Genomic DNA, 55,800 nt, shown 5'->3' on the forward strand with positions numbered 1-55,800 from the left:
GCGGGGGGGGGGTGCCCCCGGCCGGCACGCCGGGCGGGGGGGCACCCCGCCCGACTCAGTAGAGGCTCTTGTACAGGTTCCAGCCGTCCCCGAACTTCACCCGGGCGGCGAAGGTGCCGGTGCCCGGGTTGCCCGTCGAGGCGTAGCGGTAGACGTAGCCGTTCCGGTCGCGGCCGACCAGGTCGGCCTTGCTGTCGCCGTCCATGTCGCCCGGCGCGAACAGCTTGTCGTACGTGTTCCAGCCGGAGCCGATCTGCTCCCGGGCGGCGAACGGCGTGGCGGCCGTCCCCGTGCCCTTGTAGAGGAACAGCCGGCCGTCGGTGTCGCGGGCGATCAGGTCGGGGCGCTTGTCGCCGGAGTAGTCGCCGGCGCCGACGAGAACGTCGTAGATGTTCCAGCCGGTGCCGATCTTGACGCGCGTGCCGAACCGCGTGAACAGCTGCCCGTCGCCGGGGTGCAGCCACAGGGTGCCGCCGGAGTCACGGGTGATCAGGTCGCCCTTGCCGTCGCCGCTGAGGTCGCCGGGACCCACCGTGAGGGGGTAGTTCCAGGTGGTGCTGACCTTCTGCCCGCGTATCCACAGGTCGCTGCCGATGTTCTGCACCCAGGCGGCGTGGTTGTGGCTGTTGAGACCGGTGGCGTAGGCGTTGCGCGAGCCGGTCGCCTCCTTGCCTGCGTAGATCGGTGGCGTCCGGTAGTAGCCGTTGGCCAGCACGTTGTACTTGGCGAGGTTGTTGTTGGACTCGGTGCCGAGGGTCTGGGACTTGCCGTAGAGCGACGTGGTGCCGGCGCCGACGATGAACTTGTTGTCCTCCCAGCCGTCGCTGTAGTACGAACGTGCGGCGAACTTGCCGCCGCCGATCGACTTGTAGAAGTACTGCAGTCCGTCGCGGTTGCGGGCGAGCAGGTCGCTCTTGCCGTCGCCGTCGAGGTCGTCCGGGCCGGTGATGACGTTGTAGATGTTCCAGCCGGACGCGACCTTGACGCGGGGCTTGAGCGGGGCGGTGGCGCTGCCGGCCCCCTTGTAGAAGTACAGGTCGCCGCTCAGGGTGCGGCCGTAGACGTCGCCGAGGCCGTCGCCGTCGACGTCGCTGGCGCCGACCAGCTGGTCGTAGATCCCCCAGCCGGAGCCGACCTTGACCCGGGAGTTGAAGGGCTTGCTGACGCTTCCGGTGCCCGTGTACAGCCACAGGCCGCCGTCGTGGTCGCGGGCCAGCAGGTCCATGCGGCGGTCACCGGACACGTCGCCGGTGGCCACCACGCGGTTGTAGATCTGCCAGCCGCTGCCCGACCACTTCGGGGCCGAGGTGCTCTTCACTCCGGCCTCGTACAGGGTGAGCTTCCCGTCGAAGGAGAGGGAGAGCAGCTCGGGGGTGGTCGTGCCGCCGACGTCGCCGACCGGCAGCAGGTCCTTGAAGGAGGAGTCGGGGTCCGTCTTGTAGATCTCGTACTCGGTCCAGGTCGCGATCGACGACAGGTAGGCGGCCGTGAGGTTGTCGTACTCCATGACCATCATGTCGCTCTTGCCGTCGCCGTCGAGGTCGTGCCGCGGCTTGGCCGCGACGGCCGCCCGGACGTCGCGCTCGGCGGCGCGGGGCGGGACGACGGTCCGGCGCTTGGCCTCGCGTCGCGCTCCGGTGGCGGAGGCCGAGTCCGGGGCCGGGACGGTCGCGGGGCGCGCCGGGCCGGAGCCGGGCGAGCGGTGCGGGGTTGCGGCGGTGCTCGGGGCGGCGGAGAGGGCGCCGGCGGCGAGGGCGAGCACGCCCCCGGCGGCCAGGGCGCGCAGACGTCCGCGGTGCTGTGCGGTCAAGATCCCCCCTGAGGATCGAGGCGTGGGGAACCGCCCGGACACGTAGTGCGGTGTGACCGGGAACACGCATCGGTGCGTGAACGTTTCCCCACTTCCTTCCGTGCAGCCTATGCCGCACCACTGACAACAGCCGGGCTCGTAACAGTGTCGAATCCCTTTCGTCGAAGGCCTGTTGAAGTGTGACGGCACCGGCACCCCGGCTCCGGCATGCCGCCGGCACCGGCGCGTCACCGATGCCGTCGGCGCCGTCGATCCCGGTGAACAGACTGGACACGACACGAGACGAGACGTATCGTCTTGCATCACGAAGCAATGGGCCGGAGCCCGGGTTCCACGTCCGGGCTCCCCCGACGGTGAGGAGCCGTATCGTCATGCGAAAGATCGTCAACTCCACGTACATCTCCCTCGACGGCGACACCGAACGGCTCGACCAGTGGTCGTTCGAGCACTGGAGCGAGGACCTGGAGCAGTACGCGAACCGACTGCTGTCCGACGCCGACGCGCTGCTGATGGGCCGTGAGACATACGTGAACTTCGCCGAGGCGTGGTCGAAGCGCGCCGGGGCGGACGCGTTCGCGGACCGCATGAACGCGATCCCCAAGTACGTGGTCTCCGACACCCTGGACAGCGGCGACTGGGGCGAAACCACGGTCATCGCACGCGACCGGGCCGCCGAGGAGATCGCCCGGCTCAAGGAGCGGCCGGGCGGCAACGTCCTCATGTACGGCTTCGGGCCCGTGGCCCAGACCCTGCTGACGCACGGTCTGCTCGACGAGGTCCACTTCTGGGTCCACCCGGTCATCGCCGGCGGCGGCACCCTGGCCGCCAACGGCTTCCGCCACCGCCTGCGGCACACCGGCACCACCGCCATGGACACCGGCGTGGTGGTCCTGACCTACGCCCCGACGGAACCCACCGCGACGGAGTGACCCGCCGGCACCCCCGCCGGCCGCCGCCGGCACGGACGGCGGCGGCCGGCGGGCCCGGAAGGCCCGGCGGTCACAGGCCGGCTGCGTGGTCGGGGACGTGGGTCTGGAGGCCGCGGGGTGGGCGGACGTAGCCGGTGGAGGGCGGGCGCTCCGGCAGTTCGAGTACCGGTGGGGGCACCTCGTGGTACGGGACCGAGTCGAGCAGGTGGGCGATCATGTTCAGCCGGGCCCGCCGCTTGTCGTTGCTCTCCACGACAAACCAGGGGGCCTCGACGATGTCGGTGTGGACCAGCATCTCGTCCTTCGCCCGCGAGTACGCCTCCCACCGGGTGATCGACTCCAGGTCCATGGGCGAGAGCTTCCAGCAGCGCAGCGGATCGTCCAGGCGGCGCCGGAACCGGGCCTGCTGCTCGCTGCCGCTCACCGAGAACCAGTACTTGTGCAGCAGGATCCCGTCCTCCACGAGCATCCGCTCGAAGACCGGACACTGCCGCAGGAAGAGCTGGTGCTCCTCCTTCGTGCAGAAGCCCATCACGTGCTCGACACCGGCCCGGTTGTACCAGGACCGGTCGAACAGCACGATCTCCCCGGCGGCCGGCAGGTGCTCCACGTACCGCTGGAAGTACCACTGGGTGCGTTCGCGCTCGGTCGGCTTGGGCAGCGCCGCCACGCGCGCCGCCCGCGGGTTGAGGTGCTCGGTGACCCGCTTGATGGTGCTGCCCTTGCCCGCCGCGTCCCGGCCCTCGAAGACCACGACCAGCCGGGCGCCCTCGGCACGCACCCATTCCTGGAGCTTGACCAGCTCGGTCTGCAGGCGGAGCAGTTCCTTCTCGTACACCGCGCGCGGCAGTTTCACCGTCTTCTTGCCCGTCATGCCGCCTCCGCCTTCCCGGTCTCCCGAAGGCCCGGACGGTCACCGCCCGGGCCCGACGGCAGGGCTCCCCGCCCGCCGCGACCCGCCGGGGAAACGGTACGCCGCGGCGCGTGCGGGATCGAGTAGGCAGGACGACGGAGGAGCGTACCCACGGGACTGTCCGGTCAGAGGCCTGCGACCTTGGCCTTGGCCGAGAGTTCGTACACCAGGGTGACCGTGCGGCGGCCGCCGGGCGGGAGGGGGACGTCCCAGCAGGCGATGCCGTCGGCGTCGACCGACCGGGGGGCCGGCGAGCAGGCGTCCGCGTGCAGGCGCACCTCGACGGCCGAGACCTCGGCGACCGGGATCCGCTCGCGCAGGACGATCCGTCGTTCACCGAGTTCGGCGGGGGCGGCGAACCGGGAGACGTGCAGCCTGACCGTACGGGTGATCACGGTCCGCTGGGTGAGGCCGGCCGTGTCGCGGGTCTCCTCGGTGCGGCGGACCACCCGGCAGTCGTCGCTGCTGCCGAAGGCCAGTTCGGCGCCGGCCCCGGGGGCCGTGAAGTCCAGGGTGCCGCGGCCGGTGAAGCCGCTGCCGCGGATCAGGTCCACGGGCCCGGCCAGCAGGGCGTGGCCGGACCGGTTGTCGAACCGCACCACCTGGGTGACCAGCGGCGACAGCTCGGGAGCGCAGGCGTATTCGCTGCTCGCGGCCGTGGTGAAGGCGGAGACGGGCACCCGGTGGGCACGGCCGTCGCCGGGCACGGAGACCGGTACCGGGGTGTTCAGGACCCGCGCCTCACCGCCGTCGTCGACGCCCGGCAGGCCCACGACGGCAGCGGGGCCGAGGCTCGCGGTGTCCTCCTCGCGCAGCTCGACGTCGATCGTCCGGCGCTCCGCGGCGGAGCGGTCCGTCAGCGTCAGCCGGTCTTCGGCCAGCCGCGGCGGTTCGGTGGCCAGGGCGGACCGGGCCGTCGAGAGGGTCAGGCGTACGTCGGTCCAGTCCTCGCCGGTGCGCTGCCAGACCATGGCGTCGGTCTCCAGCGTGAGGGCGTCCCCGTCGAGCACGGCCCGGTAGGCGGGCCGCCACAGCGCGCACGGGGTGAGGTGGCTCAGCCGCAGCCCGGCCGGTCCGGCCGCCGGACTGTCGACGGTCAGCTCGACGTGGGCGACCAGCTCGGCGGGCCGCTCCTCGGAGAGGTCCATCGCCCGCCGGGTCGCGGCGAGTTCGGCGTCGAGGGCGGCGAGGGCGGTGCCGGTGGTGTGGAGGTGGCCGGCGCACGTCTCGCGTTCGGCGTCCACGCGGTCCAGTTCGGCCGTCCACCGCGGTGCTTCGCTCTCGCCGCGGCCGGTGCCCTCGCCGATCTCGCGGAGCAGGTCGGCGGCGAGGCGGCGGAGGAGGTCGAGGCGCGCGGTCAGCCGGTCGCGCTGCCGTCCGAGGGCGTCCCGTTCCGTTTCGAGGGTGTGGACGCGGTGGCGCAGGGCAGAGTCGTCGGCGGCGGGCTTCGGCCCGCGGGGCGTCCAGCTGCGGACGATCCGCACGTCGAGGACGGTGGCCGGGTGGCCGTCGGTCAGCTCGGCATGCAAGGTGCGGTCGACGGCCAGGGCGCTGACCGGCCCCAGGCGCAGCCGCTGGACGCCGGCCGTCAGGTCGAGTACGGCGGTGCGCTCGATCTGGGCGCGGTCCTCCAGGCAGGTGACGGCGGTGACGGGGAGGGCGATCGGGTTCGGGGTGGGGGTCACGGTTGCGGTCAGCTCCTGCGGTTGCCGCCGGCGAGGGACTTGCCGGCCGGGATGCGGATCTCGTAGCCGCCGTCGAGGGTGGCGGTGCCGCCGGCGGGCAGGTCGACCCGCCAGAGGCGGGTGCCGGGGGCGTGCTCTTCGGGTCCGGCGTCCGTGGCCGGTGCCGTGTCCCGGTCGGGGGCCGTCCAGTCGGCCCGCTCCTCGATGCGGACGTCCGGTTCGGAGCTGACGGGCACCCGCTCGCGGACCTCGACGGTGACGGGCCCCGCCAGCCGGTTGGCGAGTTCCACGTGGACGCGGTGGTCGAGCACGGTGGTGTTGTTGCGCAGCCCGGCGGTGGATTCCCGCAGGTGCGTGCGGCGGGTGACGCGGATGCCTTCGGCCGGCCCGAGGCCCACCCGGCGGACGGCGCCGGGGGCGAGCGTGGGCAGGGCGGCGGTCAGCAGGAAGTCGTCGTCGACGGTGACCTCCACCGGGCCGGCCAGCAGCGGCCGGTCGGTGGCGTTGGAGAGCACCAGCGTGGTGTAGACGGTCTGCTCCACGGACGGCACGCAGAGGTACTCGGTGTGCAGGCCGACGGGGATCTCGCCGACGGTGACGGTGTGCCAGGTGCCGTCGGACGGGACGTCCGCGCGGGCCGCGGCGTCGAAGCGGTGGTCGAAGGATCCGGCCGACCGGCGGGGCCGTACGGCGTGTCCGGGCAGCGGCAGGGCCGCGACTGCCTGGGCGCGCCGCCGGTGCTCGGCCGCGGCCGCGTCGAGGGGGGCGCCGGGGAACAGCCGGCCCCGGCGGCCCCCGTGGTCGCCGGGGCCGGACAGGACGAGGGCGGCGTAGTCGAGTTCGGCTCCGCTGGGCTGCGGCGGGCCGGTGAGCGGGGGCGGCGGCGGAGGTGCGGCGGCGCCGGCGGGCGGTGGGACGGGCCCGGCGCCGAAGCCCTCGGGGGTGTGGTGGTACGCGCCGCCGGGCGGCTGGGGGGCTGCCGGCCGCGGGCTGAAGGCCTGCGGTGCGGGGGCGGGGGCCGATGCCCGGGCGCGGGGTGCGCGACCGGGTGCGGGGGCCGGTGCCGCCACCGGAAGTGGTACACCTCCGACGAGCGTGTCGTGGACGGACACGACGGGCGGGGGAACCGCGGGCGCGGGTGCGACCGGGGCGGGTACTGGCGCCGGGGTGGGTACGGGCGCCGGGGTGGCGCCCGGCCCCGGACCTGCCGCGTCGTACGCGGTGAACAGGTCGGCGAGCCCCGCCGGCGGCTCGCGCCACCCGGACGGTGCGGGGGCGGCCTGCCGGCGGCCGATGCGGAGCGAGCGGAGCCGCGGCAGGTCGGTACGGCGCCGCAGGTCGGCCGTGGCCAGGGCGATGCGTACGCCGGTCCAGTCCTCGCCGGTGCGCTGGGCGACCGAGGCCCGGAGGGTCAGCCGGCCGTCGGTGTCGCCCCGGCGGTGGGCGAGGCGGTAGGAGGGCACCCACACGACGCCCGGCACGCCGTACTCCAGCTCGACCGCCACCTCGCCGTCCGGCTCCCGGCCACCGGGCCCGGCGAAGACGAGGACGACGGAGTACGTGGTGTCCACGTGCGCCGGCGGGGTGTCGGTGGAGGCGCGGGCGAACCGGTCGACGGCGACGGCGAGTTCGTGCTCGACGCGCTGCAGGTCCTCCTCCAGCTCGACGAGGCGGGCGTGCAGCCCCGTCAGCCGGTCGTCGACGAAGTCGGCCAGCTTCAGCCACGCGTCGACCGGAGTGCGGCGGTGCGGGTCCTCGGGGGCGGGCTCCGGCGGCACCGGGCGCAGCCCGCCAACCTCTTCGATCAGGCCGAGCTGCCGGTCCCGGCGGCCCCGGGCGGCGGCGCACTCGTCGCGCAGCCGCTCGGTCTCGCGCCGCAACGCGTCCGGTGCGCCGGCCCCGGTGCCGGCGGGCTCGGCCTCGACCTCCACGCGGGCCTCGGTGATGCGGATCCCGGGCGTGCCGAGGACGCCCGCGCGCAGCGAGTCCGGGTCCATCGAGCGCGGCAGGCCCGTCACGCGTACCCGGCCGTCCGACGGCACGGCGCCCCGGGCCAGGCGCCGGCAGAGCGCGCCTTCCGCGTACACCACGACCCCGTCGAGTGCCGATCCCCACCGCTGCTCCGGCTCCGCCGCCATCTGCCCCGCCCCCGCCCGCCTCGCCTGGTACGGACGAGAGCCTAGCCAGTCGGGGCCGTCCCCGTGCGTCGGGTCCCGATGTCAGCGGCGCGACACACCGGTGGGCGGTTGGGCGGCGGCGTCCCAGGTGGCCGCCAGCCCGTCCAGCCAGGCCGGCGGCAGCTCGGCCGCGTCCCACTCTCCGCGCAGTTCCTGCGGCACGGTGGCGAGGCGTTCGAGGACGGCGATGCTGGTGGCGGAGTGCAGGAGCGAGTAGCGGCCGTGCACCCTGGCGGCGCTGCCCGGGCCGTACGCCTGGAACAGCCGCTCCAACCGGGGCCGGTGGGTCTCGGTGAAGCGGGTCAACTGCCCGGCGTACCCGGCCCGCCCGCGGAGCGTCATGGTGGCGAGGACGGCGCGGAGCACCTCCTCGGTCACTTCCGGGTCCAGGTCGGAGGCCTCGGTGAACGACAGGTACAGCGGCATGACGGCCACCCGGGCCCGCTCGACCTCCATCCGCCCGGCCCGCGGCCGCCCGTCGGCCCCGTCCTGCTGCCGGCCGCCGGCTCCGACGGCCCGGACCAGGGTCCGCTCGGCGAGGGCGCCCAGCCCCTCCAGGAGGTGTCCGGCGCCGTCCAGCCAGCCCGATTCGTACACCTCGCCCTTGTCCCCGGGCACGCTGCGGCCCTCGCCGGTCAGCTCCCCGTGTGCGAGCGCCAGTGCGCCCGCCTCCACCAGCCCGATCAGCTCCCGCGCGTCGTCGGTCGTGACCCCCGCACGCGCGAGCAGTTGCAGCAGCGTCGTCCTCGTGCTGTCGACGCTGACCTCGTCCGGCCACTGCCGGCCCTCGTCGGCCGTACCCACCTTGCTCCCTCTTCGCCGTCGCTCCCGTAGGCCGGTGTACCTCACCACCCCCGCCCGGTTCAACGCGCGACGGCACGCCGGTGATCCCGGCGGCGCGGACCGGACCCCGGATGCGCCTGCTCCCGGGGACCGGGCGGGTGCCTCCGGAGACCGGACGGGTGCTCCCGGGGACCGGACGGGTGCTCCCGGGGACCGGACGGGTGCTCCCGGGGACCGGACGGGCCGCACAATGGCCGGGTGGGAGCCCCGATCAGTATCCTCAGACTCTTCGCCTACCAGCCGTGCGGTCACGAGCTGCTGGTACGCGTCACCCGTCCCGCGGCCCCGAACGCCTTTCAGGGGGCGCTGGACGCCGCCGACACCGCAGCCGATCTGGCCGCGGAGCGGCTCCGCACCGGGTGGGAGCAGGAACACCTGCGACCCGCCTGCCCGGCCCGGCACACCGCGGTCCTGGTCGCCGAAATGCAGGAGCCGCCGGTCGGCGAGGACCTCTTCGGCCCGGGCCGCCGCCGGCTCCCCGTGTGGGCGGCGAAGACGAGGTACGGCGCACCGTGGATGGTCCTCGGCACGGCTCCCACCGAAGCGGCCTTCTGGGACGAGGTCCACGAGGACCCGGACGCCCTTGCCCTCGGTCCCGTGGCACCCGCCGAACTCCACGACGTCTACTTCCTCACGGACGAGGACAAGGACGAGGACGAAGACGAGGACGAAGACGAGGACGAAGGCGCCGCCTCACCGACGCAGCGCTGAGGCCGGGTCCCACCCGGCCGCGACCCCGGCTACGGCACGGCGGGACGAGGCCGCTCTTCGAGCAGGTCGTCGCGCAGGGTGCAGCAGATGCACCCGTTGGTCATCTCGACGAGGCGTTCCTCGGTGCGCGGCAGGGCGGTCTTACCCGCGCCGAGGAAGCCGGACAGGACCGATACGGGCCAGCGCGCGAGGGTGGGCACGGGGGCTCAGCCCTCGGGGCGGAGCAGGCCGCGTTCGTAGGCCTTCACGAGGCGCTGGGGGACCTGGTACACGGTCCCGTCGATGGTGACGGGCACCAGCTGCGGAGTGGTCGCCTTCCACTGGGCGCGGCGGTGCCGGGTGTTGCTGCGGGACATCTTCCGCTTGGGAACGGCCATGAGGACCTCCTGGAGTCGGATGCGGTTGCGTCAGCGACCGTATATGAAAATGGGACCCATTATCAATTTGCCGTTTCGGGTCGCGCGGAGGCCCGGGGCGAAGCCCCCGAAACCGCCCGCCCCTCCGCCCGAGCCCGGCTGCGCCGTCGGCGAACCGGGGTGGAACCCGGGGCCGCTCCGTGCTTCGGTAGCGCGATGGACATCTTGGTGCTGGGCGGGACGGCCTGGGTGGGACGGGAGCTGGCGCGCCAGGCGGTCGGGCGGGGTCACCGCGTGACCTGTCTGGCACGGGGTGAGAGCGGCACGGTCGCGGACGGAGCGCGGCTGGTGGCCGCAGACCGGCGGGACGCCGATGCGTACGCGGCCCTGCCGGACCGCGACTGGGACGCGGTGGTGGAGGTGTCCTGGCAGCCCGGCTTCGTCCGCGGGGCCCTCGCCGCGCTCGCCGGGAGGGCTCGGCACTGGACGTACGTCTCTTCGATCAGCGCCTACGCACCACCCCTCGCGGCGGACGCCGACGAGTCCGCCCCGCTGCTGCCCCCGGCGGACGGGGACACGGCCGAGCGCGCCGGATACGGCGGGGCGAAAGTCGCGTGCGAACGGGCATCGGCGGCCTCGGCCGGCGACCGCCTGCTGATCGCGCGGGCCGGGCTGATCGGCGGTCCGGGCGACGCGAGCGGCCGGTCGGGCTACTGGGTGGCGCGGGCCGCCCGCGACCCCGAGTCTCCGATGCTGGTCCCCGGCACGCCTGCGCTGCCGACGCAGGTGGTCGATGTCCGGGACCTGGCGCGCTGGCTGCTCGACGCGGCGGAGCACAGCACCACCGGTACGTACGACGCGGTCGGGCCGGTGCTGCCGTTCGCCGAGTGGATCGAGCTGTCCCGGAACGCCGGCGGGCACACCGGGCCCGTGGTCACCGTGGATCCCGCCTGGCTGCTGCTGCAGGGCGTCGCCGACTGGTCGGGGGCCGCGTCGCTACCCCTGTGGGTGGCCCAGCCGGACTGGGCCGCCCGGAGCGGAGGGGCGGCCAGGGCGGCAGGGCTCCGGCACCGGCCGCGCGCGGAACTGGTGGCGGACACCCTCGCGTGGGAGCGCGCCGAGGGCCTGTTCCGGCCCCGCCGCGCGGGCCTCGACGCGGCCCGCGAGCGTGAACTCGTCGCGGCGGCGCGCCGGAACCGGCACGCAACCGAGGGACTCCCCCGCCATGCCCCCTACGCGCTGGACGACCTCGACTGCCACGACGATGCCGAGCCGCACGGAAGCCCGTGACCCGGACGGCCCCGGCGGGCGCGATGTCGTCCCCAGCTCCGCCGACCGGCCCGTCCCCGGCCCGATCTCCCACACCTCCGCGCCCACGCCGGACGGCTGGCTCGTTCGTCGTGGACCTCTGGGAATCGGAGGAGGCCTTCCGGCAGTTCGGCGAGTTCATCATCCCGGTCCTGCGCGAGCTCGGGGCTCCGGAGGCGGAGGCGGAACCCAGGATCTACCCCGTGCACACCGTCGTGACCCGCCCGGCGTAGGGTGGGCGGTGGTTCGGGGCCGTAGCGCAGAGGTCGACGCGCGCGGTCTCCAAAATCGCGAGGACGCCGGTTCAACTCCGGCCGGCCCCGACCACCTTCCGCCGGCGGGCCGCCGTGCCAGCCTAGGCCCGCTCGTGAGGCGGCGCATCGGCGCCGTTGACCGCCCAGTCCAGGATGCGGCGTACGGGCGCCGTGCTGCTGGGCTCGGGCACGGCGAGGCAGCCGATGCCGTGCTGCCAGGTCGTCCCGACCAGGGAGACGCTGCTGTCCAGCGCGAGCATGGCGAACTCCGGCCGGCCGGCGCGCGAGCCGGGCAGGGGCGGGCACGGGCGGGCATGCCGAGCAGGAACTCCCGGTCGGTGCCGAACAGGCCGCTGGAGGTGACCAGTTCGTGCCAGTCGAGGTTCGCGCGCCACGAGCTCCGGACCGTCGGCGTCGTCGAGGTCGATGTAGGTGTCCCGCCGGCCGGTGTCCCTGCCGCAGCTGGTGGCCACGCCCACGGCGAACACCGGCAGCACACCCTCAGGCACCCCGCCCTCCAGCACCTCCAGACCCGCCCGCCGCAGCGGCTCGACCACCTTCCGGCGCGTCTCCCGCCTGCCCATGCACGCCCACTCCCGCCGCTGACGATCTCCATGCGAGGCTACGGGCAGGCCCTCGGGCCCGGCCGTCGGAGGCGCACGCGGACGGTCAGGTGCATGTGGAGGGTCGGGCGCACGCGGGCGGTCAGGCGCCCTCGTCGAACAGACCCGCCTCGATCTGAAGGGCGAGGGTGCGCAGCACTTCGGTCGCCGACGCGTCCGGCCGGCCGCTCTCCATGGCGAGGGCCAGGCTCGTGAAGGCCAGGGTGAAGCCGGCGACCATGGACTGCAGGGCCGGTCCGAGGGCGAGCGCGATCGTCCGCGCCACTTCTTCGGGGGCGGCGTCGGCGGGCACCCTGATCGACGGCAGCATCTCGTTGAGCAGTTGGGTGACCACGTCCGGTCCGGTGCCGGGCAGGTCCTCGTCCTCCCCGGCTTCTGCCGCCCGGCGGATCTCCTGCGCCTCGGTGAGGATGCCGATGACGCGCTTGAGGATCTCAGCTCGTTCCATCTCCGGAGGCTAAGGCATCTCCGGGCGGCGCGTCCCTGCCCGGACCTGTGACAAACGGCGTGGTGCGTTGCGATCCTTGCAGGATGGGGGATTCGGGGGATCGTGGGGTGGCCGGAAGAAGTCGGCAGCGCGGGGGTGGCGGTCACCGGGGGGTGGCCGCAGCCGTTCTCGTGGCGGCCTGGGGGCCGGCGGTCGCCGGGGTCGCCCTCGCCGTCGTGGCGGGTGGGCCCTGGAACAGCGACCAGGGGTTCTTCCTCGTCGACACCGCCAACGCACTCGTGTACGGACTCGTCGCGGCCGTCGTCCTGAGCCGGCGCCTGCACCCGGTGGGCTGGCTCGTCGCACTGACCGCGGTGGGCACCGGGATCGCCGCCGTCGTCGCGCAGTTGAACGTCCTGGTGGCACCGTCGCCGGACGGCCCGGCACCCGCGTGGGCGATCCTGCACGGCACGGCCTGGGTGCCCGGCACTCTCGCGCTGATGCTCGTCGTGCCGTACCTGCTGACCGACGAGAGCCCGCCGCGGTCCGCCCGCGTCGCCATCGGCGCCGGTGTGACCGCCATCGCCGCAACACTCGCCGTCCGGCTCGCCGACCCCTGGCCGTGGCCGGCCTCGGACGGGTCCTCCTCCCCGCTCGCGGTCCGCGACGAAACCTGGGCGCGCCTTGCCGAACCGGTCGCCCGGTGGATCCAACTGGTGGTCGTGGTATTGGGTTTCACCGCGGCGGGGCGGGCGGCCTGGCGGCGCCACCGCGATCCGGCCGCCCGCGGACTCGGCTGGCTGGCCATCGGCGTGGCGCTGATCTCCTCGACGTTCGTGCCGCTGCTGTTCTGGGCCGAGGACGGACCCAACCACGTCACCGCCCTGTTCGTGCCGTTCCTGCACCTGGCGTCGCAGGCGTTCTTCCCGGCCGCGATCCTGGCGACGGTGCTGCGCCGGCGGATGTTCGGCATCGACCTGGCCGTCAGCCGGACCCTCGTGTGGGGCCTGCTCACGGGGATGCTGGTGGCAGGCTACTTCGGCACGGTCGCGCTCCTCGGCCTCGTCCTGCCCGGTGACGGGGCGCTGGCGCGGGTGCTGGCGACCGCGGCCACCGCCGCCGGGATCCAGCCCGCCCGCGGCTGGCTGCAACGGCGTGTGGACCGGCTCGTGTACGGGGAGGCGTCCGTGCCCGCACTCAGCCGGGTCGGGCGGCACCTTGGCAGTGCGGGCACACCCGAGGAGTCCCTGGCCGGGATGGCGGACTCCATAGCCGTCTCCTTCAACCTGCGGTCCGTACGGATTCTGGAAGCCTCCGGTCCCGAGAGTGCGGGCGGCGCGGCGACGGAGACGGTGCCGGACGCCGTGGCGGTGCCGCTGATCGTACGGGGTGAGCCGGTCGGCGTACTGCTGGCGGCTCCGCGGCCCGGCGAGCGCCTGGACCGTCGGACCCGCTCGGCCCTGGCGGAAGTGGCACCGCTGGTGGCCACCACCGTGCAACTGGCCGCCACCACGCGGGCGCTGCGCGAGTCGCGCGGGCGGCTGGCAGCGGTCCGAGACGACGAACGCCGGGCTTTGCGGCGCGAGTTGCACGACGAGATCGGCCCGTCCCTGGCCGGGATAGGCCTCGGGCTGGCCGCTGCCCGCAACCTGCTGCCGGAGGGGGCGGTGGCGGCCGATGGCCTGCTGGGCCGGCTGCGGGTCGAGGTCGACGCCCGGGTGGAGGAGGTACGGGTCCTCGCCCGCGGGCTTGTCCCGCCGGTGCTGGCCGAGCTGGGCCTCGTCCCGGCGCTGCGGGAACTGGTGATGCGGTACGAGGCCGACGGCCTGACGGTGGCCGTACGAACGGAAGGCTCCGGTGTCGACGGCACGCCGCCGGAGGTCTGCGGGGCGGTGTACGCGATCGTCGCAGAGGCCATCCGGAACGTGTCCCGGCACGCAAAGGCTCGTGCGTGCACGGTGGAACTCCACACCTTCGAAAGGCTGTTGACCGTGTCGGTGCAGGACGACGGCCTGGGCATGGCGGCCGATGCGCGCCGCGGGGTGGGCACGGTCTCGATCCGCGAGCGGGCCGAGGGCGTCGGCGGCACCGCCACCTGGTCGCCGGGCGAGGCGGGCCGGGGCACCCGCCTGGAGCTGAGGCTCCCGTGCTGAGCGTGCTGGTGGTGGACGACCATCCCGTCTTCCGCATGGGGATGTCGGCGCTGCTGGGGTCGCTGGCCGGCGTGGACGTCGTGGCCGAGGCGCCGTCGGGAGAGGCGGCGGTGACGGCCGCCGCCGAGCTCGCCCCGGACGTGGTGGTGATGGATCTGCACCTGGGCGAAGGTGCCCTGTCGGGGGTGGACGCCACGCGGGAGATCCTGCGGCTGCACCCTGGGGTGGCGGTTCTGGTGGTGACGATGCTGGACGACGACGATTCGCTGTTCGCGTCGATGCGGGCGGGTGCACGGGGGTACCTCCTGAAGGGCGCTGCGCCGGCGGAAATCGAGCGGGCGGTACGTGCGGTCGCCAACGGTGAGGTGATCCTGGGTCCTGCGGTGGCGAGCCGGGCGATGCACTATCTGATGGGCCACGCGACGGCCGGTGGCCCGGTGCCGCTGCCGGAACTGACCTCGCGGGAGCGGGAGGTCCTGGACCTGGTGGCGCGGGGCCTGGACAACCTCGCGGTCTCAAGACGGCTGGCGCTGAGCCCGAAGACGGTCCGCAACCACCTGTCCAACATCCTCACGAAACTTCGGACCGCAACCCGGGCTGAGGCCATCGTGCGGGCCCGGCAGTCGGGCCTGGGCGGTGGCCCGTAACCACCGCCCGGCGGCGGTCCCCGCCCGGCGGACCCCGGACCGGCAGCCGTGCCGTACAGGGGCGCGGTACCGTCGTGCGCAGAGCCGGGGCGAGGGCCTGGGGCCGGGTCCAAGGCTGGGACCGGAGCGGGGTCGGGGCCGAAGCGGGTCCGGTGCGGGGCCGGGACCTGGCTGGGCTCAGGGCCGGGGCCGGGGCCGGGGCCGGACCGTTACCCGGCGGGCTCGGCGTCAGCCGCGGCCCGGCTCGGGTATCGCCCCGTGCTGCCGCGACGGGGTGAGATCCGCGCCGGCTGTGCGGGGCAGTAGGCGGTCGAGCCACCAGGGCAGCCACCAGTTCGCGCGGCCCATCAGCGCCATGGCAGCGGGCACGAGCACCATCCGAACGACCGTCGCGTCCAGCACGATCGCCGTGGCCAGGCCCAGACCCATCATCTTGGCGAGCGGCGACGGGTTGGCGACGAAGCTGAGGAACACCACCGTCATGATCAGCGCGGCGGAGGTGATCACCCGGCCCGTGGCCGCCATGCCGCGGGCCACCGACTCGGCGTTGTCGCCCGTGACCCGGTACTCCTCACGGACACGGGAGAGCAGGAACACCTCGTAGTCCATGGAGAGCGCGAACAGGACCGCGAAGAAGATCGTCGGCAGGGGCGAGGCGATCGGGAACGTACCGTCCAGGTTGAACAGCGAGGCGCACCAGCCCCACTGGAAGACGGCGACCACCACACCGTATGCCCCTCCGATGGACAGCAGGTTGACCGCAGCGGCCTTCAGCGGAAGGACGACCGAGCGGAACACGACGAACAGCAGCAGAACCGATGCCACCAGAATCGCGATGACGAACACCGGCAAGGTGTCGTCGAGTTGGGCGGTGAGGTCGTCGGTCATGGCGGTCAGCCCGGACACGGCGACGTTGTCGGGTACGACGTCACGCAGACGCTCCAGCGTGCGGGATGTCTCGGCGTCGGCGGGGGCGGTGGCGGGGATCACGGGCAGTACGACGGTGTCCCCCGCCGCCGAGGTCTGCGGTGCGCCGACCTCAGCGATGCCGGGATCGGCGGCGAGGCGCCGGGAGAGTGCGGGTACGCCGTCGGCGTCGACGCCGGGGCGGGTCAGGTCGGCGACGACCAGCAGGGGACCGTTGAACCCCGGCCCGAAGCCCTCGGAGAGCAGGTCGTACGCACGGCGGTGGGTGGTGCCCGTGGAATCGTTGCCCGCGTCGGGGAAGCCGGTTTCCATGCGCAGTGCTGGGGCAGCCAGCGTGAGCAGGATCAGGGACGCGGCGATCAGGTGGCGCCGTGGCCGGCCGGACACCCGGTGCGCGAAGCGCCACCATGCCGTGTGCTCGGCCTTCTTCGCCGGGCGGGCACTCCCCCGGCGCCACTGACGGTGGACGCGCTCGCCCAGGAGCGACAGCAGGGCGGGCAGCAGGGTCAGGGCGGCCGCTACTGCGAAGAACGCGACCAGTGCGGTGCTGAGGCCGATCGAGGTGAGGAAGCCCAGGCCGGTCAGCGCCAGGGCGGCCATCGCCAGGATGACGGCGCCACCGGCGAACAGGACGGCCGCGCCTGCGGATCCCATGGCATTCGACAGTGCGCTGGCGTTGTCCTGGCCTGCGGACCGGTTTTCTCGATGGCGGGCCACGATGAACAGCGCATAGTCGATGCCGACCCCCAGACCGACCATCGCGGCGATCGTCGGGGCGGCGGTGGAAATGTCCATCGCATTGGCCAGCAGGGTGACGCTGCCCAGTCCGGCGGCGACAGCCACCAGGGCGAGCGAGATGGGCACGAGCGCGGCCACGATCGTGCCGAATGCCACCACCAGGATGACGAGCGCGGTCAGCAGTCCCGCCACCTCCGCACCGGAGGTCTCCGTCTCGGCGTTGACGAAGACGACGTCACCACCCAGCTCGGCCGCCACGCCGCCCCCGCGCGCGGGCTCGATCGCCTCCTCCAGGGCCACGTTCGTCTCGTGTCCCAGGGTCATGGCGGGCACGTCGAACGCTATCCGCGCGAACCCAATGCGTCCGTCGGGCGAGAGGGTGCCCGCCGTGAAGGGGCCGGACGCCATGGCGACGTGCTCCACATCGGCGATCCGGGCCACCGCGGCCTCCACGGCGGCCCGGTGGCGCTCGAGCCGCTGCCCTTCCGGTGCGGCGAAGACCGCCATGGCCGTGCCCGCGGACGCTTCCGGGAAGCGCTCTTCGAGGAGTTCCATCGCCTGCTCGCTCTCACTGCCGGGAGCGACCAGGTCGTCTGCGTACGCGCCGCCTGCCAGGCCGGCCAGGGGCAGCACCAGCAGGAGGGCGAACGCCCAGGCGGCGATGACGGCCCATGGCCGGCGGGCGCTCACGCTGCCCAGACTACGGGTGAATCGGTTCATGGCCATGCGCTCCCCTGAGATGGCTGCTGTCCGCCGCCGGCCGACGTGCCGGGAGCGGGAGTTGTACGTGCTTCCATCGTGGATTCCGGCCCCCGGTGCCGTCTCCGGCCGTCGGACGGGTTCGGGAGTCCCGCGCGGGGCGGGTCGGACGCGGCGGCGCCTCCGCCCGACGGCGGAGTCGGTAATCCGTCCACAGGCGGGTGACTGCATCTGCGCGGCAGTCCTACGATGGCCACCCCGGTGCACTCCGGCCACCAACCCCCAACCAACCCGACGGCGTTGACAACCCCTGGGCGGAGCGATCATGAACCTCACGGCACAGCCCTCACACGGGCCGGCGAACGGCCCGGCGCCGGCGCCCGGAGTGCCGAAAAAGTTCCGCGGCCCGTTTGCCCGCTGGCCGCGGAGCGCGGACGCCGTACTCGCCACGCTCATATTCCTCGCCACGGTGTTCGTGGAAGAAGCCCCCGGTGACACGCTCCGCCTGCGCGCGGCCACCGACGTGCCCGTCGCGGCCCTGCTGCTTTACGCAGGGGCGGGCGGGTCGCTCTACTGGCGGCGCACCAGACCCATCGCGGCCCTCGCCCTGGCGATCGCCGCTTGGAGCCCGCTACTGGGGACCCGCTGGTCCAGCACCGGCGGGATCGTGCTCATCGCGCTCTACAGCATCGGCCGGTACGTCAGGGACACCCGGGAGAACCGCCTCGGCACTCTCGCGGCCGTGGGCGCGGCGATCGCCGCGGCGATGGTCGACAGCCGGCTGCTCTCCGTCACCTGGGGCGAGACCTCCTTCTGCGCACTGGTCATGTTCACCGCCTGGTACGTCGGCCGCCGGGTGACACTGCGGGCGGAGCGCGCCGAGCGGCTCCGCCGGGAGCAGGCCGCCGAGACGCGGCGCATCGTCGCGGAGGAGCGCACCCACATAGCCAGGGAGCTGCACGATGTGGTCGCGCACCGGGTGAGCATGATGACGGTGCAGGCGGGTGCCGCCCGGATGGTGGCCGCGCACGATCCGCAGGAGGCGCTCGCGGCGATGACGGCGGTGGAGGAGGCCGGGCGTCAGGCCCTGGACGAACTGCGCCACCTGCTGGGCGTGCTGCGGCCGGAGGCGGACCGCGAGGGGCTGGGGCCTCAGCCGGGGCTGGCCGACCTGGACCGGCTCGTGGCTCAGGTGCGGGAGGCGGGGCTGGACGTGTCGGTGACCGGCGGTGTCCAGGCCGCTCTCCCGGCTCGTGTCGAGCTGTCCGCGTACCGCATCGTCCAGGAGGCGCTGACCAACGTGCTCAAGCACAGCGGGCCACGGACCCGCACCGAGGTGCGACTGAGCCGTGCGGGCGGCGGACTGCGCATCGAGGTGCTGGACGACGGCCAGGGGGCCCCGGTGCCGTCCGAGTCCTTCGGCTCCCCCGCAGGTGTACCCGGCCATGGGATCGTCGGGATGCGGGAGCGGGCGCTGCTGCTCGGCGGCAGCCTCGATGCGGGCCGGCGTCCCGGTGGCGGGTTCAGACTGGCCGCCCATCTGCCGACGGGAGGGGATTCGTGAGCATCCGTGTGGTCGTCGTGGACGACCAGGCACTGGTCCGCAGGGGCTTCGTGATGATCCTGCGGGTCAGTGACGACATCGAGGTCGTGGCCGAGGCCGGGACCGGCGCCGAGGCGGTGGAAGCGGCGCGCGTGCATCGGCCGGATGTGATCCTCATGGACATCCGCATGCCCGGCATGGACGGCATCGAGGCCACCTCCCAGATCCTTCAAGAGGCGGACTGGGAGATACGGGTGCTGATTCTGACCACGTTCGATCCGGACGAGTACGTGTACGAGGCGCTGAGTGCCGGGGCCAGCGGGTTCGTGTTGAAGGACATTCCGCCCGAGCAGCTCGCGACCGCCGTGCGGACGGTCGCCGAGGGTGGGGCGCTGCTGGCGCCGTCGGTCACGCGGCGTGTCATCGACCGGTTCGCGCACCAGCGGGTCGTCAATCCCGCTGTGGTGAGCCGTGTGGCGCGGCTGACGGACCGCGAACGCGAGATCGTGTCCGCCGTCGCGCGTGGTGAGAGCAACACGGAGCTGGCTGCGCGGCTGTTCATCGGGCCCGCCACCGTCAAATCTCACGTGTCGAGCATTCTCGCCAAACTCGGCCTGCGCGACCGCATTCAGATCGTGATCTTCGCGTACGAAAGCGGTCTCGTCGAGGCGGGCGCGTACGACATCGGTCACTGAGCCGGCGGCTCGGCCTCCGGGGCGTCGAGGACGACGAGCAGGCCCGCAGGGTCGGCCGGCGCGGAACCGGCGGGGCGCACCGCGCCAAGGGGCGTGGCCTCAGCGTGTGTCAGGTCGGGGCGTCGTGCGTCGGGGCGCGTCTCGTCGGGGTGGGCGAGCCTGATGCGGGGGAAGCGGCGTAGCAGGGTGGTCAGGGCTATGCGGACCTCGGCCTTGGCGAGGGCGGCGCCCAGGCAGTGGCGGTGTCCGGCACCGAAGGCGAAGTGCTGGTTGGCGGGCCGGTCCGGGTCGAAGCGGTCGGGGTCGGGGAAGCGGGCAGGGTCGTGGTTCACGGCCAGCAGGGCGCTGTAGACGCCGCTGCCGACGGGCAGCGGCGCGCCGTCGGTCTCGGTCGGCTCGCCCGCGTACCGGGAGGCGAGGGAGGCCGGGGTGATGTGGCGGAGTAGTTCCTCCACGGTCGGGTCGAGCAGATCCGGTCGGGTCCGCAGCGCCTCCCAGTGGGCGCGTTCGCTCAGCAGCAGGGCGAGTCCGTCGGTCAGCAGCCCGGTCACCGGCCGGTAGCCCGCGACGAGAAGCAGGCGGATTGCCGACAGGACGGAGGATTCGCGGGCGTCGGGGTCCTCGGTGCCGATCATGGCGCTGATGAGGTCGTCGCCGGGGTGGGTGCGGCGCTGCTCGATCAGGTCGGCGAGGTAGCGGGCCAGTGAGGTGCCGGGGTCGTCGGCTGTGGACTGCCCCGCCGTCCCGCCGGACGCCCAGTGGAAGGCGTAGTCGTGGATGCGGCGCCGGCCGTCGGCCGGGACGCCCAGCAGTTCGCACAGGGCGGCCACCGGGTAGGGCCGGGTGAACGCCGCCTCCAGGTCCACGGGGGTGCCGGTGGGAAGGGGGTCCAGCAGGGCGTCGGCCACGTCCTGGATGCTGTCGGTCAGAGCCGCGACCCGGCGGTGGGTGAGGGGGCGGGCGATGGTGCGGCGCAGGCGGGCGTGTTCGTCGGCCGGGAGGAAGAACAGCTGCTCCTCGTCCATGAGTTCGTCGTCGGTCAGCTCGCCGAGGGAGGCGGTGCGCAGGGCGGGCGTGTTCGGGTGCTCGCCGCGCAGCCTGGGGTCGACCATGGCCTTGGCGGCGGCGTCGTAGCCGGTCACCAGCCAGCCGGTCTCCTCGCCGCCGAGCGCGACATGGTGCATGCCGCCGTCCTCCTGGAGCGCCCTGAGCACGGTCAGGTCGCGCAACGCGGCACCGTCGACGAGCGGTAGGTGGGCGACGGGACAGCGGGAGCCGGCACGCTCGGAGCGGTCGCGGTCGCGGTCGCCATCGCGCTCCGCGGGGCCCTGCGACGTGGGGATGTACGCGCCACCGCCGTCCGCGACCGGATCGTACGTGGCCAGGTCGACCGCGCCGCAGTCATGGGCGCCGGGGACGTGCGTGGCAAGGCCGTCCGCGCCACCGCCGTGCGCGCCGGAGTCATCCGCGCCACCGCCGTGCACGGCGGGGTCGTACGTGGCAGGGGCATCCGCGCCAGGGTCGTGCGCACCGCAGGCAGGCGGGGCTGAGTCGAGTGTGCCGGGGGCGTGCGCGGTGGTGTCGTGCCGGTCATCGGCGGTCGGGGTGGGCATCTTCGGTGTCCTTCCGGGTTTCGTCGAGGAACTGCGTGGTGGCCAGTTCGCGGTAGAGGGCGTCGTCGCCGAGGAGTTCGGAGTGCGTGCCTATGGCCCGTACGGTGCCTGCGTCCATGACGACGATCCGGTCCGCGGCGGTGACGGTCGACAGCCGGTGGGCCACGACCAGCACGGTGGTGGTGCGGGCCACGGCGGTGAGGGTGTCGCGCAGGGCCGCCTCGTTGACGGCGTCGAGTTGTGAGGTCGCCTCGTCGAGGAGCAGCAGGCGGGGGCGGCGCAGCAGGGCGCGTGCGATGGCCACGCGCTGGCGCTCGCCGCCAGAGAGCCGGGTGCCGCGGTGGCCGACCTGGGTGTCGAGGCCTTGCGGGAGTCGGCCGAGCAGGGTTTCCAGCCGGGTGGTGTGCAGGACTCCCGGCAGGTCGGCGGTGGCGGTGGCGGGTGCGCCGAGGAGCAGGTTCTCGTGCAGGGTGCCGGCCAGGACGGGGGCGTCCTGCTCTACGTAGCCGATTGCGGTGCGCAGGTCGGGGAGGTGCCAGTCGGAGAGGTCGGTGCCGTCGAGGAGGATGCGGCCGGAGGTGGGTTCGTAGAACCGTTCCAGCAGGGCGAAGACGGTCGTCTTGCCGGCGCCGGAGGGGCCGACGAAGGCGGTCATGCCGCGCGGCGGGACCCGGAATCCGATGCCGTGGTGGACGGGCGGCAGGTCGGGCGCGTAGCGGAAGCGCACGTCCTCGAAGACGACCGAGGCGGGCCGGGCGGGCCGGCCGGCGGACGGGCCGGAGACGGGCGTACCTGCCGGCCGAACCGGGTCGCCCGCACGGACCGCGTCACCGGACCAGACCATGCCACCCGACCGGACCAGGTCGTCTGACCGGCCCCGGTCACCAGACCAGGCCTTATCACCAGACCCCACCAGGTCACCGGACCGGCCCCCGACACCAGACGGGTCCAGGTCACCAGACCCCGCCAGGTCACCGGACCGGCCCCCACCGTCGCCCAGCCACCCCATGTCACCGGACCAGGCCTCCTCACCAGACCCGCCCGGGTCACCAGCCCGGACCAGGCCACCCGCCCGGGGCTCGTCACCGGCCCGGCCCAAGCGCCCCGACCGCCCCGACTCCCGCCCGCCCTGCCGAGGTTCGGACGGCAGTTGGGTCGCCTCCTCGATGCGCAGGATGGCCGCCGCGCCCACGTGGTACTGGCTGACCGCGGCGACGAGTTGCTGTACGGGTGCGACGAGGGAGAACACGTACATCAGGAAGGCGATCAGTGTGCCGACGCCGATGGCGCCGGCGGCCACGCGCGCGCCGCCGACGCCCAGGACGGTGAAGAAGGCGAGCTGGAGGGCGAGTTCGCCGGTGGTGCCGACCAGGCCGAGCCACTTCGCGGCGCGCACGCCGGCCTGAAGGGAGTCTTCGGCCGCGGCCAGGGCGGCGGCCTCCTCGCGGTCTTCGGCCGCGGCGGCCTTGACGGTGCGCAGGGCGCCGAGGGAGCGTTCCAGCCGGGCGCCGAGGCGGCCGACGGATTCCTGCACCGCCTCGCTGGCCTGGTTGACGCGGCCCATGGCGAGGCGGACCACCAGGGCCGCGGCGGAGAGCACGGCGAGGGTGACGGCCAGCAGCACCGGGTCGAGTACGGCCATCATCGCCACGGTCGCCAGCGCGATCAGCGCGCCGGTGACCGAGCCGACCAGGGAGTCGGCCGCGACCTGGCGGAGCAGGGTGGTGTCGGCGGTGACCCGGGCGAGCAGGTCGCCCGGTTCCAGCCGGTCGAAGGTGCTCATGCGCAGCCGCAGCAGCCGGCCGATCAGGCGTTTGCGGGCGGTGAACACCACCGACTCGGCGGCGCTGCGCAGGACGTACTGGCCGAACGGGCCGGTCACGGCGGTGACGCCGACCATGAGACCGGTCCACAGCAGCGCGGTCGTCAGCGGCCGGCCGGCGGCGAGGTCGTCCAGCAGGCGGGCGGCGGCAAGCGGGAGTACGAGCCCGGCGGCGCCCGTGATCAGGCCGAGCAGGCCGCCGAGCAGCAGCCGGTGCCGGCAGGGCCGCAGGTGGGCGAGGAGGGCCCGCCAGGCGGTGTCGGTGGGGGCGCGCTGGGCATCCACGGCATCGTCCTCGTCGAGGTGGGAGGTGCGGGGGGCACCGGGAAGGGCAGGGGTGCCGGGAAAGGCAGGGGCACCGGGAAGGGCAGGGGTGCCGGCGCCGGGGACCGCTGCGGGTCCCCGGCGCCGTCGTCGTCAGTTGCAGGTCGTCTTGTACGACGTGATGAAGCTGCTGCACGGGGCAGCGGAGACGGACTCCTCGTCGAGGAGCGCCTGCAGTTCGAGGACGAAGGCCATGCCGGTCACCTCCTTTCGGTGTCGTCGCCCGCGGTGGTCCGCAGGTCGAGGAAGGGAATCGCCGCCGCGTCCGGGTCGAACGCGGCGCCCAGAGCCGCCAGCACCCCTGCGGAGCCGGTGGCCAGGTCCATGGAGATCCGCAGCAACTGGTGGCCGGGGAAGGCGAGTTCGCCGCCCTTCTCCAGGGCGTGCCAGCCCAGCCTGCGGATGTGTGCCTCGAGTACGGGCCGGTCCTCGGCCCTGCCGAGCAGGGCGAGCGCGGCGATGATGCCCGCCCGGCCCATGAAGAGGAACGGGTGGAGGACGAACGGGGCCCGGCAGGCCCGGCGTACCCCGTCGACCACGGCGGTGAGCGCCGGATCGGGCCGGTGCGCGAGGTAGCGCGCGAGCACCAGGGCGAGCCCGCTGCTGCCGGGACCGAGGTACGCGAGCCAGCGGCGGTCGTGCAGCAGCTGGAAGGTGCCGTCGCCGAGCCGCCGGCCGCCGGCCGCCTCCTCGCGCAGGGCCCGTCCGGCCAGGTCGAGCCAGCGGTCCTCGCGGGTGGTCTCGTACAGGGCGAGGAAGGCGTACGCGACTCCGGTCGGGCCGTGCTGGAGCCCGGTGGCCGCTCCGCCGCGCCAGGTGCCGGCGGTGGCCAGCCGGTGGCCGAGGGCGGCGGCTTCGGCGGCGAGCCCGGCGTCGGCGCCGGTGCGGGCGAAGTGCAGCAGGCTCACCACGGCACCGGCGAGGCCGGACTGCAGTCCGGCGGCGGCCGTTCCGCCGTGCAGGGCGCGGGCCCGGTGAAGGGCCTCCAGGGCATCGTCGCGGCGCCCGAGCGCGTCCAGGGTCATGGCGACGCCGTGCTGCCCGTCCCACAGGCCGGGTCGCGGGCGCGGATCGCGGCGGGCGGCGGCGACGAGCCAGTCGGTGTACTCGGCCGGGAGCTTCTCCCCCGCCTGGTGCAGCGCCCACAGCACGCCCGCCGCGCCGTGGGTGACGGTGGCGGGGCCGGTCGCGAACTGGCGGGGGTCGCCGGGGAAGAGGCGGTCGGTGCGGTCGGGGGTGGCGGTGGCCTTGATGCCTGCCACGAGCGAGTCGCGGATCTGCGGCCACTTGGCCTCGGGGCGGTCGAAGAGCCGGTCCTTGCCGGGCCGTTCGGGCGGTCCGCCGTGCACGGCGCGGAAATGGCGGGCCATCCGCGGACCGAAGCCCGGCGGCAGCGGGAACAGCCCGGCGGCCGCATCGGCCAGGGCGGCGAACTTCTCCGGGTCCCGGTCCTGCAGGGGGCTCAGCGGCAGGAACATCCACTGGCGCAGCGCCTCCAGCGCGTACCGGTCGGCCGCCGCGCCGGACAGCCGGTCCGGGGCGGCGAAGCCGGGCGCGCCCAGCGGCAGCGGGCGGGTGTCGGCGAGGTCGGTGGCGATCTCGAAGTCGATCAGGACGACGCTGCCGTCGGGGCGCACGATGACGTTCTTGGGGTGGACGTCGGCCATCCGCACCCCGCGGGAGTGGACGGCGGCCAGTGCCTGGTCCACGCGGGCGAGCAGGCCGGTGGCCCACCGGGTGTACGCCGCCAGGGCTGCGGGCTGCGGGTCGGGGCCGGTCAGCGGGTAGCGGGCCGCCACCTCGTCCATCAGGGTGGTGCCCTCGATGAACTCCTCGACGAGATAGTGGTGCTCCCACACCACCAGGTGCCCGAACACCCTTGGTACGCAGGGGAGTCCGGCGAGTCGTTCCAGGACGTCCCGTTGGCGGGCGAGGCGGGCGACCGCGTCGGCACCGTCCTGGTCCAGGCCTGCGTGCGGGCGGGCTTCGAGCAGGACGACGTACCGGTCGGTGTCCTTGCCGCGGGCGAGGTAGACCCCGCCGCCGTTGGAGAAGTGCAGGGCCTTCTCGATCCGGTACGGGAAGGCGGCCGCGCCGCCGGTGGCGCGGCGGGCCATGGAGGTGCGCAGTACGTCGGGCAGCTGCACCCAGGCGGGTACGGTGAAGAAGGGGTTGCGCCGGTCGGGAACCAGGGTGCCGTCGGGGGTCCGCATGGCCGGCACGGTCTCCCCGTCGGGGGTGGTGCACGTCATCTCGCGGAAGGCGCCGTAGCGGACGTACAGGCAGGTGTCCTCGTAGCGGAGGTCGCTGAGGACGTACGGCCCCTCGAACCCGTTCAGGAGCACGGCGAGTTCGGGAAGGAGGACGGCCAGGGCGGCCTCGTCGGCCGGGTAGAGGGTGATCAGCTTGCCGCTGCTGCCGCGTTCTGCGTACTTGCTGTTCAGGAGGCGCATAGCCCGCGGGCTGCGCAGGAACTTGACGGGTGTGCCGTGCGCCAGGCAGTGGTCCGCGATCAGGTCGCTGACGCGGGCTGCGGTGTCCGGGGTGGCCGAGACGTGGATCTTCCAGCCCTGTTCGGGCAGTTGCGGGGAGCCCGCGGGCGGGGTCCAGACGGTCCACAGTCCCTGCCCGGTGCGCTCCCAGCCGGCCGGCAGCGGGCGCCGGGACACGGGGAACAGCTCGTCCTGGTCCCGCATGAGCCAGGGCGGTTCGAAGAAGTCCGGGTCGGCCTGACAGTAGGCCATCAGCTCCGGGAGCGCGGCTTCCATGGTCGGTTCTCCTGAACGGGTCTGGACGGGCGGGCCGTACACGGGCTCGCGGCGGGGCTGTGCGGGCGCGGTCCGTACGGGTGTTCCGCGCGCGGCGGCGGGTACGCGGTTCAGCGGGCCGGTGGGGTGACGGCGGTGGCGCGGGTGGGGTCGCGGTCGCGGTCGCGGCCGGGGTGGACGGGCAGTTCGAGCAGGTAGCGCACGGTGCTCTGGCGGTGGTGCAGGTCGGCGGGATCGCGGGCGAGGCGCAGGTCCGGCAGCCGCCGGAGGAGCGCGCCGAGTGCCTCCTGGGCCGTCAGACGGGCCAGGCCGGATCCCGGGCAGCGTTGCGGGCCGTGGCCGAAGGCGGCGTGCGGCCGGCCGGTACGGGAGACGTCGAGCACGTCCGGGTCGGTGAAGTGCGCGGGGTCCCGGTTGGCCGCCAGCAGCGAGGCGGCCACGAGCGAACCGGCAGGCGGCTCCTCGCTGCCGGGGGCGGCTGCGGGGAAGGGGCAGCGGGCTCCGACCGTGCGGGGCAGGCCGACCGGGGCCGGGGTCACGTACCGGAGCAGTTCCTCGACGGCCGGGCCGAGCCGACCGGGGTCGGCCAGCAGGCGCCGCCACTGGGCGGGTTCGGCGAGCAGGGCGGCGATCCCGTTGGCGAGCAGGGTCGCGGGCGGGCGGTGACCACCGACGAGGAGCAGCCGGGCCATGGCGACGAGGTCGGCGGGGTCCGGAGCCTGGGCGGCGGCACCGGTGTCCGGGGCTCCGGCATCCGGGGCTTCGGCATCCGAGGCTCGGGCGGCGGCACCGGCGTCGAGGGCCCAGGCGAGGAGGTCCCGGGCGGGGGCTCCGGTACGCGCGGCCGAGCGCCGCGCGTCGATGAGGCCGTGCAGGAACTCGTCCACGTCCGGGTGCGCGGACGGCGGCGGCGAGGCCAGCCGGACCAGCAGCCACTCCTGGAGGTAGCCGCGGTCCGCCACCGGCACTCCGAGGAGTTCGCACAGGGCGAGGACCGGCAGCGGGCGGGTGAAGTGGCGGACCAGGTCGACCGGACCGTCCGCGGGCAGGGCGTCGAGCAGGCCGTCGGCGGCGCGCCGGATGCGGGGGCGCAGTGTCTCCAGCCGGTCGGGGGTGAGGCAGCGTTCGGCGAGGGCGCGCAGGCGGGCGTGTTCGGCGGCGTCGACGGTGATGGTGTCCTGGCCGCCGTGGTGGGCGAGGTCCGGCGACTGGAGCCGGAACCCGTGGGTGATCGCGACGGACCCGTCGCAGCCGGCCGTACCGGGGCTGCCGTCGAGCACGGCGGCCGCGGCGTCGTACCCGGTCAGCAGCCACCAGGGCGCGGTACCCGGCTCGTCGACACGGTGGACCGGGGCCGCCGCGCGCAACTCGGCCATGGCGGCGGGCTGGTGGAACCGGTCGGGCACGGGCACGGGGAGCCGGACGGGGCAGTGCCGGTCACGTTCCCCGGCGCGGTCGAGCGCGGCGAGGAGTTCGCCGACGGACTCGGCCATGGTCTGCTCGTCGGCCGTGGAGAGGTGGCGGACCGGGCAGAGCAACCGGTGCCGTGCGGGGTCCGGGCCGGGTTCCGGGTCGAGGTGGACCACGGCAGCCACCCGTTCCGGGTGTGCGTCCGCGATCCCGGCCGCGGCGCGGCCGGCCGGGCCGCGGCCCACCAGCACGGCACGGGCCGGGCTGCCCGGGGCGGCGAGGAAGCCGGTCGCCTGGGCCCGGCAGGCGGCGGGGTCCTCGCCGGTCACCTCGGCGGTCACGGCGCGCCAGCCGCGCCGGGCGGCCTCCGCCACCAGGGGCCGGGTGCCCGGCCCGGCGCCGAGGATCACCACGACGGGCTCCTCGCCCCGCACCACAGCTGCCGCGTCCATGCCTGCTCCTCCGTCTCGGCAGCGGTCGCTGACGCGGAACCGGGAGCACCTGCGCTCCGGCCCCGCTCGACCGCTCACCGAGGAGCCTGCCGGGCCCGGCGTCCCGGGAGCACGGGGCAGATGTCCCGTCTTGCCGGGACGGGCGCGGGCGGGGGCACCGGGCAGCCGGGAGGGAGGAGAGGCGGCCCGGCGCAGTCCGGCAGCAGAGGAGCCGGCGCGCCCCGCGAGCGGCGCGGCTGCCGACATCCCGCGCCGACGAGCACGTGCAAGGAGTGCCGCGCGCATGTCCACCCACCCTGCGGCGCCGCCCCCCCGGGCCGGATCCTCAGCGGGGGCCCCACGCAGCGCAACACGAACCCGCGCCCCCGTACGGCGGGCCCCAGGGGTGGTACTCCCTGAGGACACCGCCGTCGAGCAGGACCAATCGGCCGGCCATCGTGGCGTTCGTTCTCGCTCTGCCGCTCTTCATCCCGTTGCTGCCGCTGATCTGCGGCTTCCTCGCCCTCAAGCAGATCCGGGAGGACGGCGAGCAAGGTCGGGCATTCGCGATCGCCGCCATCGCCCTGAACTGCGTGACGCTCCTGCTCTGCGCGCTCGTTGCGTTCGGCGCACTGGACGACGATCCCCGGCGTGACGGCAGCGGGCAGGTCACGGAGTCGGGCACCAGCGACTGGAGCGACATCCGCAAGGGTGACTGCTTCCTCACCGAGGACGATCTGTCGGCTCCCGTGGACGAGGACGGCGCCCCGGCGGCTCCGACGGTGACCAACGTCCCCTGCGCGGTGGCACACCACGGGGAGGTGTACGCCCGTCTTCGAGCTGGACGACAGCCCGTACCCGGGCAACGCGAACCTCGCTGCGAAAGCCGGGGAGCTGTGCAGCCCGGCGGCATGGAACGACTACGCGGGTACCGCGTCAGCTCCCGGAGACACTCCAGAACATCCACTACTGCCCGTCATCGGGCAGTTGGAACGCAGGTGACCGCGACGTCGCGTGCGTCGTGTCGGTCCCCGGCACGAGCGTCGGCTCGTTGCGCGCACCGGGGCCTTGAGCCGGGCCGCGGGGCCCGACGCCCCGAGCGGTCACATACCCGGCCGGGGTGGGGATCCGCTCGTGCCCCGGCCCGGTGCGGCCGACGGTGTCGAGGACCCGGACGGGGACGGGGTCTCGGGAGCACCGGCTCCCGAAACCCCGGGGGCTTCCGAGGGCTCGCGTACGGCGGCGGACCGTTCCGGCGCCGGAGTCCGCTCGGGCGGGCTCGGCGGCGGGGGCGGGCTGGTGGTGGCGGTCTCACGCGGGGCGGCCGGCGGTACGGGGCGCTCGGCGGGGGTGTCCGGGGACGACGCGAGGTGGCCGGCCGCGAGGGCGGCGGCGGTGGCCAGGCCGGCCAGCGGAAGGGCCAGGCGGCGCAGCCGGGGCAGGGGCAGGCGGCGCAGGTGCGGGCCGGGCGGGTCCGCGGGGCGCAGGTCGCGGACGGTGACGGTGTCCGCGCGCGCCTCGAAGGCCTGCCGGAGCCGCTGCTCGACGGGGCGGGGCGGCACCGCGTCCCCGCCGTGGTCGAGGTCGAGGTCGTGCGTCATACCCGGCCCTCCAGGATCTTCTCCAGCGCGTCGAGGGCGCGGCTCGCATTGGACTTCACCGAACCCCGGCTGATGCCGAGGGTCTGGGCTATCTCGGCCTCGCTGAGTTCGGCCCAGTAGCGCAGGACGAGTACCTGGCGGCGGCGCGGGGTCAGGCGTCCGAGCGCGGCCAGCACCTCGCGGTGGGCCTCGTCGAGGACGACGTGGTCGGCGGCCGAGGGGACGACCGCCGGGGGCGGCGGGGTCCAGGCGCGTGCCGTGCGGCGGCGGCGCAGGACCGAGCGGGAGGTGTTGACGACGGCCGTGCGCAGGTAGCCGAGCGCGTTGTCGACGTCGTGGATGTGTTCGCCGTGGCGGCGGTAGAGGGCGGTGAAGGCGTCCTGGACGACGTCCTCGGCGGTGGCCAGGTCGTCGACGAGGAGCACCGCCAGGCGCACCATGCGCAGCCGGTGTGCGTGGTAGAGCGCGCTGACGGTGGGGGGCGCCGCGGCGGGTGAGCGGCCGTCCGCCGCGGAAGCGGGCAGGTGTTCGGGTATGCCGGGGCCGCCCCGCTCCCGGGTGGGGGCGGGGCGGTCGCGGTGCAGCAACCCGGGCAGCAGGCGCCGTACGGCCTGCCGGAAGCCGCGCGGAAGCGGAACCTCCGCGGGGACCGGCAGGCGGGCCGGATGCTGCCCGGGTGGGGGTACTGCGAGGGAGAGCAAGGGGGTCCTCGGGTCGGCCGGGTCAGTGGTGCGTGCGGGTCCGTCGTACGGCGTACAGCGTGCCGGCGCCGGCCGTGACGAGCAGGACCGCGCCGCCGGCGAGGGCGGCGTTGGTCGCGGTCGAGCCAGTATGGGCGAGCTCCTGGGCGGCGCCGTCGGCGGGGGCCGGCTCGGAACCGGAACCGCCGGCGGCGGGCGCCGTGCCGGGCTTCGCCACACGGGGAGCCTCGGACGGAGCTGCGGACGGAACCTCGGACGGGACTGCGGAAGCCTCCGCGGACGGCTGCTCGGGCGGCTGCTCCGACGGCTGCTCGGACGGGGTCGCCGACTCCCGGACGGAAGGCCGGTTCCCGGACGCGGCCTCGGCCGGAGCCGGCGCCGGTGCCGCGCCTTCCGGCGCGACGGCAGGCGCCGGGCGGGCCGTGTCGGCCTGGGCCGGGGTGGCGGCGAGGGCGGCGAGCGTTCCGGCCGCGAAAGCAGCGGCGGCCGCGACGCGGACGTGCCTGAGGTTCTTCATGTGGTGGTACTCCAGGGTCGGGTCAAGGGCACCGGACTGCTGCCCTCACCCCCGCACGACGCGCGACCCCGCCGGAGGTTGCCGCCGGAACAGAACTTTTTTCGGTCGGCAGCGTGCGCCGGCGCGCTGCGGTGCGCTGCTGGTGATCTCCGTCCGCCGTGGCGTGCACCGGAGCGCCGTCCGCGGGCCGCCCCCGCCGGGTTTGTCCGCCGCCGGCCGGGGGAGTCCGTCGACGGAGGTGGCATGAATACACAGAGTGACCGGGGCGGGGCCGTTGCGGAACGGGCCGTCGTCATCGGCGGGAGTTACACGGGGCTGGTCACGGCCCGGGTGCTGACGGAGTTCTTCGAGGAGGTGGTGCTCGTCGAACGGGACGGCATCGACGAGGACACGGGGACTCATCCCAGCGCCCCGCAGGGCTACCACGCGCACGCGATGCTGGCCAAGGGCGGGGAGGTCCTGGAGCGGCTGTTCCCGGGGCTGCGCGAGGAGTTGCGGGAGGCGGGGGCACCGGTCTTCGACTACGGGCTGGGAATCGACTTCCTGCTGCCGACGGGGACGGCGCCGCGGGGCCGGACCGGGGTGATGGTCCAGACGTTCACCCGCGACGAGCTGGAACGCCGGATCAGGCGCCGGGTCACGGCACTCCCCCGGGTCACCCTGCGGCATTCCACCCGGTGCACCGGGCTGCTGCGGGACGCGGCGGGCCGGGTCCGCGGGGTGCTGTGCAGCACGGAGGGCGGCGGAAAGGACGCCGGGCAGGACGTCGGGCAGGGCGAAGGGCAGGGCAACGGGCAGGGCGACGGCCCGGACGAGATCCGCGCCGATCTCGTGGTCGACGCGTCCGGGCGTACCAGCAAGCTGGAGGAGTGGCTGGCGGCCGCGGGCGTGACGGTGCCGGCGAAGCGGGTGGTCCAGGCGAAGATCACGTACACGTCGATGAACTTCCCCCGCGCCAAGGGCGAGTCGCCCGACTACCAGATCGCGTACCAGATGCTGTCCGCCCCCGACGTGCCCCGGGCCGGGGTGCTGCTGGCCGTGGAACGCGAGCGGTGGACCTGCTCGTTGTTCGGCTTCCAGGACGAGCCGCCCACCGATGACGGCGGCTACCTGGAGTTCGCGCGCAGCCTGGGCAATCCGCGGCTCGCCGAGCAGCTCGAACGGCGTACCGAGCAGGAGCCGACGTACCGCTACACGAACATCGACAACCGCTGGCGGCAGTACCACGCCGTCCGGAACTGGCCGGAGGGGCTGATCGCCCTCGGCGACGCGGTGTGCGTCTTCAACCCCGTGTACGGCCAGGGGCTGACGGTCGCGGCGATGGAGGCGGACCTGCTGGGCCGGATGCTCGCGCGCCGGCGGGCGACGGGGCGCCGGCTGGCGGGCTTCGCCGCGGACTTCCAGAAGCGCGTCGCGCGCCTGGTGCTGGGTCCCTGGACGCTGTCCACCAACTCCGACCTGATGTGGGCCCCCGACGGGCAGCCGCTCGCCGCCCGCATCGCGCACTGGTACAACGCCCGTCTGTTCCGGGTGGCCGTCCGCGACGCCGCCGTCTGGGCCCGCTTCGTCCGCGTCGTCAACATGACCGCCTCCCCGGCCCTGCTCTTCCACCCTTCGGTGGCCCTGAAGGTCCTTTCCGCGACGCGGCGTTGACGGGTTCGGGGCGGGACGCGGGTTCATGTGGTGACGCGGCGGCCGGGGGCTCCGGGGCGCGGCTCTGCTTCTCCGCCCGCAGACGGGTGGATCTCCCGGCCGAAGCATGATCACATTGTGGAGGAAGTGTGCGGATGGCCGGAGCCGCTCCGTTGGCCGTGGTCACCGCGCAACGCCGTTCCTGTGTACCCGTGTTGAATTGGAGCAAGCGTGACGTCCGACGCCCCTGTCCCCCACCCCTTCTCCGGCGTTCCCGCGCTGGACGGTGAACTGTGCTTCGACCAGGGCGCCTTGGATGCGGCCTCGGCCGACTTCGGGCGGCTCGTGCGCGAGCGGCCCGCCGCGGTCCTGCGGCCCGGATCGGCCCGGGACGTCGCCACCATGGTCCGGTACTGCCGCGAGCACGGACTGAAGGTCGCCGGGCGGGGCCAGGGGCACTCGACCAACGGGCAGGCCCAGGTGCCGGACGGGGTCGTCGTCGAACTGGGTGCGCTGGATTCGATCGAGATACGTGACGGCAGCGCCGTGGTCGGGGCCGGTGTGCGGTGGAGCGACCTGCTGCGCGCCACGCTGACCGAGGGGCTCACCCCGCCGGCCTTCACCGACTACCTGGAGCTGTCCGTAGGCGGCACCCTGACCGCCGGCGGTCTCGGCGGGCAGATCGGCCGGCACGGCACGCAGACCGCGAACGTGACGGAGCTCGAAGTCGTCACCGGCGAGGGCGAGATCACCACCTGCTCCGCGACCGAACGGCCCGACCTCTTCCGCGCCTCGCTCGGCGGGCTCGGCCAGTGCGGCATCATCACGCGCGCCACCCTCCGGCTGGTGCCCGCGCCGCGGACCGTACGGCACTACGTCCTGATGTACCCGACCGTCGAGGCGATCACCGCGCAGCAGACGAGGCTGATCCGGGAGGGCCGGTTCGACTACCTCGTCGGTCAGGCGCTGCTCACCCCGGACGGCTGGACCTTCATGATCGAGGCTGCCGCGTACGACGGCGCCGCGGCCGACGACGCCCGGCTCACCGACGACCTGGGCGCCACCTCGGTCGAGGTCCAGGACGTGCCGTACTTCGACTTCGTCAACCGGCTCGCCCCGGCGGTGGAGGGCCTCAAGGCCATGGGGGAATGGCAGCGGCCGCATCCCTGGCTCGACACGTTCCTGCCCGCTGCCGTGGTGGACTCCGTCGTCTCGGACACCCTCGCCGCGCTCAAGGGGAACGAGGTCGGCGCGACCGCGGTGATCCTGCTCTACCCCGTCCTCACCGCCACGTGCACGACCCCGCTGCCCGTCCTGCCGGACGGCGACCTCGTGTACCTCTTCTCGCTCCTCAAGACGGCTTCCCCCGGGGCGGATTCCGCCGAGGAGATGGTGGCCGCCAACCGCCGCCAGTACGACGTCACCCGTGCGGCCGGCGGCTGCTTCTACCCGATCGGGTCGGTCCCGCTGACGAAGGACGACTGGATCGAGCACTTCGGGCCCTTCTGGCCCGAGTTCGAGGCCGCCCGCCACCGCTACGACCCCGCCGGCGTCCTCACCCCGGGCCAGCGGATCTTCTGACCGGCGGTGATGGTTTCGGCTGGAACTTAATCGTGGCGGCGCAGTGCCAGGGGCCCGCATCCTGACCGGGTGCAGGGGGGACCTGCCCCCTCCGAGAAGGAGAACGCCCATGACTGCTGCCGCCACGATCCGCCGGGGCCTCGCCGCCACCGGGCTGGCCACCGCACTCGCCTCCGCGCTCCTCGTCTCCCTCCCCGCGACCGCGCAGGCGGCGCCTGCCGCGACCGGCGGGGACGTCATCCGTCACGACAGCATCCAGAACCTCTACATCGCCAAGGACATCAAGTCGTACAACGCCGGCCAGGGAAGCAGTTGCGCGATCTGGAACTGGAACGGCGGCAGTTCGAGCAGCTGGGTCAACCCCGGCGGCAACTGCACCACCGCCTCCATGAACGGACACACGTACAGCTGGAACGTCTGGTGGGACACCGACGCCTTCACCCTCCGGGACGAGAGTTACTGGCTGAACATGCACGGCACCTGGCACCGGGTCGGCGCGAACGTCTACACCAAGATCACCGACGCCGAGAACGCGCACTGCTACCGCGAGTCCGACGGCGTCAACTGCTACGTGCAGTGGGGCTGATCCCCGGGTACTGACGAGCGCTGCCGCCGCCCCGGAACAGGCGGCGGCAGCACCCGGCGCAGCTCCTTGGGCAGGGCCGCGTAGGCGCGGGACACCAGGACGGCGAAGGCGGCCTGGCCGCGGGCGGTGGGGTGGAAGCTCTCCTGGGCCCTGGGAGCCGGCGTCCGGACATCCTTGAACACCTTCGGCAGATCGGTGGACAGCCGGCCCAGAGCAGCATCGAACGCGGACTCCTGGTTCCGGTCGCAGGGTCTTTCCAGCGGACTGAGGCAGTGGCGCAGCAGCGGGTCGAACCCGATGTCGTTGCCGCCGAACGAGAGGGTGGTCAGGCCCGTCCAGCCGTCCAGCGCCGTCTTCTGGGCCGGTTCCCGCCCGCGGTCGGGCTTGTTGGCCTCCCGGAACTGCTTGAGCTCGGCGCCGCCGCAGGCCCGGAAGACGAACCGGGGCAGCTTCCCCTTCAGCCCCTTGGCCAGCGCCGGGCCGTAGGCGCGGGAGCTCCGGTAGCAGCGGTTCGAGGGTTTGTCGGTGCCGTCCAGGTACGAACCCGCCCCCTCGCCCGACGAGAACGAGTCGCCCAAGGCCACGTACGTGTCCGGCTTGACGGTGATCGCCACGTCGTCGGTGCGCGTGTACTGCCCGTCGGCGGCCGTGAGCCGCAGGACGTAGCGGCCCGGCTTGGCGGCCTTCGCCTTGGTGGCCGGAACGGATGCATCGACGAAGCTGACGGCTCCCGGCCCCGACACCACGCTCCAGCGCGTCTCCAGCCTGCCGTCCGACGGGAGGCCGTCGTCGCCGGCGGTCCCGGTCAGCGCGAACGCCTCCCTGCCGACGACCGCACGGTCCGCCCCCGCCTTCACCTGCGGGGCCGCGTTGACGGGGATCGGGCAGCCGCCGTTGGACTCCGGGCCGGGGACGTGACGGCAGTCGTCACGGTAGTCGGGTACGCCGTCCCCGTCGCCGTCGAGCGGCTCGGGGCAGCCGAAGAAGTCGCGGAACCCGTACACGTGCGGGCAGTCGTCGACGGCATCGCGCACGTTGTCGCCGTCGTAGTCGTCGGGGTACGGGGTGTGGGCCCACTCCGAGACCCCGTACTCGTCGGAGAATTCCCACGACCCGGTGACTCCGTCGTCCAGGGTCATCGTCAGGATCACGCAGACTTCGCACCAGGGCGATGCGCCGAGCGACACGTCGGCCGGGGTGATGTCGTAGTCGACCGCCCCGCCCAACCCGGTGGTGAAGGTACGGCCGGTCGTTCGGGGGTGTCGTCCCGGCCGCCGCCGGCCCGCTGCCGGCGACGACCAGCAACCCGGCCAACAGTGCCAGCACCGAAACGGCCCGCACCAGAAGGCCCCCCGGCGCCCCGATTCCGATTCCGTTTCCCGGTCCCCGGTCCCGGGCGTCCTGTCATGCCCACGCCCCCCAGCGCCCGGTGCCGCGCGCGCACCGGCGCGGCGTCCGCTCCGGGCGTAGCCGCGTACGGATCCCGCCCGCGGGCGAACGACGGAACGGCGCTGTGCGCGCTACGGCCGCAGGATGACGTTGCCCGTCTTGCGGCCTGTGTCCACGTGGTGGTGGGCTGCGGCGGTGTCGGCGAGGTCGTAGGTCCGGTCGATCACGACGGTGAGGGTGCCTTCGGCGGCGAGTTGCAGGAGGTGGGCGAAGTCTTCGGGGCGTTCGGGGGCGGGGCCGGCGACGACGTTGCCGCGGGCGCGGACCGTGTCGGCGAGGCCTGCGACGGCCAGGAGGAGCACGCCGCCGGGGTTCAGGAGGCGGCGGCCCGCGGCGATCGACAGGTTTCCCACGACGTCGAACACGACGTCGAAGCGCTCCGTGATGCCGCTCAGGTCGTCGCGGGTGTAGTCGATGACGCGGGCGGCTCCCAGGCCGGTGACCAAGGCGGTGTTCGGGGTGCTGGTCACGGCGGTGACGGTCGCGCCGAGGTGCCTGGCCAGCTGGACGGCGTTCGTGCCGAGCGCGCCGGACGCCCCGTTGACGCACACCGACATGCCGGGGCCGACCTTGCCCTTGTCGCGCAGGTAGTACAGGGCCGACTGGCCGCCGAACAGCAGCCCGGCCGCGTCCTCGTGGCTCACCGCGGCCGGTTTCCGCACCAGCTTCCCGGCGGGCACCGCCGCGTACTCGGCGTGCGCGCCCAGCTTGATGCCGGTCATGCCGCAGACCTCGTCGCCGGGTGCCCGGTCGCGGACGCGCGCGCCGACGGCCACGACCTCGCCGGAGAAGGAGCTGCCCAGGACCGGCCGCCGCGGGCGGCGGATCCCGAACACCAGGCGGGCGAAGGGCGCGAAGCCCGAGGGGAACCGGGCGCCGCGGATGCGCGCGTCGGCCGAGGTGACGGCCACCGCCCTGACGCGGACCAGGACCTCGTCGGGGCGCGGCTCGGGCCGGGGGACCTCGTCGATGCGTACGACGTCGGGCGGGCCGTACCGGTCGACGACTGCTGCCTTCATGCGCTCTCCTTACAGGTGTAAGTCTGCGCATCACGGTAGCCTTACGGCCGTAAGGCAGCAAGTACCGATGTGAAAGGCCCGTCATGCCCCGGCGCCCCGCACTCAGCCTCGACCGGATCATCGACGCCGCGGTGGCGGTCGCCGACCGCGGCGGGCTCGGCCAGGTGAGCATGCGCAACGTCGGCAAGGAACTGGGCGTCGAGGCGATGTCGCTCTACCACCACCTCGCCGGCAAGGACGCGCTGCTGGACGCCCTGGCGAACTGGATCTTCACCCGGATCGAGCTGCCCGCGCCCGGGGCGCCGTGGCGGCCGGCCATGGCCGGCCGGGCCGCATCGGCCCGGGACGTCCTGGCCCGGCACCCGTGGGCCCTCGGCCTCATCGAGTCGCGCCGCTTCCCGGGCCCGGCCCTCCTGCGGCACCACGACGCCGTGCTCGGGTGCCTGCGCGGCAACGGCTTCACGGTGACGCTGGCGGCCCACGCCTTCTCCGTCATCGACGCGTACGTCCACGGGTTCGTGCTGACCGAGCTCAACCTGCCGTTCGACGCGGAAGCGGACGCCGGCGTCGAGGAGTTCATCGGCGAGATCGAGGAGCACCTCTCCCCCGACGCCTACCCGCACCTGGTCGAGCTGATCACCGAGAACGTCATGCACCGGAACTACTCCTACGCCGACGAGTTCGCGTACGGCCTCGACCTCATCCTCGACGGCCTCGCTTCCCGCCTGTCAGCCGAACCGGCGTCCGGCTGACAGGCGTTCACCCCGGCGGGCGCCGTCCGGCGCCCGCCGCCCGTCAGCTCATCCCCGGCGGGCCGCTCGTCCGGCGGTCGACGAGGGCGCGCCGGCCGGGCCAGGCGGAGCCGTTGTACGAGGACCACCAGATGTCGTTGTCCTCGCCGTTGCCGCGGAACACCATGTAGGCCCGGCCGTTGAGGTACGCGAGGTCGGGCTCGCGGGCCGTGGCCCCCACGAAGCCCTGCTGCGGGGTCCACTGCCCGTTCACCATGCGGGACCAGTAGATCTTCGGGTCGCTGTCGGTGCCCCGCCACGCCATGTACGCCGTGTCCGGCGCCTGCGTCGCGGCCTCGGCACCCTCGTGCGCCACCCCCGTCGACGCACCCAGTGCGACCAGCGCGTCGACCGGAGCGATCCGCCGCGTCGTGAGCCTCTTCATGCCGTCTCTTCCTGTTCGGGTGGGGGGCTCTGACGGCAAGTCAATCCGTTGCGCGGGCGGATCCGGCAGGTCCACCAGGGCGGGCGGACGGACACGAGATCGGTCCGGACGGGCAGGCGGCACGCAGCATGCACCCCCGCACCCGCGCGATCCGGTCAGTCTCGGTGGACGTTCGGTGAACCGCGTGCGGCCTCCGGCAGGTCAGCGGCCCTCGTACGGGCGGCTCCAGGGACCTCACCCCCCTGTCAGCGGGTGATCACGCAGCGCGCATCCCCCGCCTGAGCTGCCCGAACGACCGTACGGTCACCGATAATCGAACGACTTGTCTGTAAATCGGTCATCGATATGACCCCAGCCTTCGCAGCCGACAGACTCAGGGACGTCAAGCCGATGCATCGCAGTCAATTACTGCGGTTGCCCTTTGAATTGAAAGTGAGTCTGTCGTGCGTCACCGTATCGCTGCCGTCTCCGCCGCCGCTCTCCTTGCCCTGGCCGGTGCCACGGGCATCGCGCAGGCGCAGCCCGCGAGCCTGTACGCGCCCTCCGCCGTGGTCCTCGCCGTCTACCAGGGCGACGAGGCGACCACCGCCGTACGGGCGTCGACGCTGAGCTGCGCGCCGACCGCCCTGGGAACGCACCCCGACCCCGAGGCCGCCTGTACGGCCCTCGCCGCCACCGCCGGCACCCTCGACACCCTCCTGGCCTCCCCTGACGAGAACCGCGCGTGCCCGATGCACTACGACCCCGTCACCGTCACCGCGGACGGCGTCTGGCAGGGCACCCGCATCGCCTGGAAGCACACCTTCTCCAACAGCTGCGCCATGTCCCAGACCCTGAACGGAAACCCGGTCTTCGCCTTCTGACCGGGCCCGCAGCAGCGGCCGTCGACCGCAGCAGCCATCGACCGCAGCAGGACTCGACCGCAGCAGCCGTCTGCAGGTCCGGCCGGGTGAGGGGCGGGCCGGTCCGATGGGGCGCCCGGGAGTGCCGTGGGGGCACTGCCGGGGCCCCTCGTTAGCGTCGGGGGCATGACGGACGACGAACGGACAGGGGCGCGGCGGCCACGAGGCGGGGGACGCGGCGCCCGGGGCCTGGGCGTCGTCCTGGCCTCCGCCTGCCTCCTCGGCGGGCTCGTGCCCGGCGCCACCTCGGCCGCCCACGCGACACGGAACGGCACGGACCCTGCGCTCTCGCGGTACCACCATCAGGTGCTCGGGTGGCACAGCTGTGTGCGGGGGGCTGCGGACGAGGTGGGCCGTGCACTGGAGAAGGCCGGTGCGCGGTGTGCCGAGGTGACCGTCCCGCTCGACTACGCGGAACCGGGCGGCCTCACGACCACCGTCGCGATCGCCCGGATCAGCGCCCCCGACACCCGGCGCCGGATCGGCCCGCTCCTGGTCAACCCGGGCGGGCCGGGCGCGCCCGCGCTCGGTCTCGCGGCATTCGTCCACGCCGCCCTGGGCAGCGTGGCCGCGCGCTACGACGTCATCGGCATGGACCCCCGGTTCGTCGGCCGCAGCACCCCGCTGGACTGCGGCTGGCCCACCGGTACGGTCATCCGCGGCGCCGGTCTGACACGAGCGGCCTTCGAGCGCCAGGTCGCGTTCCACCGGGACCTCGTGGCCCGCTGCCGCACCCGGAACGGACCGCTGCTGCCGCACGTCACGACGCGCAACACGGCTCGTGACATGGACGTCGTCAGGGCCGTGCTGGGCGCCCCGAAACTCAGCTATCTGGGCTACTCGTACGGCACGTACCTGGGGACCGTGTACACGCAGATGTTCCCCGGCCACTACGACCGGGTGGTGCTCGACAGCGCCCTCGATCCCGTCCGCTACGGGCCGCGGATGCTCCGGGACACCCTCCCCGCGAACGAGCGCGCCCTTGCCGCGTGGGCCGGCTGGGCGGCTCGGCGCCACGGCACGTACCGGCTGGGCCGGACCCGCGCGCAGGTGCTGGCCGCCGTGGACCGTTTCCTCCGGACCGCGGACCGGCGGCCGCTGGCCGTCGGCTCGGCGCCGGAGACGTACCGGGTGGACTCGACGCACATCCCGTTCCTCGTGCTGAGCGGGATCGCCGACGACACGGACGCGGCCCGGGCCGAGTTCTCCGGGCAGATGTCCGTGCTCGCCGATGCGGCGGCCGGCCGACCCCCTCGGAGGCTGTCGCCGCAGTTCACCGAGCTGCTGCGGATCATCCTCACCGGCGAGCGCTCGCACTACGGCAGCGTGCAGGCGGCGCTGGTCTGCGGGGACAAGCCGGCACCGCGCAACCCGGAGCACTACTGGCGCAACGTCGAGCGCAGCCTCGCCGCCCGGCCGCTGTTCGGGCCGCTGAGCCACGCCATCGGGCCGTGCGCCTTCTGGGACCGGCCCCGCGAGGAGCCCACCCGTGTCACGCACGACACCCCGGCGCTGATCCTGGCCGCCACCGGCGACCCCCGCACCCCGTACGAGGGCAACGTCGCTCTGCACCGCATGCTGCCCGCCTCCCGCCTGATCACCCTCCGGGACACGATCCGGCACGGCGTCTACGGCGTGTCCGGCAGCGCCTGCGCGGACGCCCTCGTCAACTCCTACCTCAACACGGGCACGTTGCCGGCCGGGGACCGCACGTGCAGCAGGCCGGACGCGGGGGGGGGGGGGGGACCGACGAGCCGTTCTCCGGCCTACGCAACCATCGGTCTGCCGGAAGGCGTGTACGGAGGGAGAATTCCCTAGACGATCAGGAGCCGTTCCGTGCCGGATGAGTTCACGTCGCACCGTCCCGTCGCCGCCGATGAACTCGGCCTGCGGGGAGGGCAGTCGATCCGGCCGGACGGCGCGCTCGAAGCGTTCCGGGAGGAGTGCGAGGCGCTCACCGGGGGCCTCGCGGGACTCTCCGAGGCCGAGTGGAGCCTGCCGACGCGCTGCACCCCCTGGTCCGTGCGCGACCTGCTCGGGCACGTGTGCGTGGTGATCGACTGGCTGCCGTCGATGCTCGGCGCACCCGCGCCCGGTGCGGCGGAGATCTCCGCGGTGGAGTACTACCGCCCGGACGAGCGCTTTTCGCCGCAGACCAACGGCACGCGCATCGCGCTGGCCCAGGACCGGGCGACGCGGTCGGCCGACGGGGGCGCGTTTGCCGAGGACTTCGCCGCGACCTGGCAGCGGGCCGACCGGCTGTGCCGGGTCCAGCCGGCCGGCCGTACGGTACGGACGCGGCACGGTGACGCCATGCTGCTGTCGGAGTTCCTCCGCACACGTGTCGTCGAAGTCGCCGTCCACGGACTTGACTTGGCCGACGCACTCGGACGCGAGCCGTGGCTGTCCCCGGCGGCCGGCGCGGTCGTGACGGAGCTGCTGATCGGCGCGGAGCACACCGCGTCCGTCGACGAACTGGGCTGGAGCCGGCCCCGGTTCCTGCGCAAGGCCACCGGCCGGGAGCCGCTGGACGCGGCGGAGTCCGCACAGGTCGAGCGACTCGGCATCCGCTGGCTCGCGCTGGGCTGACGCCCCCGCGCGGCCGGGCGCGCGTGTGGCGGGTACGACTGGGCAGCCTGAACTCATGTCAGGTGTCGAGGTGTTGCTCATCGGGGGGCGGGCCGGGGTCGGCAAGACGTCGGTGGGGTGGGAGGTTTCGGCGGTACTGCGGGTGGCTGGGGTGGCTCACGCGATCGTCGAGGGCGACTACATGGGGCAGGTGCATCCTGCACCGGCGGGGGATCCGGACCGTTCGGAGATCACCGAGAGCAATCTGACCGCCGTGTGGGCGAACTTCGCCGGGCGCGGGTACCGGCGGCTGGTGTACACGAACACCGCGAGCGTGCTCCCCGAGGCGACCGGCATGTTCGAACGCGCCATGGGGGCCGGAGTGCGGATCGTACGCGTCCTGCTCACCGCTTCCGACGCCACCGCCCGGGCCCGGCTGACGGGCCGGGAGCTCGGCTCGGAGCTGGAGCACGAGGTGGCGAACGGCATCCGCCGGGCGCGGCTCCTGGACCGGCGGGCGGCGGCGGGAACGCTGCGGGTGGCGACGGACCGGCGGGCCGTCGGGGACATCGCGCGGGAGGTGGTGGCGGCGACGGGATGGGCCGGGGCCGCGGCCGCGCGGGGCGTCCCCCTATGATCGTCTGCACGCCGGGGCAGACCGCCACCGGGTCCGTGAGCTGGGGGAATACGCGTGATCGAACTGTCCGAAGAACCGATGACCTGGGTGGCGACCGGGGACAGCATCACCCAGGCGGTGCTCCACACGTACGGTGCCCGGGGCTGGGTCGAGCACCTTCACGAGCGGATCCGGTGGCAGCTGGACCGGCTCACCGACATCGTGGTCAACACCGGGGTGTCGGCGTGGACGGCCACGGACGTCCTCGGCTCCTACGACCACCTGATCGGCCGGTTCGCGCCCGACGTGCTGTCGGTGTCGCTCGGCACCAACGACGCCCGGGCCGGACGCGCGGGCCTCCCCGAGTTCCACCGGTCCATGCGGGAGATCATCGCGCGGACCGAAGACGCCCGGATCGTCCTGCACACGCCCGCCCTCACCAGCTGGACCGGCCGGGCCGCCCGGGCCGAACTGCCCGCGTACTGCGAGGCGGTGCGCGAGATCGCCGCGGACACCGGCGCCCTGCTCGTCGACCACGAGGCGCACTGGCTGGCCAGGTTCCCCGACGGCGCCGACCCGATCGCCTGGCTCGACGACCCCGCCCACCCGAACGCCACAGGCCACCGCCAGATGGCCGACCACACCCTCCGCACCCTCGGCCTCGGCGAACTCACGGACCTCTGACCTCCGACGGGACGGGCGGCCGGGACGGGCGGCCGGGGCGGGCGCACCGGGGCGGGCGCCGTCTGTCCATCGGGTCAGTCCGCCGGCGCGGGCGGGCTGGCCGTCGTGCCCGTCACGATGGCGGTCAGGGCTGTGATGTGGCGTTGGTAGGTCTGGCGGCCGGCCGGTGTGATGCGGTACCAGGTGGCGGCGCCGCGGCCGCGGCCGGTTTTGCTGATCTTGATGTAGCCGGCGTGTTCGAGGGCGGCCATCTGCTTGGAGAGGTCCGAGTCGCTGATGCCGAGGTGGTCGCGGAGGAAGGCGAAGTCGGCCTGGTCGCTGTGGGCCAGCACCGACATCGCCGCCAGCCGCTTGGGGGCGTGGATCACCGGGTCGAGGTCGGCGAGGCTCACGCCGCGCCGCCCACACGGCTGCGGGTGCGGGCCGCCGCACGCTCGTAGGCCTTCTCGTACGCGTACAGCCCGGCGGTGACACCCACCAGCGTCACGGGCACGGCGGCCACCGCGCCGACGAAGAGGGCCAGGGCCGTGACGACGGCGGCCAGCGCCCCGGTGCCGAGCACGAAGGCCCGGAGGGCGGGCCGGAACTCGGCGGGCGCGGCGGAGAGCTTCGGCCAGGCGGTGCGCACCTTGCGGTACCAGAGCGCGAAGGCGAGTTCGAGGGCCACCAGCGCCGCCAGCGCGCCGGCGAGCGCCGGGCCGTGCAGCTCGGTCAGCGCCAGTACGAGTCCCGCTGCCCACAGTCCGCCGGCCGGGTAGTACCAGGCGGGGGTGCGGGGGTAGTCGGTCCACGGGGCGGTGGCGCCGCGCTCGGCCACTGCCAGGGCCTGCTGCGGGGAGAAATCGCTTTCCATGCCGGAAAACTATCCGATCGCTTTCCACTTCCGCAAGTAGAAAGTTCTCATCGACTCACCCCGCCGCCGCCCGCGCACCGGAACGCGGCCCCGCCCCCGTTCTTCGCCGAGCTGGTCGGCACCCCGCACGGCGTGGTCACCGCCCACCTCGTCGACGAGGCCGGCCACCCCACCGTCCGCGCCCGCGACGAGATCCTCGCCTTCCTCACCGACCGCCTCCTGCTCCTGCGGCCCCTCTCCCCCGGACCCCGGCCGAGGACGGAAGATCCTGATGCGCCCCCTTCGCCGCACGGGAAATCGGCCGGACAACAGTCAAAAGATCCACGCCTCTTGCCGTAGGCGGTCCTCCGGCGCTTCACTGACGGCCACCCCACAGGAACCCCCGTCCCACGACACCGAAGGGTCTCTCTTGACTGCCGTCACCGCACGTCTGAGCGCCGTCACCGCCGCGGCCTGCGCCCTCGTCCTCGGCGCGGCCCTGCCGTCCTCGGCGATCAACTCGTACAACGCCGCTCCGGCACCGGAACGCACCGAGGTCGGCGCCCTGGTCGCGACCTGGGACCACGACGAGGACCCCGCCACGGCCGACCGGGTCGACTGGGTTTGCTCCGGCACGATGGTCGACGCGGACACCTTCCTGACGGCCGCGCACTGCACGACCGACTGGCCGGCGAACGTACGGTTCTACGTGTCACTCGACCAGGACGTGCAGGCCGGACTCGACGCGGCCGCCGCCCGGCACCCCGGCGACCCGACGTCGGTGGCGAAGGCGGTCGCCGTCGAGGGCGTCGCCCACTCGCACCCCGCGTACCCGGGCCCGGCCTCGGACGACCACGACATCTCGGTCGTCGAACTCCCGGCCGCCGAGGTCGCGGCGCGCTGGTCGTTCGCCCCGGCCGCACTGCCCGCGGCCGGGGCCCTCGACGCGCTGGGCCCGCGGGGGCTCGACGCGACCCCGTTCACCGTCGCCGGGTACGGCACCCGGGAAGCCGTACGCGGTCCCGGCGGTCACACCCACCCGGGCGGCGGCGTCCGCATGAAGGCCCCGGTCTCCTTCAACGCGCTCAACAACGCCTGGGTCCGCCTCGGGATGACCGCGCCCCAGGGCAACGGCGGTGCCTGCTACGGGGATTCGGGCGGACCGAACTTCGCCGTGATCGACGGCCGGCGCACCCTGGTCGCCACCACTATCACGGGCGACGGCCCCTGCTACGCGACGAACGTCGCCTACCGTCTGGACGCGCCCGGCGCCCGCGCGTTCCTCGCCCCGTTCGTCCGCCTGCCGTAGCCGTCGCCGACTACCGCATCCCGGCCGCGGTCAGGCCGGGTCGAGCCCCGGTTCGCCGGCGGTGACGGCCCACGAGGCGGTGGTGCTCACCGGCGACTGCCGGACCGCGATGCTGTCGACGGTCCGGGCGCGGGTGACCCACCGCTGCCGGTCGACGTCCAGCCGCAGATAGCCGCGGCGGGATCCGTCGAAGTAGCGGACGTGGGGGTTCAGGGTGGGGTTGTACGACTTCAGCGCCGTGTCGAAGGCGAGGGGGAAGTCGGAGCTGACGCTGGTCGCGGTGAACTCGACGGCCACCGGGTCGCTGCCGAGGTCGGCACGGTCGATCCGCACGTCACTGAACCACGAGGAATGGGCGTCACCGGCGAGCAGGACGGGGTTGGTCACCTTCGCGTCGCGCAGGAAGGTCAGCAGCCGGGTGCGGGCGGGGTCGTAGCCGTCCCATTGGTCGAGGTTGGCGATGGGCGGCAGCGGCTGCGCCGGGTTGAGGAAGTTGGGGAACCTGAGCTGGCTCATCATCACCTGCTGCGCGATGACGTTCCACCGGGCGCGCGAGCGGGACAGCCCGTGCCTCAGCCACTTCTCCTGCTCCTCGCCGGTGAGCGTGCCCGATGTGTTCTGCGTACCGGCGGACGGGGGGCCGAAGTCGAGGGGGAATCCGCCCGGCTGGTCCGTGCGGTACTGACGGGTGTCCAGCAGGTTGAGCCGCAGCAGGTCGCCGAAGTCGAAGCGGCGGTAGAGCCGGTGGTCGGGCGAGCCGGGCACGATGCGGTGCCGGAGCGGCAGGTGCTCGTAGTACGCCTGGTAGGCGGCGGCCCGCTGCCGCGCGAAGGCTGCCGGGTCCTGCCGACGGGCGCCGGTGTCGGTGTGCTCGTCGATGAGGCCGGCGTAGTTGCTCTCCACGTCGTGGTCGTCCCAGGTGACGATCCAGGGGAAGGCGGCGTGGGCGGCCTGCAGCGCCGGGTCGGTCTTGTACTGGGCGTGCCGGGCCCGGTAGTCGGCGAGGGTGACGAGCTGGTCGAGGCCGGGGGTCTCGGGGGCGGTGTGCAGCCGGTCCGGGTAGGCGCTTCTGGGGTCGAGTTCGTAGATGTAGTCGCCCAGGTGCAGCACCGCGTCGAGGTCCTCCTCGGCGAGCGCGGAGTACGCCGGCCAGTAACCGTGCTGCCAGTTCTGGCAGTTGACCACCCCGAGCCGGAGAGCGGCGGGGCGGGAGCGCACCGCCGGGGCGGTGCGGGTCCGGCCGGCCGGGCTGAGCTGCTTGCCGACCCGGAAGCGGTACCAGTAGTCACGGGCCGGCTCCAGGCCCCGTACGTCGACGTGGACGCTGTGGGCGAGTGCGGGGTCGGCGGTGGCGGCGCCGCGCCGGACGGTCCGGCGGAACCGCGCATCGGCGGCCACCTCCCACTCCACGCGCACCGGCCGGGTGCCCAGGGAGCGCGCGTCGTGGGGATCGGCCACCAGGCGGGTCCACAGCACGACCCCGGTGGGCAGCGGATCGCCACTGGCGACCCCGAGTCCGAACGGGTCTCTCGGCACGGGCTCCGCATGGGCGGTGCGGATGCCCAGCGTCTGGGCGGCCGCCACGGCGGCCGTGCCGACGAGCAGCCCGCGCCGGCTGATCGCGGTCGTCGGATGCGATCCGGCTGCGGAAGGGAGGGAGTCATCTGTGGACGGCACCGGCGCCTCCTGACGTAGCACCAGGTTCACCTGCGGGAGCGCGAGCCATCCTGCTGCAAACCCACCGGATCGCGGACCGGCCCGGCCGCGGACACCCCGGCGCCACTCGGATGGTCGGCAGGACTGCCCCACGGCCGGGCGCCCGGCCCGGCCGGCGGGGTTGTCAGAGGTGGGGGCTAGCCTTCGGGGCATGATCGAGGGGGAGTTCGACGTGCCGTCGGCGGGGGTGCTCGCCGGTGAGGTCGCGGCCGTGCTGGCGGGGCGCCGTGACCCGGGGGTGGTGGTGTACGAGCGGCTGCTCAATGCCGTCGCGGGTCATGCGTACCGGGACCGGGAGGGGCTGACCGCCGCGCTGGGCGGCGTACCGCGGGAGTTCGCCGCGCGGCCGCACGAGGTGGTCGGGTGTCTCGCGGCGGTCGTCGGTGCCGCCGTGGGGCCGGTGGACGCCGGGAGGTACGGGGAGGGGACGGGCGCGGGGTGGCTGGAGTTGTGCCAGCACGCGGCGCTCGACTACGTGGCCGGGGCCCGCGTGGACGAACTGGCCGGGCGGCTGCGGGCGGGTGAGCCGGTTCCGTTCCTGCTGTCCGTGCCGAGCCGGCCGACCGGGGCGGTGGAGCCGTCCGACCTGGTGGCGCGTCTGGCCGCGTACGGGCGGCTGGGCGTACGGCCGGGACCCGCGGACCTGGGGCTGGCGTTGCTGCGGTGCGGCGGCCCGGTCGATGCCGCGGCGGTGCGTGCCGCGGAGCGACTGACGCTGGACGAGGCACCCCGGGTGACGGCCTGGCTGCGGCGGGGCGGACTGCCGCAGCCGGTGGGGCGGCGGGAGCGAGAAGCGGGCGAGCCGCAGCGCCCGAGCCGGCGCCGGGGAGCGCGGATCGGGCGCCGCGTCCTGGTGGGGCACGAGGTGTTCGAGGGCCGGGGGGAGTTCCCGCGGCGGTTCTGGTCGCTGTTCCGTCCGTTCGAGCCGCACATCGGCTGCCCGCACGGCTCGCTGCCCGACGGCCGGGATGCGCACACGGTCGCCACGCTGCCCTGGCATCCGGAGATATCCGCGGCCCGGCTGCTGGCGGGCGTCGCCTCGGCGGCCGACCAGGACGGCCGTGGCGCCCCGGAGTTCCTGGAGGCGCTGGCCGCGGCCGAGGGGCCGGCCGGTCCCGCCGTGCACCTGGCACTTGCCTACGCGCTCGCGGCGGTCCCGGACGGGGAGCGGGCGGCGGCGGGCCGCGCCCTGGTCCTGCTGGCTTCGAGGGACCGTCTGGACGCGCGTCTCCTGGGCGGCGACCTCGCCGAACTCGTCGCACTGGGCACGCTCAAGGTGCCGCTGCTGACCGAGTCGCTCCGTACGGCGGCCGCCCTGCCGTGCGGAGCCGCAGCGGTCTGGGCCGTCCTGGCCGCGGCCCTCCCCGGCCTGCTGGCCTGCGTCCGCCCGCAGGCGCAGGGCGCGCTGCTGGCCGTCGCGGCGGACTCCGCCCGCCTGGCGGGTGCCCGCGGGGCCCTGCCGGAGGTGGCCGCGCTGGCCGGGCGTCCCGGTTCGTCCCGGCTCGTCACTCAGGCGCGTCGTCTGAACTCGGTGCTGACCGGGGCCTGACCCGGCCCGTGCCGCCCGCACGGCGACTGTTTCGACGTGTTCCTGCCAGAACCATTGAAACGGCATGTGACATGTGCCATTTTACAGCGCAACCCGTTGTCGACGGGACCTCTACTCCCTTCCCCAGGAGTGAACTTTGCGCGCTACGGCCATCGCCACCGCCCTGCTCACGGCCGCCCTCGCGGTCGCCCCCACCCAGGCCGCCCACGCGGCCCCGGCCGATCCCCAGCCGGAACACGCCTTCGCCGACCCGGCCCAGCGACCGGCGCACGGCACCGCGAAGAGCACCCTCGCCACCACCGCCGCGGCCGGCGGCGGGAAACTGGAGTCGCGCATCCTGCCGCTCCTCCACACCTGCAGCCCCACGCTGCGGATCCGGGCCCAGGAGATGACCTCCGCCCAGCTCACGGCGACCTGCGCGAGCCTGGCCAACCAGGACGCCTTCTTCCACGACGTGGTGGGCGACTCGGGCCCGGTCGCCGACGACCGCAACACCACCCTCGAAGTCGACGTCTTCAACTCCAGCGCCGACTACAAGGCGTATGCCGGCCGGATCTACGGCATCGACACCAACAACGGCGGCATGTACTTGGAGGGCGACCCCTCCCGGACCGGCAACCAGCCGCGGTTCATCTGCTACGAGCGCACCGACGTGAGCCCCGGCTGGCAGATATGGAACCTCAACCACGAGTACACCCACTACCTCGACGGCCGCTTCGACCTGTACGGCGACTTCAACGCAAGCCAGAGCACCCCGACCGTCTGGTGGGGCGAGGGCATAGCCGAGTACGTGTCCTACTCCTACCGCGGCGTCCCCTACACCAGCGCCCTGGCCGAGGCGGGCAGGCACACGTACTCCCTCCGCACCGTGTTCGACACCACGTACGCCAACAGCAACGTCAACCGCACCTACAACTGGGGTTACCTCGCAACCCGCTACATGATCGAGCGCCACCCGTCCGACGTGGCCACCGTCCTCGCGCACTACCGCACCGGCAACTGGGCCGCCGCCCGCGCCCACCTCACCTCCCTCGACTACGAAGCCGACTGGAACGCCTGGCTGACCTCGGTGGCCACGAGCTCCTGACGCCGTACCCGGCCCCGTCGCGACGACCCGGCTCCCGCTCCGGACGACCCGGGCGGGGTCCGGGACCGGTGCCGTTCGGCTGCCGGCGCGGGTGAGGGTGCGGATCGGGCGGACGGGTCCGTCAGCCCAGGTCGAAGAGGCCGGGTGGCGCCTCCGCCGGTTCCGCCAGGGGCAGTTGCTCCTGCCAGGCGCGGGCGTCGCGCAGCGGCACGTGCATCATGCTGCCGGGGCACAGCTGCAGGGAGCGCGGCTCGCGCTTGTGGTCGACGACGCTCACGAGGCCGATGGCCCGCGTGGGCGCACCCCCGTACACGCCCCGGCATTCCGGGCACTCCACCCGCGGATAACTGGCCATGCCCCCAGTCTGGCGCATCGTCACGGCGGCGGGTACGGGCCGTGGTCCGGCCGACTCCCGTTCCGTCAGAGGTGCCAGAGGGCGAAGGCGCCGAGGACGAACAGGGCGCAGGAGACCGGGACCACCCAGGGCGGGGTGCCGGAGGTGCGGAACGAGCGGGTCCAGGCGGCGAGGAAGCGCGCGCCGAGGAGGCCGGCGACGGCGACGTACAGGAGGTACAGCGGTTCGAAGAGCCAGGCCGGGGAGTCGGTGTAGAAGCTGTGGCCGAGCAGCAGGTGGTCGATCTCGGTGGCGGCCAGGAGGAGGTGGACGACGAGGAAGAACGGGAGGGTCAGGATCACCACGGTCTGGCGGGGCAGCCAGGCGGCGTCGCCGAGCCCCGCTCCCCCGGCGACGGCCCACAGCGCGCACCCTGCGACGAGCACGAGGTAGGTGCGGGCGAGGGGCTCGCTCCAGGCCGCGGCGGCGGTCTGCCGCAGGCGGGTCGCGGGGGTTCTCTTCACGGTGGGGTGGCTGGTCATGGTGTTCCGGGGCCTCGAAGGATCGGCACGTGGCACTGGCCTGTGTGCGAAACGGTCACGATCGCCGTCAGGGCGAAACGTAACTGCTGGTTCCGCATGGAGAGACGCCCGGATCGGGCATATCGGCAGCCGGTCGGCAAGTGTTATGGAACGGTGAGCGTCCGAGATCACGATCCGGCGGCGACCGGCCCGTAACGGTTGACGGCTCCGGCACCCCCGTCCGGAGCCGGCACGGCACGGACAGACTCCATGGGCGGAGTATGGTCGGCGGACCATGACTTACTACGACACGTTCGGCTCCACGCGTCACGCCGCCGGGGAGTTGGCCCTGCTGGTCGGGGGCCGGCTCGGGCTGGACTTCGAGGCGCGGGAGAGCGATTTCCGGGGCACGTACTGGCGGGTGGTGCTGCCCGACGGGCACATCGAGGTCCAGCCGCAGGCGATTCCCGGCGACGACGGGCGGGACGACCTGTACGACGCAGGACTCCCCGCCCTGCTGACGCTGGTGCTCGTCATGACCGAGGCCTCGGACGCCGGCCTGCGCGAGGCGCTCGGCGGCATCGCGGGCCTCAGCCACCTCAGCCACGAGTCCGAGTGAGCGCGTGAGCGCGGGCCGGCCCCGTGGGGAGGTGCGGGGCCGGCCGGCCGTCTGCGTCAGTAGCGGACCCAGAGGACGATGACGTCCTGCCGGGTGGAGCTGAGGGGCTCGCAGAAGAAGATCGGGCCCCAGATCCGGTACCCCGCCTGGCCGGTCGCCTGGCACGCATCGTCAAGCACTCTGCCGGGCATCCCGGCGTTTCCAGGAGGACATGCCATATACCGTCGCGCAGCAGCCGCCCTCGCCACCGTCGCGACCGCCGGAGCGCTCGCGCTCGGCACCGCCGGTGCGGCCGAGGCCGCACCCGGCCCCGGCTTCTACGCCCGCAGCCACCACACCTCGTACGCCGACTGATGTGGTGCGGTACGTCCGGGCTGCGCAGCCGAGCACGAACGTACCGTCACCAACAGGCCCGCACAATAGGTCTAGGCCAATCTGCCGCTGCTGCCCCTCTTCAGAGCCGGACCGCGTCTCCCGCACTGTCCGCGTCACGGGCGAACTCCGCGATGATCTCGGTGCCGAGCGCGTACGCCGGGACGCCCGCGGTGATGAGGGCGGTCTCGGCGACGCCGATGAGGTCGGCGACGGAGGCGCCGGCGTGGAGGGCACCCCGGGCGTGGATCCGCGCGGGGTGCGCCCGGCCGAGCACCAGCAGCTGTCCGAAGTGCACGAGCTGCTGGACCCGTCCGCCGAGCGGGTTGTCGGTGAGCACGATGTGGCGCAGGGCCGCGATCGTCTCTTCCGTCGGCAGCCGGCCGTACTCCTCGGCCAGCCGCAGCCGGTCCTGCACCCCTGCGGGTACGGTCCCGAGCGTGGCGCGGTAGCGGTCGCGTACGGCCTCCGCACGGGCGGCCCGGGTGTCGTCCGTCATGCCGTGACCCGCGCGATCGATGCGCGTACGGCCTCCTGCGCGCCGGGCGGGAAGTCCACGGCTCCGCCGATCGCCGCCGCGGCGATCTCGGCCTCGGCGCTCTCCTCGACTCCCACGACGAGGTGGGCGGCGGCGGCCGGGTCCGGGCCGAAGACCAGGAGGCCGTGGTTGGCCAGCAGGGCCGCGGCCGTCGTCGGGCGCTGCTCCAGCACGTCGGCGATGCCGCGCACGGACACGTCCGATCCGCGGGGCCCCCAGGGCACCACGGGGACCTCTTCGGCCTGTCCGAAGCGGAGCATCGGTTCGGTGCGGCAGGGCAGCGGGCGGTGCGCGACGGCGAAGGCGGTCGCGGCGGGCGAGTGGGTGTGGATGATCGCGCCGACGTGGGGGCGGGCCCGGTAGACCACGCTGTGCATGGCGATGATCTCGGCGCTGACGGACTGCAGTTCACCTTCGAGGACCTGCCCGTCGAATCCGACGACCGCGAGCTGCTCGGGCCGCAGGCCGCGGACGAACCCCGGTGTCAGCAGCATGCGTTCGCCGTCGAGCCGGGCGCTCAGGTTGGCGTGCCCCGAATGGGACATCACCCCGGCGCGGAAGAGCTGGTCGGCGGCCTCCGCCAGTCGGACCGCCCGGGCCTGCCGGGTCTGCGCGTCGCTCGTGGTGCTGTTGCCGGTCGTATCACTCATTGCGTCTCCAAAGCTGCGGCCGGCAGCGCTCGTTCGCGCCGCCGTGCACGTGCCGGCCACTCTTCAACTTGAACTAAGGTTCAAGTCAACTGCGGGGAGCGCCGACATGGAGGAGCAGGGGTGCGGAGCGTACGCATGACGATCGGCCGGCTCGCCGAGATCACCGGGGTGCCCGCGTCGGCGATCCGGTACTGGGAGCGTCACGGCCTGCTGGCCGCCCCCGAGCGGGAGAGCGGCCGGCGGCGCTATCCGCCGGAGGCCGCCGAGCGCATCAAGGTGCTGCGCACGTGCCAGCAGGCCGGCCTGACGCTGGCCGAGATCGCCGAGTTCCAGCGGGAGCAGCCACACCGCGAGGCGATGATCCGCGCCAAGATCACCGAGGTCGAGCAGCGCATGATCGACCTCCGCCACGCCCACGAACTCCTGACCCACGCCCTGAAGTGCGGTGAGCAGGACATCGTCACCTGCCCCAAGTTCCTCGACCAGATGGCGGCATGGCAGACCCCGGCGCCCCCGCACTGAGGGGGAGGCCGGGGCTGCCGTATCGGTGAACGCTCGCGGGCGTCCCGGTCAGCCGGCGCGCAGCACCGCGGGGACCGAGTCCTCGGACAGGGCGAACACGACGGTGTGCGTGCCGGGGGACAGCAGGTGGTCGCGCAGCTGGTCGCGGGCCTCGGCGATGGCTTCCTTGGAGGCCAGCCGGTCCACCATCAGGCACCAGAAGGAGGAGGCCGCCCGCAGCTCCTCTTCGGGCATCTCGTAGCCGGCCCGGACGAGGGCGGCGTGGCGGTCCTGCCGGAACAGCTCACGGAAGGCGTCGTCGGTGGCGAGCAGATCGAGCAGTCGGTCGACGACCTTCGGCGGGATCCGCAGCTTGGTGTCGTGCACGGTCGAGGTCATGGTCTTCCCCCCAAACGAGTAGGTACCCGTCATTCTGGCGCAGTACGGTGTCCCGCATGCGTGTTCGCCGTTGTTCCGTGCTGTTTCTCGAGCCTCGCGAGGACGTGGCCTTCGACTTCGAGTCGTTGCTGACCGGCGGTTCCGGTCTGGGCCGCACCCGGCGCTGGCTGGCGTTGGCCGCACATCTGGACGCGGAGGTCGAAGTCGGGCTGCCGCAGCGTGAGTTACTGGGCCGCCTGAGTCCGGGCGAATGGCAGGAGACCGACTCGCTGGACGCCGAAGAGGCAGCGCTGGTGGCCGGGTTGGTCGACAGCGGCCTGGTGATCGCCGACGACGAGCGCCATGCCGCTCATCGTGAACGCGATGACGCCCTGCGCTCCGGGCACTGGTGGCCGCCCGCGGCGATGATGCACCGGCTGGCGCGGTGGGAGGGCCTGGACAGCGTCAGCAGCATGGAGGCCAACGAGATGACGACCGCGGCCGATCTGCGGCGCAAGCTCGGACCGCCGCCCACCCATGCGGCCGAGCGCGGCGGCGCACCGGACCGGGTGCCGCTGCCGCGCATCGGCGGCAACGCGTTCGACGCGATGCTGGCGAGGCGGGCGACCTGCCGGAACTTCGACGGCGGGCGGGCGCTCCCGCTGGAATTGTGCGCGCACATGCTGCAGCGGGTGTTCGCCGCGCAGTCCCAGGTGCGCGTCGACGACGACACCGTGTTCCTGAAGAAGCACACGCCCTCGGGCGGCGGGCTGCATCCGACCGAGGCCTACCTGATCGTGCAGAACGTCGACGGTCTCGCGCCCGGGCTGTACCACTACCACGCGGTCGATCACGCCCTGGAGCCGCTGCCCGGTCCGGACGAACCACTGGAGCGGTTCGCCCGGCGCGCCCTCGCCGGTCAGCACTGGTTCTCCGACGCGCCCGTGCTGGCGGTCCTCGCGCCGCGTTACGCGCGCAGTTTCTGGAAGTACCGTCACCACGCCAAGGCGTACCGCGCCCTGGTGCTGGACAGCGGGCACCTGTCCCAGACCTTGTACCTGAGCGCGACCGAACTCGGCCTCGGCGCCTTCGTGACGTCGGCGATCAACGAAGTCGACATCGAGCGCGGCTTCGGCCTGGACCCGCTGGCCGAAGGCCCGCTGGCGGTCTGCGGTTTCGGCTGGCGCGCGCGGACCATGGCCACCGGCGAGTTCGATCCGGCCGAGGAGGTCTGGCGGCGGACGGCGGACCCGGCCGACGAGGGCTGAGTCCGCACGGCTGCCGGAGGTCAGGCGACGGCCAGGCTGATCTGCTCGTCGAAGACCACCCACTTCTGGCCGGGGTCGGCGTTGTCACAGGGCTTGGTGGAGATGTTCGGAGTCCCCCAGGCGTTGGCGAGGCAGTAGGCCGGGGCGAAGGAAAGGGAGATCTGCTGGCCCGAGACGTTCCAGTACTGGCCCTGGTCGCCGGAGTTGCAGGGCTTCGTCGAAACCGTGGCGGTGTTCCACGTGTTGGCCAGGCAGTAGCCGCGGGCGCCGGTGAGGGAGATCTGGTGTCCGGAGACCGTCCAGTGCTGGCCGGAGTCCGCGGAGTCACACGGCTTTGAAGAGATGTTCGGAGTCCCCCAGGCGTTGGCGAGACAGTAGCGGCCGGGGACGCGCGCGGCCTCCTGTGCCGCGCCTGCCGGGCCGGCGGGCAGGAGGGAGGCGGTCAGGGCCAGGGCGGCGAGGGCGACGGTCTTGCGGAGGGTCATTCCCATGATGCGGATTCCATTCCGGATGCCGGCCGCACACGATTGAGCACGGCCGGAAATGGGGGTTATTCGGCTCGGATCCGAGCTCATGGAAATTGATATCAGCGATGACGGAGAGGTCGGAAAAAGTGGCCGACCGCTTCACTCGATGCGCCCATTCGCGCGATGATCCGAAGATCATCTTCTGGCGAATTCTCGCACACCGGGCTCGACGGCATACCCACTGACCAGCGAGGTTTCCAGTCCAAAGGCCCCAACCCCACGGCGACCCAATGAAAAACCCCGCTACGCCGAAACGTTTTCGTCCGCTTTTCTGATTCACCTGAACGCAGCAGCATGCACGATATCGAGCCGAATCCACGCACCAGATGAACGGCAGTCGAATCCGAAGTTTCCGGAAGGGTCACAAAGCCTGCGGGAAATCGAAGACGCGCTGCAGGTCGTAACGCTTCTTCACTGCCGTCAGACGGGCGGCGGCAGACCCGTAGTAGGCGGTGCGCCAGTCCTTCAGGCCGGCGTCCGCGTAGTTCTGGTAGGCCGCACCCGAGGCGTACCGGCGCATCGCCGTGTGCGTGCCGTCCAGCCAGGCCGTCTGCACGCTGCCGGACCCGCCGGCCGGCCAGGAGCCGAGGTACTGCGCCAGGAACCGGGAGTTGCGGTGCACGAAGGCCGTGGCCTGCGGCGAGACCCGGTTGACGGCGCCGCCGAGCGCGGTGAGCGCGACGGAGACCGCGCCACCGCCGGCCGTCTGCCGCCCGTACCGTTCGACCTGGTCGAGCAGGGCCCGGACGCCGGCCGTGGTC

At 73.6% G+C, this 55,800-nt stretch carries 52 protein-coding genes, 1 tRNA gene and 3 pseudogenes (1 of these 56 only partly in view); 26 read left to right on the forward strand and 30 right to left on the reverse strand.

Features of this window, described 5'->3' with window-relative positions; genetic code table 11:
• Positions 1–55: 55 nt before the first annotated feature.
• Entirely contained in the window at positions 56–1,810 is a 1,755-nt protein-coding gene (locus LG634_RS26175) for an FG-GAP repeat domain-containing protein (RefSeq protein WP_226736950.1), read from the reverse strand.
• A gap of 371 nt (positions 1,811–2,181) precedes the next feature.
• Here LG634_RS26175 and LG634_RS26180 point away from each other — a divergent pair, with 371 nt between their 5' ends.
• The gene (locus LG634_RS26180; protein WP_226736952.1) at positions 2,182–2,739 is read left to right on the forward strand and encodes a dihydrofolate reductase family protein; all 558 of its coding nucleotides are present in this window, start codon (positions 2,182–2,184) and stop codon (positions 2,737–2,739) included.
• Positions 2,740–2,809: 70 nt separating this feature from the next.
• Here the strand turns inward: LG634_RS26180 and ppk2 are convergent, their stop codons facing one another.
• The 4 genes from ppk2 to LG634_RS26200 all read right to left on the reverse strand — a co-directional run bounded on the left by ppk2 (position 2,810) and on the right by LG634_RS26200 (position 8,318).
• Positions 2,810–3,613: a polyphosphate kinase 2 gene (gene ppk2 / locus LG634_RS26185; RefSeq protein WP_226736954.1), complete on the reverse strand. Its 804-nt coding sequence runs from the start codon at positions 3,611–3,613 to the stop codon at positions 2,810–2,812.
• A gap of 164 nt (positions 3,614–3,777) precedes the next feature.
• Complete coding sequence (locus tag LG634_RS26190) at positions 3,778–5,337, reverse strand: DUF4139 domain-containing protein (protein ID WP_226736956.1); 1,560 nt, start codon at positions 5,335–5,337, stop codon at positions 3,778–3,780.
• An 8-nt stretch (positions 5,338–5,345) separates the two neighbouring features.
• Positions 5,346–7,475, reverse strand: coding sequence for a DUF4139 domain-containing protein (locus tag LG634_RS26195; protein ID WP_226736957.1), 2,130 nt, complete (start codon positions 7,473–7,475; stop codon positions 5,346–5,348).
• 81 nt (positions 7,476–7,556) lie between these two features.
• Entirely contained in the window at positions 7,557–8,318 is a 762-nt protein-coding gene (locus LG634_RS26200) for a hypothetical protein (RefSeq protein ID WP_226736959.1), read from the reverse strand.
• A 237-nt stretch (positions 8,319–8,555) separates the two neighbouring features.
• Here LG634_RS26200 and LG634_RS26205 point away from each other — a divergent pair, with 237 nt between their 5' ends.
• Positions 8,556–9,068 carry a hypothetical protein gene (locus LG634_RS26205; protein WP_226736961.1) on the forward strand — a complete coding sequence of 171 codons (513 nt, stop codon included), beginning with the start codon at positions 8,556–8,558 and terminating at the stop codon, positions 9,066–9,068.
• 38 nt (positions 9,069–9,106) lie between these two features.
• Here the strand turns inward: LG634_RS26205 and LG634_RS26210 are convergent.
• A pseudogene (locus tag LG634_RS26210) lies at positions 9,107–9,268 on the reverse strand (GTP-binding protein); the annotation flags it as partial.
• 6 nt (positions 9,269–9,274) lie between these two features.
• Positions 9,275–9,445 (reverse strand): 50S ribosomal protein L32, encoded by a 171-nt coding sequence (rpmF, locus tag LG634_RS26215; RefSeq protein WP_226736963.1) that lies wholly within the window; start codon positions 9,443–9,445, stop codon positions 9,275–9,277.
• Positions 9,446–9,640: 195 nt separating this feature from the next.
• Between rpmF and LG634_RS26220 the strand changes: the two genes are divergently transcribed.
• The 3 genes from LG634_RS26220 (at position 9,641) to LG634_RS26230 (ending at position 11,055) form a co-directional block, all read left to right on the forward strand.
• Positions 9,641–10,714 (forward strand): NAD-dependent epimerase/dehydratase family protein, encoded by a 1,074-nt coding sequence (locus LG634_RS26220; RefSeq protein ID WP_226736965.1) that lies wholly within the window; start codon positions 9,641–9,643, stop codon positions 10,712–10,714.
• Between the two features lie 110 nt (positions 10,715–10,824).
• Entirely contained in the window at positions 10,825–10,965 is a 141-nt protein-coding gene (locus tag LG634_RS26225; RefSeq protein WP_226736967.1) for a hypothetical protein, read from the forward strand.
• 15 nt (positions 10,966–10,980) lie between these two features.
• Positions 10,981–11,055 (forward strand) — tRNA-Trp (locus LG634_RS26230).
• A 32-nt stretch (positions 11,056–11,087) separates the two neighbouring features.
• Here LG634_RS26230 and LG634_RS26235 read toward each other — a convergent pair.
• Complete coding sequence (locus LG634_RS26235) at positions 11,088–11,570, reverse strand: hypothetical protein (RefSeq protein WP_226736968.1); 483 nt, start codon at positions 11,568–11,570, stop codon at positions 11,088–11,090.
• 121 nt (positions 11,571–11,691) lie between these two features.
• Positions 11,692–12,057, reverse strand: a complete 366-nt coding sequence (locus tag LG634_RS26240) for a hypothetical protein (protein ID WP_226736970.1) — start codon at positions 12,055–12,057, stop codon at positions 11,692–11,694.
• 152 nt (positions 12,058–12,209) lie between these two features.
• On the opposite strand from LG634_RS26240, the gene LG634_RS38315 reads away from it, so the two are divergent.
• Together LG634_RS38315 and LG634_RS26250 are read left to right on the forward strand one after the other, a co-directional pair.
• Positions 12,210–14,189: a histidine kinase gene (locus tag LG634_RS38315; RefSeq protein ID WP_226736972.1), complete on the forward strand. Its 1,980-nt coding sequence runs from the start codon at positions 12,210–12,212 to the stop codon at positions 14,187–14,189.
• A complete protein-coding gene (locus tag LG634_RS26250) occupies positions 14,183–14,836 on the forward strand; it encodes a response regulator transcription factor (RefSeq protein ID WP_308072670.1) in 654 nt (217 codons plus the stop codon). Before LG634_RS38315 ends, LG634_RS26250 begins: the two co-directional genes overlap by 7 nt.
• Before the next feature lie 228 nt (positions 14,837–15,064).
• Here LG634_RS26250 and LG634_RS26255 read toward each other — a convergent pair whose 3' ends face one another.
• Positions 15,065–17,227: an MMPL family transporter gene (locus LG634_RS26255; RefSeq protein ID WP_226736974.1), complete on the reverse strand. Its 2,163-nt coding sequence runs from the start codon at positions 17,225–17,227 to the stop codon at positions 15,065–15,067.
• A gap of 298 nt (positions 17,228–17,525) precedes the next feature.
• Here LG634_RS26255 and LG634_RS26260 point away from each other — a divergent pair, with 298 nt between their 5' ends.
• Both LG634_RS26260 and LG634_RS26265 read left to right on the forward strand, forming a co-directional pair.
• Positions 17,526–18,764 carry a sensor histidine kinase gene (locus LG634_RS26260; protein WP_226736976.1) on the forward strand — a complete coding sequence of 413 codons (1,239 nt, stop codon included), beginning with the start codon at positions 17,526–17,528 and terminating at the stop codon, positions 18,762–18,764.
• A complete protein-coding gene (locus tag LG634_RS26265; RefSeq protein ID WP_226736978.1) occupies positions 18,761–19,438 on the forward strand; it encodes a response regulator transcription factor in 678 nt (225 codons plus the stop codon). The genes LG634_RS26260 and LG634_RS26265 overlap by 4 nt, the downstream gene beginning before the upstream one ends.
• Here the strand turns inward: LG634_RS26265 and LG634_RS26270 are convergent.
• The 4 genes from LG634_RS26270 to LG634_RS26285 form a co-directional block, all read right to left on the reverse strand.
• Positions 19,432–21,051 carry a cytochrome P450 gene (locus LG634_RS26270; protein WP_226736980.1) on the reverse strand — a complete coding sequence of 540 codons (1,620 nt, stop codon included), beginning with the start codon at positions 21,049–21,051 and terminating at the stop codon, positions 19,432–19,434. The genes LG634_RS26265 and LG634_RS26270 overlap by 7 nt on opposite strands.
• Positions 21,029–23,158: an ABC transporter ATP-binding protein gene (locus LG634_RS26275; protein ID WP_226736981.1), complete on the reverse strand. Its 2,130-nt coding sequence runs from the start codon at positions 23,156–23,158 to the stop codon at positions 21,029–21,031. Before LG634_RS26275 ends, LG634_RS26270 begins: the two co-directional genes overlap by 23 nt.
• Before the next feature lie 239 nt (positions 23,159–23,397).
• Positions 23,398–25,965 (reverse strand): class III lanthionine synthetase LanKC, encoded by a 2,568-nt coding sequence (gene lanKC, locus LG634_RS26280; RefSeq protein ID WP_226736983.1) that lies wholly within the window; start codon positions 25,963–25,965, stop codon positions 23,398–23,400.
• 110 nt (positions 25,966–26,075) lie between these two features.
• Entirely contained in the window at positions 26,076–27,827 is a 1,752-nt protein-coding gene (locus tag LG634_RS26285) for a cytochrome P450 (RefSeq protein WP_226736985.1), read from the reverse strand.
• Positions 27,828–28,264: 437 nt separating this feature from the next.
• Between LG634_RS26285 and LG634_RS38510 the strand changes: the two are divergent.
• Positions 28,265–28,411: pseudogene (locus LG634_RS38510) on the forward strand (DUF4190 domain-containing protein); the annotation flags it as partial.
• Between the two features lie 498 nt (positions 28,412–28,909).
• Here LG634_RS38510 and LG634_RS26295 read toward each other — a convergent pair.
• The 3 genes from LG634_RS26295 to LG634_RS26305 are packed head-to-tail and all read right to left on the reverse strand — an operon-like array spanning position 28,910 to position 30,625.
• Positions 28,910–29,407 carry a hypothetical protein gene (locus tag LG634_RS26295; protein ID WP_226737062.1) on the reverse strand — a complete coding sequence of 166 codons (498 nt, stop codon included), beginning with the start codon at positions 29,405–29,407 and terminating at the stop codon, positions 28,910–28,912.
• Complete coding sequence (locus tag LG634_RS26300) at positions 29,404–30,108, reverse strand: RNA polymerase sigma factor (protein ID WP_264203613.1); 705 nt, start codon at positions 30,106–30,108, stop codon at positions 29,404–29,406. The genes LG634_RS26295 and LG634_RS26300 overlap by 4 nt, the downstream gene beginning before the upstream one ends.
• 22 nt (positions 30,109–30,130) lie before the next feature.
• Positions 30,131–30,625 carry an LPXTG cell wall anchor domain-containing protein gene (locus LG634_RS26305; protein WP_226736987.1) on the reverse strand — a complete coding sequence of 165 codons (495 nt, stop codon included), beginning with the start codon at positions 30,623–30,625 and terminating at the stop codon, positions 30,131–30,133.
• Between the two features lie 243 nt (positions 30,626–30,868).
• On the opposite strand from LG634_RS26305, the gene LG634_RS26310 reads away from it, so the two are divergent.
• From LG634_RS26310 to LG634_RS26320, 3 genes are all read left to right on the forward strand, one after another.
• Positions 30,869–32,278 (forward strand): FAD-dependent oxidoreductase, encoded by a 1,410-nt coding sequence (locus tag LG634_RS26310; RefSeq protein WP_226736989.1) that lies wholly within the window; start codon positions 30,869–30,871, stop codon positions 32,276–32,278.
• A 210-nt stretch (positions 32,279–32,488) separates the two neighbouring features.
• Entirely contained in the window at positions 32,489–33,838 is a 1,350-nt protein-coding gene (locus tag LG634_RS26315) for an FAD-binding protein (RefSeq protein ID WP_226736991.1), read from the forward strand.
• A gap of 109 nt (positions 33,839–33,947) precedes the next feature.
• Positions 33,948–34,424, forward strand: a complete 477-nt coding sequence (locus tag LG634_RS26320; RefSeq protein ID WP_226736993.1) for a hypothetical protein — start codon at positions 33,948–33,950, stop codon at positions 34,422–34,424.
• Here LG634_RS26320 and LG634_RS26325 read toward each other — a convergent pair.
• Complete coding sequence (locus LG634_RS26325; RefSeq protein ID WP_226736995.1) at positions 34,406–35,650, reverse strand: PKD domain-containing protein; 1,245 nt, start codon at positions 35,648–35,650, stop codon at positions 34,406–34,408. The genes LG634_RS26320 and LG634_RS26325 overlap by 19 nt on opposite strands.
• A gap of 294 nt (positions 35,651–35,944) precedes the next feature.
• On the reverse strand, positions 35,945–36,892 hold the full coding sequence (locus tag LG634_RS26330) for an NAD(P)-dependent alcohol dehydrogenase (protein WP_226736997.1): 948 nt from the start codon (positions 36,890–36,892) through the stop codon (positions 35,945–35,947).
• Positions 36,893–36,975: 83 nt separating this feature from the next.
• Between LG634_RS26330 and LG634_RS26335 the strand changes: the two genes are divergently transcribed.
• Positions 36,976–37,644: a TetR/AcrR family transcriptional regulator gene (locus tag LG634_RS26335; RefSeq protein WP_226736999.1), complete on the forward strand. Its 669-nt coding sequence runs from the start codon at positions 36,976–36,978 to the stop codon at positions 37,642–37,644.
• A 43-nt stretch (positions 37,645–37,687) separates the two neighbouring features.
• Here the strand turns inward: LG634_RS26335 and LG634_RS26340 are convergent, their stop codons facing one another.
• Complete coding sequence (locus LG634_RS26340; RefSeq protein ID WP_226737001.1) at positions 37,688–38,068, reverse strand: hypothetical protein; 381 nt, start codon at positions 38,066–38,068, stop codon at positions 37,688–37,690.
• Positions 38,069–38,511: 443 nt separating this feature from the next.
• On the opposite strand from LG634_RS26340, the gene LG634_RS26345 reads away from it, so the two are divergent.
• The 5 genes from LG634_RS26345 (at position 38,512) to LG634_RS26365 (ending at position 42,838) form a co-directional block, all read left to right on the forward strand.
• The gene (locus LG634_RS26345) at positions 38,512–38,931 is read left to right on the forward strand and encodes an SSI family serine proteinase inhibitor (protein WP_226737003.1); all 420 of its coding nucleotides are present in this window, start codon (positions 38,512–38,514) and stop codon (positions 38,929–38,931) included.
• A gap of 165 nt (positions 38,932–39,096) precedes the next feature.
• Positions 39,097–40,788 (forward strand): alpha/beta hydrolase, encoded by a 1,692-nt coding sequence (locus LG634_RS26350; RefSeq protein WP_226737005.1) that lies wholly within the window; start codon positions 39,097–39,099, stop codon positions 40,786–40,788.
• A gap of 18 nt (positions 40,789–40,806) precedes the next feature.
• A complete protein-coding gene (locus LG634_RS26355) occupies positions 40,807–41,559 on the forward strand; it encodes a maleylpyruvate isomerase N-terminal domain-containing protein (RefSeq protein WP_226737007.1) in 753 nt (250 codons plus the stop codon).
• Between the two features lie 55 nt (positions 41,560–41,614).
• Positions 41,615–42,175, forward strand: coding sequence for a hypothetical protein (locus LG634_RS26360; RefSeq protein ID WP_226737009.1), 561 nt, complete (start codon positions 41,615–41,617; stop codon positions 42,173–42,175).
• Positions 42,176–42,229: 54 nt separating this feature from the next.
• Complete coding sequence (locus tag LG634_RS26365; RefSeq protein ID WP_226737010.1) at positions 42,230–42,838, forward strand: SGNH/GDSL hydrolase family protein; 609 nt, start codon at positions 42,230–42,232, stop codon at positions 42,836–42,838.
• 74 nt (positions 42,839–42,912) lie between these two features.
• Here LG634_RS26365 and LG634_RS26370 read toward each other — a convergent pair whose 3' ends face one another.
• Both LG634_RS26370 and LG634_RS26375 read right to left on the reverse strand, forming a co-directional pair.
• Entirely contained in the window at positions 42,913–43,230 is a 318-nt protein-coding gene (locus tag LG634_RS26370; RefSeq protein ID WP_226737012.1) for a winged helix-turn-helix domain-containing protein, read from the reverse strand.
• Positions 43,227–43,691, reverse strand: coding sequence for a hypothetical protein (locus LG634_RS26375; RefSeq protein ID WP_226737014.1), 465 nt, complete (start codon positions 43,689–43,691; stop codon positions 43,227–43,229). The genes LG634_RS26370 and LG634_RS26375 overlap by 4 nt, the downstream gene beginning before the upstream one ends.
• Positions 43,692–44,100: 409 nt before the next feature.
• On the opposite strand from LG634_RS26375, the gene LG634_RS26380 reads away from it, so the two are divergent.
• Positions 44,101–44,979, forward strand: coding sequence for a trypsin-like serine protease (locus tag LG634_RS26380; RefSeq protein ID WP_226737016.1), 879 nt, complete (start codon positions 44,101–44,103; stop codon positions 44,977–44,979).
• A gap of 30 nt (positions 44,980–45,009) precedes the next feature.
• On the opposite strand, the gene LG634_RS26385 is transcribed toward LG634_RS26380, so the two are convergent.
• Entirely contained in the window at positions 45,010–46,656 is a 1,647-nt protein-coding gene (locus LG634_RS26385; RefSeq protein ID WP_226737018.1) for an alkaline phosphatase D family protein, read from the reverse strand.
• A gap of 190 nt (positions 46,657–46,846) precedes the next feature.
• Between LG634_RS26385 and LG634_RS37990 the strand changes: the two genes are divergently transcribed.
• Both LG634_RS37990 and LG634_RS26395 read left to right on the forward strand, forming a co-directional pair.
• Positions 46,847–48,244, forward strand: coding sequence for a DUF7824 domain-containing protein (locus LG634_RS37990; protein ID WP_264203615.1), 1,398 nt, complete (start codon positions 46,847–46,849; stop codon positions 48,242–48,244).
• A 319-nt stretch (positions 48,245–48,563) separates the two neighbouring features.
• Positions 48,564–49,319: pseudogene (locus LG634_RS26395) on the forward strand (collagenase); the annotation flags it as partial.
• Positions 49,320–49,452: 133 nt separating this feature from the next.
• Here the strand turns inward: LG634_RS26395 and LG634_RS26400 are convergent.
• Together LG634_RS26400 and LG634_RS26405 are read right to left on the reverse strand one after the other, a co-directional pair.
• Positions 49,453–49,686: a hypothetical protein gene (locus LG634_RS26400; protein WP_226737020.1), complete on the reverse strand. Its 234-nt coding sequence runs from the start codon at positions 49,684–49,686 to the stop codon at positions 49,453–49,455.
• Positions 49,687–49,751: 65 nt separating this feature from the next.
• Positions 49,752–50,207 (reverse strand): SCO4225 family membrane protein, encoded by a 456-nt coding sequence (locus LG634_RS26405; RefSeq protein ID WP_226737022.1) that lies wholly within the window; start codon positions 50,205–50,207, stop codon positions 49,752–49,754.
• Between the two features lie 274 nt (positions 50,208–50,481).
• Between LG634_RS26405 and LG634_RS26410 the strand changes: the two genes are divergently transcribed.
• Together LG634_RS26410 and LG634_RS26415 are read left to right on the forward strand one after the other, a co-directional pair.
• On the forward strand, positions 50,482–50,805 hold the full coding sequence (locus LG634_RS26410; RefSeq protein WP_226737024.1) for a hypothetical protein: 324 nt from the start codon (positions 50,482–50,484) through the stop codon (positions 50,803–50,805).
• A 78-nt stretch (positions 50,806–50,883) separates the two neighbouring features.
• Positions 50,884–51,159: a hypothetical protein gene (locus LG634_RS26415; RefSeq protein ID WP_226737026.1), complete on the forward strand. Its 276-nt coding sequence runs from the start codon at positions 50,884–50,886 to the stop codon at positions 51,157–51,159.
• Between the two features lie 100 nt (positions 51,160–51,259).
• Here the strand turns inward: LG634_RS26415 and LG634_RS26420 are convergent, their stop codons facing one another.
• Positions 51,260–51,676: a carboxymuconolactone decarboxylase family protein gene (locus LG634_RS26420; protein ID WP_226737027.1), complete on the reverse strand. Its 417-nt coding sequence runs from the start codon at positions 51,674–51,676 to the stop codon at positions 51,260–51,262.
• Positions 51,673–52,365 (reverse strand): class II aldolase/adducin family protein, encoded by a 693-nt coding sequence (locus LG634_RS26425; protein WP_226737029.1) that lies wholly within the window; start codon positions 52,363–52,365, stop codon positions 51,673–51,675. The genes LG634_RS26420 and LG634_RS26425 overlap by 4 nt, the downstream gene beginning before the upstream one ends.
• A 120-nt stretch (positions 52,366–52,485) precedes the next feature.
• Here LG634_RS26425 and LG634_RS26430 point away from each other — a divergent pair, with 120 nt between their 5' ends.
• The gene (locus tag LG634_RS26430) at positions 52,486–52,887 is read left to right on the forward strand and encodes a MerR family transcriptional regulator (RefSeq protein WP_226737031.1); all 402 of its coding nucleotides are present in this window, start codon (positions 52,486–52,488) and stop codon (positions 52,885–52,887) included.
• Positions 52,888–52,935: 48 nt separating this feature from the next.
• On the opposite strand, the gene LG634_RS26435 is transcribed toward LG634_RS26430, so the two are convergent.
• On the reverse strand, positions 52,936–53,265 hold the full coding sequence (locus LG634_RS26435; protein WP_226737033.1) for an NHLP-related RiPP peptide: 330 nt from the start codon (positions 53,263–53,265) through the stop codon (positions 52,936–52,938).
• A 56-nt stretch (positions 53,266–53,321) separates the two neighbouring features.
• On the opposite strand from LG634_RS26435, the gene LG634_RS26440 reads away from it, so the two are divergent.
• Positions 53,322–54,512 (forward strand): putative peptide maturation dehydrogenase, encoded by a 1,191-nt coding sequence (locus LG634_RS26440; RefSeq protein WP_226737035.1) that lies wholly within the window; start codon positions 53,322–53,324, stop codon positions 54,510–54,512.
• A gap of 20 nt (positions 54,513–54,532) precedes the next feature.
• On the opposite strand, the gene LG634_RS26445 is transcribed toward LG634_RS26440, so the two are convergent.
• Together LG634_RS26445 and LG634_RS26450 are read right to left on the reverse strand one after the other, a co-directional pair.
• On the reverse strand, positions 54,533–55,003 hold the full coding sequence (locus LG634_RS26445) for a ricin-type beta-trefoil lectin domain protein (RefSeq protein ID WP_226737037.1): 471 nt from the start codon (positions 55,001–55,003) through the stop codon (positions 54,533–54,535).
• A gap of 397 nt (positions 55,004–55,400) precedes the next feature.
• On the reverse strand, positions 55,401–55,800 hold the end of the coding sequence (locus LG634_RS26450) for an FAD-binding oxidoreductase (protein ID WP_226737039.1). It continues 1,130 nt past the right edge of the window; 400 of the gene's 1,530 nt are visible here — the last part of the coding sequence; its start codon lies off the right edge, out of view — the gene reads right to left on this strand; its stop codon occupies positions 55,401–55,403.

It is taken from the genome of Streptomyces bambusae, from assembly GCF_020532645.1.
GTDB lineage: Bacteria > Actinomycetota > Actinomycetes > Streptomycetales > Streptomycetaceae > Streptomyces > Streptomyces bambusae.

Bases quoted from the DNA above. Each gene is read 5' to 3' on its own strand.
- LG634_RS26180 (WP_226736952.1), top strand. From the start codon at position 2,182: ATGCGAAAGATCGTCAACTCCACGTACATCTCCCTCGACGGCGACACC.
- ppk2 (WP_226736954.1), bottom strand. From the start codon at position 3,613: ATGACGGGCAAGAAGACGGTGAAACTGCCGCGCGCGGTGTACGAGAAG.
- LG634_RS26195 (WP_226736957.1), bottom strand. From the start codon at position 7,475: ATGGCGGCGGAGCCGGAGCAGCGGTGGGGATCGGCACTCGACGGGGTC.
- rpmF (WP_226736963.1), bottom strand. From the start codon at position 9,445: ATGGCCGTTCCCAAGCGGAAGATGTCCCGCAGCAACACCCGGCACCGC.
- LG634_RS26220 (WP_226736965.1), top strand. From the start codon at position 9,641: ATGGACATCTTGGTGCTGGGCGGGACGGCCTGGGTGGGACGGGAGCTG.
- LG634_RS26235 (WP_226736968.1), bottom strand. From the start codon at position 11,570: ATGGGCAGGCGGGAGACGCGCCGGAAGGTGGTCGAGCCGCTGCGGCGG.
- LG634_RS26240 (WP_226736970.1), bottom strand. From the start codon at position 12,057: ATGGAACGAGCTGAGATCCTCAAGCGCGTCATCGGCATCCTCACCGAG.
- LG634_RS26255 (WP_226736974.1), bottom strand. From the start codon at position 17,227: ATGGCCATGAACCGATTCACCCGTAGTCTGGGCAGCGTGAGCGCCCGC.
- LG634_RS26260 (WP_226736976.1), top strand. From the start codon at position 17,526: ATGAACCTCACGGCACAGCCCTCACACGGGCCGGCGAACGGCCCGGCG.
- LG634_RS26270 (WP_226736980.1), bottom strand. From the start codon at position 21,051: ATGCCCACCCCGACCGCCGATGACCGGCACGACACCACCGCGCACGCC.
- lanKC (WP_226736983.1), bottom strand. From the start codon at position 25,965: ATGGAAGCCGCGCTCCCGGAGCTGATGGCCTACTGTCAGGCCGACCCG.
- LG634_RS26285 (WP_226736985.1), bottom strand. From the start codon at position 27,827: ATGGACGCGGCAGCTGTGGTGCGGGGCGAGGAGCCCGTCGTGGTGATC.
- LG634_RS26295 (WP_226737062.1), bottom strand. From the start codon at position 29,407: ATGACGCACGACCTCGACCTCGACCACGGCGGGGACGCGGTGCCGCCC.
- LG634_RS26305 (WP_226736987.1), bottom strand. From the start codon at position 30,625: ATGAAGAACCTCAGGCACGTCCGCGTCGCGGCCGCCGCTGCTTTCGCG.
- LG634_RS26310 (WP_226736989.1), top strand. From the start codon at position 30,869: ATGAATACACAGAGTGACCGGGGCGGGGCCGTTGCGGAACGGGCCGTC.
- LG634_RS26320 (WP_226736993.1), top strand. From the start codon at position 33,948: ATGACTGCTGCCGCCACGATCCGCCGGGGCCTCGCCGCCACCGGGCTG.
- LG634_RS26330 (WP_226736997.1), bottom strand. From the start codon at position 36,892: ATGAAGGCAGCAGTCGTCGACCGGTACGGCCCGCCCGACGTCGTACGC.
- LG634_RS26335 (WP_226736999.1), top strand. From the start codon at position 36,976: ATGCCCCGGCGCCCCGCACTCAGCCTCGACCGGATCATCGACGCCGCG.
- LG634_RS26340 (WP_226737001.1), bottom strand. From the start codon at position 38,068: ATGAAGAGGCTCACGACGCGGCGGATCGCTCCGGTCGACGCGCTGGTC.
- LG634_RS26350 (WP_226737005.1), top strand. From the start codon at position 39,097: ATGACGGACGACGAACGGACAGGGGCGCGGCGGCCACGAGGCGGGGGA.
- LG634_RS26360 (WP_226737009.1), top strand. From the start codon at position 41,615: ATGTCAGGTGTCGAGGTGTTGCTCATCGGGGGGCGGGCCGGGGTCGGC.
- LG634_RS26375 (WP_226737014.1), bottom strand. From the start codon at position 43,691: ATGGAAAGCGATTTCTCCCCGCAGCAGGCCCTGGCAGTGGCCGAGCGC.
- LG634_RS37990 (WP_264203615.1), top strand. From the start codon at position 46,847: ATGATCGAGGGGGAGTTCGACGTGCCGTCGGCGGGGGTGCTCGCCGGT.
- LG634_RS26400 (WP_226737020.1), bottom strand. From the start codon at position 49,686: ATGGCCAGTTATCCGCGGGTGGAGTGCCCGGAATGCCGGGGCGTGTAC.
- LG634_RS26405 (WP_226737022.1), bottom strand. From the start codon at position 50,207: ATGACCAGCCACCCCACCGTGAAGAGAACCCCCGCGACCCGCCTGCGG.
- LG634_RS26410 (WP_226737024.1), top strand. From the start codon at position 50,482: ATGACTTACTACGACACGTTCGGCTCCACGCGTCACGCCGCCGGGGAG.
- LG634_RS26415 (WP_226737026.1), top strand. From the start codon at position 50,884: ATGACGTCCTGCCGGGTGGAGCTGAGGGGCTCGCAGAAGAAGATCGGG.
- LG634_RS26420 (WP_226737027.1), bottom strand. From the start codon at position 51,676: ATGACGGACGACACCCGGGCCGCCCGTGCGGAGGCCGTACGCGACCGC.
- LG634_RS26425 (WP_226737029.1), bottom strand. From the start codon at position 52,365: ATGAGTGATACGACCGGCAACAGCACCACGAGCGACGCGCAGACCCGG.
- LG634_RS26435 (WP_226737033.1), bottom strand. From the start codon at position 53,265: ATGACCTCGACCGTGCACGACACCAAGCTGCGGATCCCGCCGAAGGTC.
- LG634_RS26440 (WP_226737035.1), top strand. From the start codon at position 53,322: ATGCGTGTTCGCCGTTGTTCCGTGCTGTTTCTCGAGCCTCGCGAGGAC.
- LG634_RS26445 (WP_226737037.1), bottom strand. From the start codon at position 55,003: ATGGGAATGACCCTCCGCAAGACCGTCGCCCTCGCCGCCCTGGCCCTG.